56 protein-coding genes (2 of these 56 running past the window's edge) are annotated in these 56,093 nt (G+C 58.4%); 36 read left to right on the top strand and 20 right to left on the bottom strand.

Translation table 11 applies throughout. The features are described from left to right. Positions 1-709, bottom strand: the 5' portion of a protein-coding gene (locus ACQG11_RS04100; RefSeq protein ID WP_022649197.1) for a M20 aminoacylase family protein. Its footprint begins 461 nt before the window's first position; only the first 709 of its 1,170 coding nucleotides appear in the window; it begins with the start codon at positions 707-709; its stop codon lies beyond the left edge, outside the window. 171 nt (positions 710-880) lie between these two features. On the opposite strand from ACQG11_RS04100, the gene ACQG11_RS04095 reads away from it, so the two are divergent. Next, on the top strand, positions 881-3,235 hold the full coding sequence (locus ACQG11_RS04095) for a helix-turn-helix domain-containing protein (RefSeq protein WP_426728197.1): 2,355 nt from the start codon (positions 881-883) through the stop codon (positions 3,233-3,235). Here the strand turns inward: ACQG11_RS04095 and queD are convergent. Next, positions 3,220-3,585 (bottom strand): 6-carboxytetrahydropterin synthase QueD, encoded by a 366-nt coding sequence (queD, locus tag ACQG11_RS04090; RefSeq protein WP_006811776.1) that lies wholly within the window; start codon positions 3,583-3,585, stop codon positions 3,220-3,222. The genes ACQG11_RS04095 and queD overlap by 16 nt on opposite strands. Positions 3,586-3,888: 303 nt before the next feature. Here queD and cysJ point away from each other — a divergent pair, with 303 nt between their 5' ends. The 3 genes from cysJ (at position 3,889) to cysH (ending at position 8,240) form a co-directional block, all read left to right on the top strand. After that, on the top strand, positions 3,889-5,694 hold the full coding sequence (cysJ, locus tag ACQG11_RS04085; RefSeq protein WP_426728196.1) for an NADPH-dependent assimilatory sulfite reductase flavoprotein subunit: 1,806 nt from the start codon (positions 3,889-3,891) through the stop codon (positions 5,692-5,694). Then, positions 5,694-7,406, top strand: coding sequence for an assimilatory sulfite reductase (NADPH) hemoprotein subunit (gene cysI, locus ACQG11_RS04080; RefSeq protein ID WP_023306833.1), 1,713 nt, complete (start codon positions 5,694-5,696; stop codon positions 7,404-7,406). Before cysJ ends, cysI begins: the two co-directional genes overlap by 1 nt. A 99-nt stretch (positions 7,407-7,505) precedes the next feature. Beyond that, on the top strand, positions 7,506-8,240 hold the full coding sequence (gene cysH, locus ACQG11_RS04075) for a phosphoadenosine phosphosulfate reductase (RefSeq protein ID WP_023298485.1): 735 nt from the start codon (positions 7,506-7,508) through the stop codon (positions 8,238-8,240). Positions 8,241-8,333: 93 nt separating this feature from the next. Here cysH and ACQG11_RS04070 read toward each other — a convergent pair whose 3' ends face one another. Continuing rightward, positions 8,334-9,377, bottom strand: coding sequence for an aminopeptidase (locus ACQG11_RS04070; RefSeq protein WP_023298484.1), 1,044 nt, complete (start codon positions 9,375-9,377; stop codon positions 8,334-8,336). Positions 9,378-9,614: 237 nt separating this feature from the next. Here ACQG11_RS04070 and cysG point away from each other — a divergent pair, with 237 nt between their 5' ends. From cysG to ACQG11_RS04015, 11 genes are all read left to right on the top strand, one after another. After that, positions 9,615-10,973 (top strand): siroheme synthase CysG, encoded by a 1,359-nt coding sequence (cysG, locus tag ACQG11_RS04065; protein ID WP_023306832.1) that lies wholly within the window; start codon positions 9,615-9,617, stop codon positions 10,971-10,973. Positions 10,974-10,982: 9 nt separating this feature from the next. Beyond that, positions 10,983-11,891, top strand: a complete 909-nt coding sequence (gene cysD, locus ACQG11_RS04060) for a sulfate adenylyltransferase subunit CysD (protein WP_006811770.1) — start codon at positions 10,983-10,985, stop codon at positions 11,889-11,891. Positions 11,892-11,900: 9 nt separating this feature from the next. Continuing rightward, on the top strand, positions 11,901-13,325 hold the full coding sequence (gene cysN, locus ACQG11_RS04055; protein ID WP_063148654.1) for a sulfate adenylyltransferase subunit CysN: 1,425 nt from the start codon (positions 11,901-11,903) through the stop codon (positions 13,323-13,325). After that, entirely contained in the window at positions 13,325-13,930 is a 606-nt protein-coding gene (gene cysC, locus ACQG11_RS04050; protein WP_022649188.1) for an adenylyl-sulfate kinase, read from the top strand. The genes cysN and cysC overlap by 1 nt, the downstream gene beginning before the upstream one ends. Positions 13,931-13,988: 58 nt before the next feature. Beyond that, complete coding sequence (locus tag ACQG11_RS04045; RefSeq protein WP_006811767.1) at positions 13,989-14,315, top strand: DUF3561 family protein; 327 nt, start codon at positions 13,989-13,991, stop codon at positions 14,313-14,315. Positions 14,316-14,394: 79 nt separating this feature from the next. Further along, the gene (ftsB, locus tag ACQG11_RS04040; RefSeq protein ID WP_003862095.1) at positions 14,395-14,706 is read left to right on the top strand and encodes a cell division protein FtsB; all 312 of its coding nucleotides are present in this window, start codon (positions 14,395-14,397) and stop codon (positions 14,704-14,706) included. A gap of 19 nt (positions 14,707-14,725) precedes the next feature. Beyond that, entirely contained in the window at positions 14,726-15,436 is a 711-nt protein-coding gene (gene ispD, locus ACQG11_RS04035; protein ID WP_000741569.1) for a 2-C-methyl-D-erythritol 4-phosphate cytidylyltransferase, read from the top strand. Continuing rightward, entirely contained in the window at positions 15,436-15,915 is a 480-nt protein-coding gene (gene ispF / locus ACQG11_RS04030; protein WP_003862097.1) for a 2-C-methyl-D-erythritol 2,4-cyclodiphosphate synthase, read from the top strand. Before ispD ends, ispF begins: the two co-directional genes overlap by 1 nt. Then, positions 15,912-16,961, top strand: a complete 1,050-nt coding sequence (truD, locus tag ACQG11_RS04025) for a tRNA pseudouridine(13) synthase TruD (RefSeq protein WP_063152087.1) — start codon at positions 15,912-15,914, stop codon at positions 16,959-16,961. The genes ispF and truD overlap by 4 nt, the downstream gene beginning before the upstream one ends. Continuing rightward, a complete protein-coding gene (surE, locus tag ACQG11_RS04020; protein ID WP_023298480.1) occupies positions 16,942-17,703 on the top strand; it encodes a 5'/3'-nucleotidase SurE in 762 nt (253 codons plus the stop codon). Before truD ends, surE begins: the two co-directional genes overlap by 20 nt. Next, entirely contained in the window at positions 17,697-18,323 is a 627-nt protein-coding gene (locus ACQG11_RS04015; protein WP_022649184.1) for a protein-L-isoaspartate(D-aspartate) O-methyltransferase, read from the top strand. Before surE ends, ACQG11_RS04015 begins: the two co-directional genes overlap by 7 nt. Positions 18,324-18,417: 94 nt before the next feature. On the opposite strand, the gene ACQG11_RS04010 is transcribed toward ACQG11_RS04015, so the two are convergent. After that, a complete protein-coding gene (locus ACQG11_RS04010; RefSeq protein WP_306173474.1) occupies positions 18,418-18,549 on the bottom strand; it encodes a peptidase in 132 nt (43 codons plus the stop codon). Here ACQG11_RS04010 and nlpD point away from each other — a divergent pair. Together nlpD and rpoS are read left to right on the top strand one after the other, a co-directional pair. Next, on the top strand, positions 18,491-19,564 hold the full coding sequence (gene nlpD, locus ACQG11_RS04005; RefSeq protein WP_426728880.1) for a murein hydrolase activator NlpD: 1,074 nt from the start codon (positions 18,491-18,493) through the stop codon (positions 19,562-19,564). The two genes, ACQG11_RS04010 and nlpD, sit on opposite strands and share 59 nt — an antisense overlap. A 60-nt stretch (positions 19,565-19,624) precedes the next feature. Continuing rightward, a complete protein-coding gene (rpoS, locus tag ACQG11_RS04000; RefSeq protein ID WP_022649182.1) occupies positions 19,625-20,617 on the top strand; it encodes an RNA polymerase sigma factor RpoS in 993 nt (330 codons plus the stop codon). A 50-nt stretch (positions 20,618-20,667) separates the two neighbouring features. Here rpoS and ACQG11_RS03995 read toward each other — a convergent pair whose 3' ends face one another. Both ACQG11_RS03995 and ACQG11_RS03990 read right to left on the bottom strand, forming a co-directional pair. Continuing rightward, on the bottom strand, positions 20,668-21,045 hold the full coding sequence (locus ACQG11_RS03995) for a DUF4440 domain-containing protein (RefSeq protein ID WP_058646250.1): 378 nt from the start codon (positions 21,043-21,045) through the stop codon (positions 20,668-20,670). Continuing rightward, positions 21,042-22,244, bottom strand: a complete 1,203-nt coding sequence (locus tag ACQG11_RS03990; RefSeq protein WP_426728195.1) for an MFS transporter — start codon at positions 22,242-22,244, stop codon at positions 21,042-21,044. The genes ACQG11_RS03995 and ACQG11_RS03990 overlap by 4 nt, the downstream gene beginning before the upstream one ends. 109 nt (positions 22,245-22,353) lie before the next feature. On the opposite strand from ACQG11_RS03990, the gene ACQG11_RS03985 reads away from it, so the two are divergent. Then, positions 22,354-23,241, top strand: a complete 888-nt coding sequence (locus ACQG11_RS03985; RefSeq protein ID WP_063147453.1) for a LysR family transcriptional regulator — start codon at positions 22,354-22,356, stop codon at positions 23,239-23,241. On the opposite strand, the gene ACQG11_RS03980 is transcribed toward ACQG11_RS03985, so the two are convergent. Then, positions 23,238-23,645: a MarR family winged helix-turn-helix transcriptional regulator gene (locus ACQG11_RS03980; protein ID WP_022651767.1), complete on the bottom strand. Its 408-nt coding sequence runs from the start codon at positions 23,643-23,645 to the stop codon at positions 23,238-23,240. The genes ACQG11_RS03985 and ACQG11_RS03980 overlap by 4 nt on opposite strands. A gap of 172 nt (positions 23,646-23,817) precedes the next feature. On the opposite strand from ACQG11_RS03980, the gene ACQG11_RS03975 reads away from it, so the two are divergent. Genes ACQG11_RS03975 through ACQG11_RS03965 form a run of 3 tightly spaced genes read left to right on the top strand, consistent with a single transcriptional unit; the run spans position 23,818 to position 26,069 of the window. Further along, complete coding sequence (locus ACQG11_RS03975) at positions 23,818-24,420, top strand: non-oxidative hydroxyarylic acid decarboxylases subunit B (RefSeq protein ID WP_003862111.1); 603 nt, start codon at positions 23,818-23,820, stop codon at positions 24,418-24,420. Next, entirely contained in the window at positions 24,410-25,834 is a 1,425-nt protein-coding gene (locus tag ACQG11_RS03970) for a non-oxidative hydroxyarylic acid decarboxylases subunit C (protein ID WP_032676483.1), read from the top strand. Before ACQG11_RS03975 ends, ACQG11_RS03970 begins: the two co-directional genes overlap by 11 nt. Positions 25,835-25,847: 13 nt before the next feature. Then, a complete protein-coding gene (locus ACQG11_RS03965; protein WP_003862116.1) occupies positions 25,848-26,069 on the top strand; it encodes a non-oxidative hydroxyarylic acid decarboxylases subunit D in 222 nt (73 codons plus the stop codon). Between the two features lie 141 nt (positions 26,070-26,210). Here the strand turns inward: ACQG11_RS03965 and mutS are convergent, their stop codons facing one another. Both mutS and ACQG11_RS03955 read right to left on the bottom strand, forming a co-directional pair. Continuing rightward, positions 26,211-28,772, bottom strand: coding sequence for a DNA mismatch repair protein MutS (mutS, locus tag ACQG11_RS03960; protein WP_022649176.1), 2,562 nt, complete (start codon positions 28,770-28,772; stop codon positions 26,211-26,213). Positions 28,773-28,885: 113 nt separating this feature from the next. Beyond that, positions 28,886-29,116 (bottom strand): SymE family type I addiction module toxin, encoded by a 231-nt coding sequence (locus ACQG11_RS03955; protein WP_022649175.1) that lies wholly within the window; start codon positions 29,114-29,116, stop codon positions 28,886-28,888. Between the two features lie 165 nt (positions 29,117-29,281). On the opposite strand from ACQG11_RS03955, the gene ACQG11_RS03950 reads away from it, so the two are divergent. Beyond that, positions 29,282-29,626 (top strand): nitrous oxide-stimulated promoter family protein, encoded by a 345-nt coding sequence (locus tag ACQG11_RS03950; RefSeq protein WP_022649174.1) that lies wholly within the window; start codon positions 29,282-29,284, stop codon positions 29,624-29,626. Between the two features lie 140 nt (positions 29,627-29,766). Here ACQG11_RS03950 and flhA read toward each other — a convergent pair whose 3' ends face one another. The 6 genes from flhA to hypA form a co-directional block, all read right to left on the bottom strand. Continuing rightward, positions 29,767-31,839 carry a formate hydrogenlyase transcriptional activator FlhA gene (flhA, locus tag ACQG11_RS03945; protein ID WP_023330179.1) on the bottom strand — a complete coding sequence of 691 codons (2,073 nt, stop codon included), beginning with the start codon at positions 31,837-31,839 and terminating at the stop codon, positions 29,767-29,769. 63 nt (positions 31,840-31,902) lie between these two features. Further along, on the bottom strand, positions 31,903-32,913 hold the full coding sequence (hypE, locus tag ACQG11_RS03940; RefSeq protein WP_063853177.1) for a hydrogenase expression/formation protein HypE: 1,011 nt from the start codon (positions 32,911-32,913) through the stop codon (positions 31,903-31,905). Beyond that, positions 32,910-34,031 (bottom strand): hydrogenase formation protein HypD, encoded by a 1,122-nt coding sequence (hypD, locus tag ACQG11_RS03935; protein ID WP_047050127.1) that lies wholly within the window; start codon positions 34,029-34,031, stop codon positions 32,910-32,912. The genes hypE and hypD overlap by 4 nt, the downstream gene beginning before the upstream one ends. A gap of 3 nt (positions 34,032-34,034) precedes the next feature. After that, entirely contained in the window at positions 34,035-34,307 is a 273-nt protein-coding gene (locus tag ACQG11_RS03930; protein WP_003862132.1) for a HypC/HybG/HupF family hydrogenase formation chaperone, read from the bottom strand. Further along, positions 34,298-35,161 (bottom strand): hydrogenase nickel incorporation protein HypB, encoded by an 864-nt coding sequence (gene hypB, locus ACQG11_RS03925; RefSeq protein ID WP_426728194.1) that lies wholly within the window; start codon positions 35,159-35,161, stop codon positions 34,298-34,300. The genes ACQG11_RS03930 and hypB overlap by 10 nt, the downstream gene beginning before the upstream one ends. Before the next feature lie 3 nt (positions 35,162-35,164). Beyond that, on the bottom strand, positions 35,165-35,515 hold the full coding sequence (gene hypA / locus ACQG11_RS03920) for a hydrogenase maturation nickel metallochaperone HypA (RefSeq protein ID WP_022649168.1): 351 nt from the start codon (positions 35,513-35,515) through the stop codon (positions 35,165-35,167). 210 nt (positions 35,516-35,725) lie between these two features. On the opposite strand from hypA, the gene hycA reads away from it, so the two are divergent. From hycA to hycI, 9 genes are all read left to right on the top strand, one after another. Further along, positions 35,726-36,190 (top strand): formate hydrogenlyase regulator HycA, encoded by a 465-nt coding sequence (gene hycA, locus ACQG11_RS03915; RefSeq protein WP_022651744.1) that lies wholly within the window; start codon positions 35,726-35,728, stop codon positions 36,188-36,190. Between the two features lie 73 nt (positions 36,191-36,263). Continuing rightward, the gene (locus ACQG11_RS03910) at positions 36,264-36,872 is read left to right on the top strand and encodes a 4Fe-4S dicluster domain-containing protein (protein WP_022649166.1); all 609 of its coding nucleotides are present in this window, start codon (positions 36,264-36,266) and stop codon (positions 36,870-36,872) included. Then, positions 36,869-38,683: a formate hydrogenlyase subunit 3 gene (hycC, locus tag ACQG11_RS03905; protein ID WP_426728193.1), complete on the top strand. Its 1,815-nt coding sequence runs from the start codon at positions 36,869-36,871 to the stop codon at positions 38,681-38,683. Before ACQG11_RS03910 ends, hycC begins: the two co-directional genes overlap by 4 nt. 1 nt (position 38,684) lies before the next feature. After that, positions 38,685-39,608, top strand: a complete 924-nt coding sequence (locus ACQG11_RS03900) for a respiratory chain complex I subunit 1 family protein (protein WP_022649164.1) — start codon at positions 38,685-38,687, stop codon at positions 39,606-39,608. Positions 39,609-39,623: 15 nt separating this feature from the next. Next, positions 39,624-41,333 (top strand): formate hydrogenlyase subunit HycE, encoded by a 1,710-nt coding sequence (gene hycE / locus ACQG11_RS03895; RefSeq protein ID WP_023298468.1) that lies wholly within the window; start codon positions 39,624-39,626, stop codon positions 41,331-41,333. 9 nt (positions 41,334-41,342) lie between these two features. Beyond that, on the top strand, positions 41,343-41,885 hold the full coding sequence (locus tag ACQG11_RS03890) for a formate hydrogenlyase complex iron-sulfur subunit (protein ID WP_022649162.1): 543 nt from the start codon (positions 41,343-41,345) through the stop codon (positions 41,883-41,885). Next, complete coding sequence (locus ACQG11_RS03885; RefSeq protein ID WP_022649161.1) at positions 41,885-42,652, top strand: NADH-quinone oxidoreductase subunit B family protein; 768 nt, start codon at positions 41,885-41,887, stop codon at positions 42,650-42,652. Before ACQG11_RS03890 ends, ACQG11_RS03885 begins: the two co-directional genes overlap by 1 nt. Continuing rightward, positions 42,649-43,059: a formate hydrogenlyase maturation HycH family protein gene (locus ACQG11_RS03880; RefSeq protein ID WP_058676739.1), complete on the top strand. Its 411-nt coding sequence runs from the start codon at positions 42,649-42,651 to the stop codon at positions 43,057-43,059. Before ACQG11_RS03885 ends, ACQG11_RS03880 begins: the two co-directional genes overlap by 4 nt. Then, positions 43,052-43,537, top strand: coding sequence for a hydrogenase maturation peptidase HycI (hycI, locus tag ACQG11_RS03875; RefSeq protein WP_022649159.1), 486 nt, complete (start codon positions 43,052-43,054; stop codon positions 43,535-43,537). Before ACQG11_RS03880 ends, hycI begins: the two co-directional genes overlap by 8 nt. A gap of 59 nt (positions 43,538-43,596) precedes the next feature. Here the strand turns inward: hycI and ACQG11_RS03870 are convergent, their stop codons facing one another. Both ACQG11_RS03870 and ascF read right to left on the bottom strand, forming a co-directional pair. Beyond that, positions 43,597-45,021, bottom strand: a complete 1,425-nt coding sequence (locus tag ACQG11_RS03870; RefSeq protein WP_426728192.1) for a 6-phospho-beta-glucosidase — start codon at positions 45,019-45,021, stop codon at positions 43,597-43,599. A gap of 18 nt (positions 45,022-45,039) precedes the next feature. Then, positions 45,040-46,491 (bottom strand): PTS cellobiose/arbutin/salicin transporter subunit IIBC, encoded by a 1,452-nt coding sequence (ascF, locus tag ACQG11_RS03865; RefSeq protein ID WP_022649157.1) that lies wholly within the window; start codon positions 46,489-46,491, stop codon positions 45,040-45,042. 214 nt (positions 46,492-46,705) lie between these two features. On the opposite strand from ascF, the gene ACQG11_RS03860 reads away from it, so the two are divergent. The 4 genes from ACQG11_RS03860 (at position 46,706) to ACQG11_RS03845 (ending at position 51,645) form a co-directional block, all read left to right on the top strand. Beyond that, positions 46,706-47,719 carry a LacI family DNA-binding transcriptional regulator gene (locus ACQG11_RS03860; RefSeq protein WP_063147460.1) on the top strand — a complete coding sequence of 338 codons (1,014 nt, stop codon included), beginning with the start codon at positions 46,706-46,708 and terminating at the stop codon, positions 47,717-47,719. Between the two features lie 133 nt (positions 47,720-47,852). After that, positions 47,853-48,398 carry an electron transport protein HydN gene (hydN, locus tag ACQG11_RS03855; protein ID WP_017382793.1) on the top strand — a complete coding sequence of 182 codons (546 nt, stop codon included), beginning with the start codon at positions 47,853-47,855 and terminating at the stop codon, positions 48,396-48,398. A gap of 6 nt (positions 48,399-48,404) precedes the next feature. Beyond that, positions 48,405-50,621 carry a carbamoyltransferase HypF gene (hypF, locus tag ACQG11_RS03850; protein ID WP_069596898.1) on the top strand — a complete coding sequence of 739 codons (2,217 nt, stop codon included), beginning with the start codon at positions 48,405-48,407 and terminating at the stop codon, positions 50,619-50,621. 1 nt (position 50,622) lies between these two features. Then, positions 50,623-51,645 (top strand): HoxN/HupN/NixA family nickel/cobalt transporter, encoded by a 1,023-nt coding sequence (locus ACQG11_RS03845; RefSeq protein WP_426728191.1) that lies wholly within the window; start codon positions 50,623-50,625, stop codon positions 51,643-51,645. Positions 51,646-51,757: 112 nt separating this feature from the next. Here ACQG11_RS03845 and norW read toward each other — a convergent pair whose 3' ends face one another. Then, complete coding sequence (gene norW, locus ACQG11_RS03840; RefSeq protein WP_415344006.1) at positions 51,758-52,891, bottom strand: NADH:flavorubredoxin reductase NorW; 1,134 nt, start codon at positions 52,889-52,891, stop codon at positions 51,758-51,760. Continuing rightward, positions 52,888-54,336, bottom strand: a complete 1,449-nt coding sequence (gene norV, locus ACQG11_RS03835; RefSeq protein ID WP_022649152.1) for an anaerobic nitric oxide reductase flavorubredoxin — start codon at positions 54,334-54,336, stop codon at positions 52,888-52,890. The genes norW and norV overlap by 4 nt, the downstream gene beginning before the upstream one ends. Positions 54,337-54,523: 187 nt before the next feature. On the opposite strand from norV, the gene norR reads away from it, so the two are divergent. Beyond that, a complete protein-coding gene (gene norR / locus ACQG11_RS03830) occupies positions 54,524-56,038 on the top strand; it encodes a nitric oxide reductase transcriptional regulator NorR (protein ID WP_023306813.1) in 1,515 nt (504 codons plus the stop codon). On the opposite strand, the gene gutQ is transcribed toward norR, so the two are convergent. Then, positions 56,035-56,093, bottom strand: the 3' portion of a protein-coding gene (gene gutQ / locus ACQG11_RS03825; RefSeq protein WP_023298458.1) for an arabinose-5-phosphate isomerase GutQ. It continues 907 nt past the right edge of the window; 59 of the gene's 966 nt are visible here — the last part of the coding sequence; its start codon lies off the right edge, out of view; the stop codon is at positions 56,035-56,037. The two genes, norR and gutQ, sit on opposite strands and share 4 nt — an antisense overlap.

Genomic DNA, 56,093 nt, shown 5'->3' with positions numbered 1-56,093 from the left:
CGGTAACGACGGCAGGCTGAAAAGGGGTGATATTGCGCGAAACAATGGACTGCAAAGCGATAGTGATATGACAGGCAACGAGGGTGGCATCTACGGTATGTTCTGGCACCGCACCGTGACCCCCCACGCCGTTAACCTCAATATGAAGGGTGTCCGAAGAGGCCATCATGGCGCCATCGCGCAGACCAATTTTTCCGACGGGCTGTGACGGCATATTGTGCAGACCAAAAATGTGGTCGCAGGGGAACAGGTCAAACAAACCGTCCTCTACCATAACGCGTCCGCCATACAGAAGTTCTTCCGCAGGCTGAAAAATAAGGTGCAGCGTGCCGTTAAAATTGCGGGTGCGTGCCAGGTACTCCGCTGCATACAGGAGCGTTGTGGTGTGGCCGTCATGACCGCAGCCGTGGAATTTACCCTCAACGGTACTGCTCCAGGCCTTGCCGCTGTTTTCCTGCATAGGCAGCGCATCCATGTCGGCGCGCAGACCCAGGCGTTTAGGCCCGTTACCCACCTTCAGCGTGCCGACCACACCGGTTTTCGCCAGGCCGCGATGAACCTCATATCCCCATTCCTCAAGCAACGCCGCAACGCGATCGCTCGTATTGTGCTCCTCAAAACCAATTTCAGGATGCTGATGAAAATAGCGACGTAATTCAGTGAACTGGGCTTCTTTGCCGCGCAGAGCTTCGATAATTGGATGTGTCATTTTTGTTATCCTTTTTATGCCAAACGGTGATAATTTCGAGTCTATGACGATCGCACTGCCAGAAAATGCATTTTTTTGTTGTAAAGCGACGGTTTTGTTTTGATTGTTTTTCATACAATTCCGTTATGACAAAAAAGAGCCGGTCATTATTTGTCTTTGATGAGGGGTAAGATGAATCAGCGGGGAGATGAATTTTGGGTGGAGATCCAGGACATTCGCCACTGCGTGGAGGATGAAGGCGATACGCTAACGTTGCTCTGGGTGCTGGAAGGGCGGGCTGAGCTGAATACCGATGTGGGACGTGACATCCTGGAGGCCAATACCCTTGCCATCATCAACCATCATCGGCGCTGGCAGTTCACGAGCGAAACGGCAAATATCACCCTGCGCGTGTCCCTTTCCGGGCGCTGGGTGGTCCAGCTCTGCAATGATTTTTTTGTCCATGATTACGCTATACCGGCAGAAGCCGGAGGCGTCTGGCCCCAATGCGATGCGCTTCGCGATCTGCTGCGCCAGCTTCTTGTGGTCACCCTCATCAACGACCCACACCGCTACCGGCTGGAGGCGTACCGCTGGCTGAGCGAGATATTGCTGTTGCTGACCAGCCGCTTTCAGCAGCCCGCCCGGTTTTTGTCCCGTGAACTTTCCCCAGCGCACAGCAAACGCATTGCCCGGGTGATAGAGCGGATCAATGCCAGTTATTCTCGCCGTATTACGCTTGCGGAAATCGCCGCGAGTGAATATGTCTCTGAAGCCTGGCTCTCTCGTCTCTTTAGAAAGGAAGTGGGGATCAGTTTCATGCAGTACATCACTACCCTGCGGTTGGAAAAGGCGGCTGACGCGCTCCGTCTGACGAACCGACCGCTGCATCAGATTGCGCTTGAGCAGGGTTTCGCCAGCACGCGTATGATGACCGATCGGTTTCGGCGTGTTCACAATATGTCCCCGGGTGAGTTTCGTAAGTCCCGACGCCAGCACCCGGAGGCCACACGTGTTCGTACGGACAGGTGTGAGCAGCGCTATCCGGTGGCCATGGATAAGCTGTTTAGCCTGCTCAATGAACCGGTGGCGCGCGGCTGGGGAGCCTCCCCGCTTATCGATCGACCGCAGCAGGAGCAGACACTGGATCTTGAGCAGCTTAATCCTCTCTCCACCTCGCTGCGTCGCATGCGGGTGGTCATTACCCTGCGTGAGCTCGACGATTTACTGCGTGAGGACGTTCGTCAGAATCTTGAAGCGATAAATGAGGCCATTCCCATAGAGGGGGTTGATATCGCCGAACCTTTTCTCAGCAGCCGTCTGTTTGCCACCGGGTGGGATGACCCCCAGATGGCGGGCTACGCCTGCTGGTACAATCTGCATCAGCTCTTCACCTGGCTGGCAAAAAAGCAATGGACGGTGCTGCTGCACACCGGCGTAACGACCCGTCGCGATCTACTTGCCCGTTTTTTACAACGGTCGGTCAATCATTTTTCGCCCGAGATCACCGCGGGCTGGCACTTTGTCATGCACTGGTCAACACAGGCGAGTGAGGAGACCCGGGAGCAGGTCTGGCTGGCGCAACAAAACGTCATACGCAACTATCTGCCACAGGCAAAGTTTGGTTTATGGCATCGATTTTCACCCGACAGCGCGGGCGTGAGCGACAATACCCTGTTCAGCTCAGCCATCCTGATGCAGGCCGATTTTCTTGCCTGTTCAGCCGATGCCAATGAACTTCTCGATCCTGCCCAGCGGGAGCCAGCCCAACTCTCTTCTACAGAAAATTATCCGGTACAGAAGATCCGCCAGATTATCGCCGCCCTTCGTCTGCGCAAATGTTCGCTTCCCGTCTGGCTTCTCTCCTGGAATACCCTCACCGGGAACACGCGGGCGACAAACGGCTGGTTTTTTCGTGGGGCGCTGCTGATGCAGAGCCTGCTCGGGCTATCGGAACAGGTCTGGCTAGGGGGATTCTGGCTCAATTCGGGCCTTCAGGGTGAAGCTCGTGCGAACAATACCATCGATACGTCAAGCCTTGCGCTACAGTACAACCATGGTCTCCCACGGCCGGTTTATTGGGTACTCTGGCTCTGGCAACGCCTGCGGGGCGAGGTGCTGGTAAACGACGGGCGTGTTCTGCTCACGCGCCATCACAATGGTTACCAGTTGCTGCTGCGTAATGTGGTGGTTTTTAATCCGCTCCTTTCCAGTGAAGAAGCATTCATCCAGCGTTTTCGCCAGCAGTATCATTTACATCTGAAGGGCATGCGCGGTATTTGGCGAATTAAACGCCATCTTTTCGATCAGCATAACGGCGCGCTCTATCCGTTGCTTGAAGGGGTAGGCAGCGAAAGCGGCCCTGACGAAGAGATGTGGCGCTGGATAGCGCACAAAGCGCGTCCAACGCTTTCCCTATACGATGAACGCATTGATGACGGCTGGCAACTGACAGAATCACTGGAGAGTAATGCGCTGGTGCTCTATGAGTTTACGCCGCTCGTGCCTCTTGAGGCCGAAACGGAGGAGATTCACTCCCCGCGGTAGACGCAGCCTGCCGTGCAGGTCTCTTTGATCATGACCGCGCTCAGCAGCGGCACAAGCGGTTTCATCTGATCCCAAATCCATTTCGCCAGCACTTCGCTGGTCGGGTTTTCAAGGCCCGGAATATCATTCAGATAGTAGTGATCGAGACGATCGTAGGTCGGCTTAAACGCGGCCTTCAGTTCGGCAAAGTCCATGATCCAGCCCGTATGGGGATCGACTTCACCGGTGATTTCAAGACGCACCATAAACGAGTGTCCATGCAGGCGGCCACATTTGTGCCCGGCAGGAACGTGTGGAAGGTGGTGTGCGGCTTCGAAGGTGAAATCTTTAAACAGTGTGGTGGACATCATAGCTCTCAGGAATGCGGAAAAAACCGCCGCATAGTACCGGAAAGCACAATTTTTATCATTAACTAAAACGGCTCTGAACGGTCACCGCCTCGTATTCATAGTGTTTATCGATTTTTGTTGTTTTATTTCATATGGTTATTTAATCGCTTTTATCGTTAAGAACGATAACTAAAACAGGTTAGTCCATTTGGTTATTAATTATTTCCATCCCTTCTTTAATTGTTATTATCCCCGCCGTTAACCTTATCTTCAGTTTGGATTTATTCGCTTAAAGTCCGCTTTGCTACTGGAACATAACGACGCATGACAACACAGGCCCCACCTTCAAATTTGCTTCCCCTTAACCCGGAGCAACTGGCGCGCCTCCAGGCCGCGACTTCCGATTTTTCACCCACCCAGCTTGCCTGGGTCTCCGGCTATTTCTGGGGAATGCTGAACCAGCAGCCGGGTGCTGTGGCAGGCGTCCCGCCAACGGCCGTTGAAATTCCTGCCATCACGCTTATCTCCGCTTCGCAAACGGGTAATGCCCGTCGTGTGGCCGAAGCGCTGCGTGATGACCTGCTCGCCGCGAAGCTGAACGTTAACCTGGTCAACGCCGGGGATTATAAATTCAAACAGATCGCGTCAGAAAAACTGCTGGTGGTGGTGGCGTCAACGCAGGGGGAAGGTGAGCCTGCTGAAGAAGCCGTCGCGCTGCATAAGTTCCTGTTCTCGAAAAAAGCACCAAAGCTCGAGGGCTCCGCCTTTGCCGTCTTCGGCCTCGGTGATACGTCCTATGAATTTTTCTGCCAGTCCGGTAAAGATTTCGACAGCAAGCTGGCGGAGCTGGGCGCAGAGCGCCTGCTGGATCGCGTAGACGCTGACGTGGAATACCAGGCTGCCGCCGCCGAATGGCGGGCGCGCATCGTTGAGGTGCTGAAGGCCCGCGTCCCGAAAGAGACGCCAGCGCAGGCCGCCGTTACCGTAGCCGGCACCGTTAACGAAATCCACACCAGCCCTTACACGAAAGAGGCGCCGCTGACGGCGAGCCTGTCGGTAAACCAGAAAATCACGGGCCGTGATTCAGAAAAAGACGTGCGCCATATCGAAATCGATCTCGGTGACTCTGGCCTGCGTTACCAGCCTGGCGATGCGCTGGGCGTCTGGTATCAGAACGATCCGGCGCTGGTGAAAGAGCTGGTCGAGCTGCTGTGGTTGAAAGGCGATGAACTGGTTACCGTGGACGGCAAAACGCTCTCGATCTCCGAGGCGCTCCAGTGGCATTTCGAACTGACGGTGAACACCGCCAACATCGTTGAAAACTACGCCACCTTAACCCGCAGCGAATCGCTCCTTCCGCTGGTCGGGGATAAGGCGAAGTTACAGCAATACGCGGCGACAACGCCGATTGTCGATATGGTGCGTTTCTCTCCGGCACAGCTGGATGCTGACGCGCTGGTCGGCCTGCTGCGTCCGCTGACCCCGCGCCTGTACTCCATCGCCTCCTCGCAGGCGGAAGTGGAAAACGAAGTCCACATCACCGTTGGCGTGGTGCGTTACGACATCGAAGGCCGCGCGCGCGCGGGTGGGGCGTCAGGCTTCCTGGCAGACCGCGTGGAAGAAGAGGGTGAAGTTCGCGTCTTTATCGAGCACAACGACAACTTCCGCCTGCCGGCGAACCCCGAAACGCCGGTGATTATGATTGGCCCGGGCACCGGTATTGCGCCATTCCGCGCCTTTATGCAGCAGCGTGCAGCAGACGACGCGGCGGGTAAAAACTGGCTGTTCTTCGGCAACCCGCACTTTACTGAAGATTTCCTCTACCAGGTTGAGTGGCAGCGCTACGTCAAAGAGGGCGTGCTGACCCGCATCGATCTGGCCTGGTCCCGCGATCAGAAAGAAAAAGTATACGTACAAGACAAACTGCGCGAACAGGGCGCAGAGCTGTGGCGCTGGATCAATGACGGCGCCCACATTTATGTCTGCGGCGACGCCAATCGCATGGCGAAAGACGTTGAGCAGGCACTGCTGGAAGTGATTGCCGAATTCGGCGGTATGGATGCCGAAACGGCGGATGAATTTTTAAGTGAGCTGCGCGTAGAGCGCCGTTATCAGCGAGATGTCTACTAATGAGCGAAAAACATCCTGGCCCACTGGTGGTCGAAGGCAAACTGACTGATGCCGAGCGCATGAAGGTAGAGAGCAACTACCTGCGCGGTACCATTGCCGAAGATTTAAATGACGGCCTGACCGGCGGTTTCAAAGGCGACAACTTCCTGCTGATCCGTTTCCACGGTATGTACCAACAGGACGACCGCGATATCCGCGCCGAGCGTGCCGAACAGAAGCTGGAGCCGCGTCACGCGATGCTGCTGCGCTGTCGTCTGCCGGGCGGGGTAATCACCACGAAACAGTGGCAGGCGATCGACAAGTTTGCCGGTGAAAACACAATCTACGGCAGCATTCGTCTGACCAACCGTCAGACCTTCCAGTTCCACGGCATTCTGAAGAAGAACGTCAAGCCGGTGCACCAGATGCTGCACTCCGTGGGTCTGGACGCGCTGGCGACCGCCAACGACATGAACCGTAACGTGCTCTGCACCTCGAACCCGTACGAATCTGAGCTGCACGCCGAAGCGTACGAGTGGGCGAAAAAAATCTCTGAACATCTGCTGCCACGTACCCGCGCCTATGCGGAGATCTGGCTCGATCAGGAGAAAGTCGCCACCACCGATGAAGAGCCGATCCTCGGTCAGACCTACCTGCCGCGTAAGTTTAAAACCACGGTGGTGATCCCGCCGCAGAACGATATCGACCTGCACGCCAACGACATGAACTTCGTGGCGATTGCCGAAAACGGCAAGCTGGTCGGCTTTAACCTGCTGGTGGGCGGCGGTTTGTCCATTGAGCACGGTAACAAGAAAACTTACGCCCGCACCGCGAGCGAGTTCGGCTTCCTGCCGCTGGAGCACACGCTGGCCGTGGCAGAGGCGGTGGTTACGACCCAGCGCGACTGGGGTAACCGTACCGATCGTAAAAACGCGAAAACCAAATATACCCTTGAGCGCGTAGGCGTCGAGACGTTCAAAGAAGAAGTGGAGCGTCGCGCGGGCATCAAGTTTGAGCCGATCCGCCCTTACGAATTCACCGGTCGCGGCGATCGCATCGGCTGGGTGAAAGGCATCGACAATAACTGGCACCTGACGCTGTTTATCGAAAACGGCCGTATTCTTGATTATCCGGGCCGTCCGCTGAAAACCGGCCTGCTGGAAATCGCAAAGATCCACAAAGGCGAGTTCCGTATTACCGCCAACCAGAACCTGATCGTCGCCAGCGTGCCGGAAAGCGATAAGGCGAGAATTGAAGAGCTGGCCCGCGAGCACGGGTTGATGAATGCGGTGAGCGCGCAGCGTGAAAACTCAATGGCCTGCGTGTCGTTCCCGACCTGTCCGCTGGCAATGGCCGAAGCCGAGCGATTCCTGCCGTCCTTCACTGATAAAGTGGAGGCGATTCTGGAAAAACACGGTATTCCGGACGAGCATATTGTTATGCGCGTGACGGGCTGTCCGAACGGCTGCGGCCGCGCGATGCTGGCCGAACTCGGTCTGGTAGGGAAAGCGCCGGGTCGCTATAACCTGCACCTGGGCGGTAACCGTATCGGGACACGTATTCCGCGTATGTTCCGCGAGAACATCACCGAGCCGGAAATTCTCGATTCCCTCGACGTGCTTATCGGACGCTGGGCGAAAGAGCGCGAAGCGGGTGAAGGCTTCGGCGACTTTACGGTACGTGCGGGCATCATTCGCCCGGTGCTCGATCCCGCAAGGGATTTCTGGGAGTAATCCATCCTTTGCCCGGTGGCGCTTCGCTTACCGGGCCTACGGGTTTTGTAGGCCGGGCAAACGCAGTGCCGCCCGGCGAAACAGGCAAACGAGGTTCTTATGTCCGTACTCGATCTAAACGCCCTTAATGACCTGCCAAAAGTTGAACGCATTCTGGCTCTGGCAGAAACTAACGCCCAACTGGAAAAGCTCGACGCCGAAGGGCGCGTGGCGTGGGCGCTGGAAAACCTGCCGGGAGACTATGTGCTTTCGTCGAGCTTTGGCATTCAGGCGGCGGTCAGTCTGCATCTGGTGAATCAGATCCGTCCGGACATTCCGGTGATCCTCACCGATACCGGCTATCTGTTCCCGGAGACCTATCAGTTTATCGACGAGCTGACGGACAAGCTCAAGCTGAACCTGAAGGTTTATCGCGCAACCGAAAGCGCGGCCTGGCAGGAGGCGCGTTACGGCAAGCTGTGGGAGCAGGGCGTTGAGGGCATCGAGAAATACAATGAGATCAACAAGGTCGAGCCGATGAACCGCGCGCTGAAAGATCTTCATGCGCAGACGTGGTTTGCTGGGCTCCGCCGCGAGCAGTCCGGGAGCCGGGCAACGCTGCCGGTGCTGGCGGTGCAGCGTGGCGTGTTCAAAGTGCTGCCGATCATCGACTGGGATAACCGCACGGTGTACCAGTATCTGCAAAAGCACGGGCTGAAGTACCATCCGCTGTGGGATCAGGGCTACCTGTCGGTAGGCGACACCCATACCACGCGTAAATGGGAACCGGGAATGGCGGAAGAAGAGACGCGATTCTTTGGGCTGAAGCGCGAGTGCGGGCTGCACGAAGGGTAATGTTTTTTCGCCCGGTGGCGGCTACGCCTTACCGGGCCTACGTTTCGTGCCGTTGTAGGCCCGGTAAGCGCAGCGCAACCGGGCTTAATTGCATCAGGCTTTCCCCGCTTTCGCCAGCTCCTTCACCAGCGGCAGCATCACTTTCACGACATCCCGGCTGCGGTGCTCAATCCGCTGCGGCAGCGTTTTATCAATGTGCTGCTGGTTATCCAGCCGCACGTCATGCCAGCTGGTCCCGTTTGGGAACGCCTTCGATTTAGCGCGCTGCTGATAGCCATCTTTTTTGCCCAGCGCCCAGTTAGTTGCCTCGACGTACAGCACCGGAATGCCCGCCTTATCAAACACTTCACCGTCATTACAGCAGCCCGTGCCTTTGGGATAATCGGGGTTACCGCCCGGATTTGTCGCGGCATAGACGCCATGCGTGCGGGCAAGCGCCAGCGCGCGGTCGCGGGTGAGTTTACGTACGCTGCTCGGCGTGCTCTGTCCGCTATTAAAATAGAGCTTATCTCCCACGATCAGATTATCGAGGTTAATCACCAGCAACGTATTTTTCTTCTCCTCAGCGGTCATGCGCTTAAGGAGATTCTCAGCGCCGAGTTTTCCTTCTTCTTCACCGCTGGTCGCAACAAAGCGAATGCTGTATTTCGTCGGAATATTCTTCAGGCGTTCGGCCAGCTCAAGCATGACGCCCAGCCCCGCCGCATTGTCATCCAGTCCCTGAAGCGTCAGGCCGCCGAGGTTATTATCGACATCGGCGTCGCTCATCGGCGTGTAGGTATCAAGGTGCGCCATAATAATAATCTGCTCAGCCGCCTTTCCTTCGTGCGCCGCAATGACCGTGCTGCCGGTTACGTTATGCCAGTTCTGCGTTTTATTGCGTGAGGTATAGATGTAGCGGCTGTGGAAAGCGCGAATGTCACTCTCATAGCCCATATCCGCAAACTGCTGACGAATATAGTCTGCCGAGAGCATTTCGGCTGGGGTTCCGGTCATGCGGCCCGGAAAGACCGTCGCAATATGCCGCGCCTGCATACTGGCTATTTCACCGTAAGATTGATTTTTTGCCTGAGCCGGAAGGATAAAGCAAACGCCGAGCGCCAGGGCAACGAATCGGTGGCGCATTGCGGAAAACATAGTGAGTCCTTAAAAACAGAGCAAAATTTTAACCCGCATAGTATGAAACTGTGATCGGGTAGACACAATTTGAATTGCGCTTAAATGCCCGAAATTTCGCGTGTTAAGCACTTTTTGATATTTGCTTTTCCATGGCGTTATTCCATTGAGTAACTACTCATTCCAATTCGTAATTTCATTCGGTCTAAGCCGCCCCCTATAGTCCCTTTATTCCTGGTTGTTAGTGAGTTGTTGCCTGTGGACTATCTCCCCCTTTTTGCCGCCTTGAAAGACCGACCGGTACTGGTTGTCGGGACGGGTGAAATTGCCGATCGCAAAATCGCGTTCCTGCAACGCGCCGGGGCGCAGGTGCAGGTCGTTGCAGAGGCGGATTTTGAAGAGTCTCAGATCGACAGCGTGGTGCTGGTGATTGCGGCAACCGAAGATCGGGCGCTCAACCGCCGAATCTCCGACGCAGCTCAGGACCGTCACCGTCTGGTGAACGTGGTAGACGACCAGCCGCTGTGCTCGTTTATCTTCCCGTCGATTGTTGACCGCTCGCCGCTGCTGGTGGCGATCTCCTCCGGCGGCACCGCGCCGGTGCTGGCGCGCGTGCTGCGGGAAAAAATCGAAGCGCTGCTGCCGACCAGCCTCGGGCGCATGGCGGAGAAGGCCAGCTACTGGCGCAACCACCTTAAAACGCGTCTGACCAGCGTGACGGAACGCCGTCGCTTCTGGGAGCGTGTGTTTCGCGGCCGCTTTGCCAGCCTGATGCATGCCGGTAACGAGACGGCGGCGCAACAAATACTCGAAGACGAACTGGATAACCCCGGCAGTACGGGCGGGGAGATCATTCTGGTGGGCGCCGGGCCGGGCGATGCCGGGCTGCTCACGCTGCGTGGCCTCCAGGTTCTTCAGGATGCGGATGTCGTGTTCTACGACCATCTGGTCACCGACGGTATTCGCGAACTGATCCGCCGTGACGCGGAGCAAATCTGCGTTGGTAAACGTGCCGGCGAGCACTCCGTGCCGCAGCACGACACCAATCAAATGCTGATTGCCGCCGCGAAAGCGGGCAAGACCGTGGTGCGCCTGAAAGGGGGCGACCCGTTTATCTTCGGCCGTGGTGGCGAGGAGTTGCAGGCGGCAGCCGAAGCGGGCGTCCCGTTCCAGGTGGTCCCCGGTATTACGGCGGCGTCTGCCGTCACGGCCTACGCCGGTATTCCGCTGACCCATCGCGATTACGCCCAGAGCGTGACCTTTGTGACCGGGCATTATAAAGCCGACAGCACGCCGTTTGACTGGTCGCATCTCGCCCAGAGCCGACAAACGCTGGCGATTTATATGGGCACGATGAAAGCGGCAGACATCAGCGAACAGCTTATTCAGCACGGTCGCGATGCGACGACGCCGGTAGCAGTTATCTCCCGCGGGACACGCGTCGATCAGCATGTCGCCATCGGCACTTTACAAGACCTTGCAACCCTGGCGAAAGACGCCCCGATGCCCGCCCTGATCGTGGTGGGAGAAGTGGTGCAGTTGCACAGCTCGCTCGCCTGGTTCCAACACACAACCGACACAGAAGGCTTCGGCGCTTCTGTTGTAAATTTGGCTTAAGGAACGGTTATGGACCAAAAACGACTTACTCACCTGCGGCAGCTCGAAGCGGAAAGTATCCACATTATCCGCGAAGTGGCCGCCGAGTTCTCTAACCCGGTGATGATGTACTCCATCGGTAAAGATTCCAGCGTCATGCTGCACCTGGCGCGTAAAGCGTTTTATCCGGGAACGCTGCCGTTCCCGCTGCTGCATGTGGATACCGGCTGGAAATTCCGCGAGATGTACGAGTTTCGTGACCGTACCGCCAAAGCCTACGGCTGCGAGCTGCTGGTGCACAAAAACCCGGAAGGGGTGGCGATGGGCATCAACCCGTTCGTGCACGGCAGCGCCAAGCATACCGATATCATGAAAACCGAAGGGCTGAAGCAGGCGCTGAATAAATACGGTTTTGATGCGGCCTTCGGCGGCGCGCGCCGTGACGAAGAGAAATCCCGCGCCAAAGAGCGTATCTACTCTTTCCGCGACCGCTTCCACCGCTGGGACCCGAAAAACCAGCGTCCGGAGCTGTGGCACAACTACAACGGCCAGATCAACAAGGGCGAAAGCATTCGCGTCTTCCCGCTCTCCAACTGGACCGAGCTGGATATCTGGCAGTACATCTATCTGGAAAATATTGAGATCGTTCCGCTGTATTTGGCAGCAGAGCGCCCGGTCCTGGAGCGCGACGGCATGCTGATGATGATCGACGACGATCGCATTGATTTACAGCCGGGTGAAGTGATCAAAAAACAGATGGTCCGTTTCCGTACTCTCGGCTGCTGGCCGTTGACCGGCGCGGTGGAATCCAGTGCGCAGACGCTGCCGGAGATCATCGAGGAGATGCTGGTGTCGACCACCAGTGAGCGACAGGGCCGCGTGATTGACCGCGACCAGGCAGGCTCCATGGAGCTGAAGAAACGTCAGGGTTATTTCTAAGGAGCCGCCATGAATACGACTATTGCCCAACAAATTGCCGATGAAGGCGGCGTAGAAGCTTATCTGCACGCCCAACAGTACAAAAGTCTGCTGCGATTCCTGACCTGCGGCAGCGTTGATGACGGGAAAAGTACCCTGATTGGTCGTCTGCTGCACGACACGCGACAAATTTACGAAGATCAGCTCTCTTCCCTGCACAATGACAGTAAACGCCACGGCACCCAGGGCGAAAAACTCGACCTGGCGCTGCTGGTGGACGGCTTGCAGGCGGAGCGCGAGCAGGGCATTACCATTGATGTCGCCTATCGCTACTTCTCTACCGAAAAGCGCAAATTTATTATCGCCGACACCCCGGGGCATGAGCAGTACACCCGTAACATGGCGACCGGCGCGTCCACCTGTGACCTGGCGATCCTGCTGATGGACGCCCGTAAAGGCGTGCTGGATCAGACGCGTCGTCACAGCTTTATCTCTACGCTGCTGGGGATCAAACACCTGGTGGTGGCGGTGAACAAAATGGATCTGGTGGACTACGGCGAAGCGCGATTCGACGAGATCCGCCAGAGCTACCTGACCTTTGCTGAACAGCTGCCGGGCAACCTCGATATTCGCTTTGTGCCGCTGTCGGCGCTGGAAGGGGATAACGTCGCCTCTCAGAGCGCGAACATGCCGTGGTACAGCGGCCCGACGTTGCTGGAGGTGCTGGAAACCGTTGAAATTCAGCGCGTGGTGGAGACCCAGCCGATGCGCTTCCCGGTGCAGTACGTAAACCGTCCGAACCTCGATTTCCGCGGCTTCTCCGGCACCCTTGCATCCGGCTCGGTCAACGTGGGCCAGCGCGTGAAGGTGCTGCCGTCCGGCGTGGAATCGACCATTGCCCGTATCGTCACCTTTGATGGCGATCTGGACGAAGCAGGGGCAGGTGAAGCGGTAACCCTGGTGCTAAAAGACGAGATTGACATCAGCCGCGGCGATCTGCTGGTCGACGCGCAGGAAACGCTGGCGGCGGTGCAGGGCGCATCCGTGGACGTGGTGTGGATGGCGGAACAGCCCCTGACCGCAGGCCAGAGCTATGACATTAAAATTGCCGGCAAGAAAACCCGCGCCCGCGTGGACGGCATTCAGTTCCAGGTGGACATCAACAACCTGACCCACCGTGACGTGAGCGAGCTGCCGCTGAATGGCATCGGTCTGGTGGATCTGACCTTCGACGAGCCGCTGGTGCTGGATCCGTATCAGCAGAATCCGGTGACGGGCGGGCTGATCTTTATCGACCGCCTGACCAACGTCACCGTCGGCGCCGGGATGGTCCGTGAACCAAACACGCAGGCTACCGTGGCCTCTGAGTTCAGCGCGTTTGAACTTGAGCTGAATGCGCTGGTGCGTAAACACTTCCCGCACTGGGGCGCACGCGATTTGCTGGGAGGCAAGTAATGGCTGCCCATGATGAGAACGTCGTCTGGCATCCTCATCCGGTCACCGTCGCCCAGCGCGAACAGCTCCACGGTCACCGTGGGGTTGTGCTGTGGTTTACCGGGCTGTCTGGCTCCGGTAAATCCACGGTGGCAGGCGCGCTGGAAGAAGCGCTGCATCAGCAGGGAGTGAGCACCTACCTGCTGGACGGCGACAACGTGCGTCACGGACTGTGCAGCGATTTAGGGTTCAGCGATGAAGACCGTAAAGAGAACATTCGCCGGGTGGGAGAAGTCGCCAGCCTGATGGCGGATGCCGGGCTGGTGGTGCTGACGGCGTTTATCTCACCGCACCGCGCCGAACGTCAGATGGTGCGTGAGCGCGTGGGCCGGAATCGCTTCATTGAAGTGTTTGTGGATACGCCGCTGGCAATCTGCGAAGCGCGCGATCCGAAAGGGCTGTATAAAAAAGCCCGCGCGGGAGAGCTGCGAAACTTCACCGGTATTGACTCGGTTTACGAAGCGCCTGAATCCCCTGAGATTCATCTGGAAGGTCAACAATTGGTAACAAATTTAGTAAGCCAATTATTAGACCTGCTCAGACGGGACGATATTATCAGATCCTGAGACGGTATCGTTCGGGAGCTGTCTTCCCGAGCGATGAGTCACGGTCACAGGATTAGCTATGCGCAACAGTGAAAACTACATGATTACCACCGGGTCGGAACCGTTAACGACCGACGACGAGACGACCTGGTCCTTCCCTGGGGCGATTGTCGGCTTTGTGTCGTGGCTACTGGCGCTGGGTATCCCGTTCTTGATCTACGGTGGAAACACCCTCTTTTTCTTCCTCTATACCTGGCCTTTCTTCCTGGCGCTGATGCCCGTTGCGGTTGTGGTGGGCGTGGCGCTGCACTCCCTTTTCAACGGCAAGCTCCTGTATAGTACGCTCATCACTATCGCCACCGTTGTGGTCATCTTTGGCCTGCTGTTTTTATGGCTGATGGGCTAACTTACGGCATAATTAAAACCCCGCAGTAGAGTCCAGCGGAAAGTTATGGGATGATGATGCCGTTTTTTCAGGGGGCAGGATGGGTAAACTAACGCTGCTGTTGCTGGCTTTGCTGGTCTGGCTGCAATATTCGCTGTGGTTCGGCAAAAACGGACTGCACGACTACAGCCGGGTGAGCGATGACGTCGCGGCACAGCAGGCGACAAACGCCAAACTTAAAGCGCGTAACGATCAACTTTTTGCTGAAATTGATGACCTCAATGGCGGCCAGGAGGCGATTGAGGAGCGCGCACGCAATGAACTTAGTATGACTAAGCCGGGCGAAACGTTTTATCGCCTGGTTCCGGATGCGTCTAAACGCAATCAGGGCTCCGCACAAAACAATCGATAATCAGGCCCAGGATTACGACATGGCAGCAACTTTTTCGGACGTCTGTGCCGTGGTGCCGGCCGCAGGTTTTGGCCGGCGTATGCAGACAGAATGTCCTAAGCAGTATCTCTCAATTGGCGATAAAACGATCCTCGAGCACGCCGTGGCGGCGCTGCTGGCGCATGCCCGGGTGAAACGCGTTGTTATTGCCATCAGCCCCGGCGATGCACGTTTTGCGCAGCTCCCGCTGGCGAATCATCCTCAGATTACCGTCGTTGACGGCGGCGCAGAGCGGGCTGACTCCGTTCTGGCGGGCATTCAGGCTGCCGGGAACGCGCAGTGGGTGCTGGTGCACGATGCCGCGCGTCCCTGTCTGCATCACGACGATCTGTCGCGTCTGCTGGCCCTGAGTGAAACCAGTAAAGTGGGCGGCATTCTGGCCGCCCCGGTGCGTGACACCATGAAGCGTGCCGAACCGGGTAAACCAGCGATTGCCCACACCGTCGAGCGCGTCGATCTATGGCACGCGCTGACGCCACAATTTTTTCCCCGCGAATTACTCCACGACTGCTTAACGCGAGCGCTTAAAGAAGGTGCGACCATTACGGACGAAGCCTCGGCGCTGGAGTATTGCGGTTTCCACCCCACGCTTGTTGAAGGACGCGCTGATAATATAAAAGTGACGCGCCCGGAAGACTTACAGCTCGCGGAATTTTATCTTACCCGTACGACCCCTCAGGAGAAGGCATAATGCGTATTGGACACGGTTTTGATGTACACGCCTTTGGCGGCGTTGGCCCAATTATCATTGGCGGCGTGCGCATTCCTTACGAAAAAGGTCTGCTGGCGCATTCTGATGGCGACGTGGCGCTGCATGCGCTGACCGACGCGCTGCTGGGTGCCGCCGCGCTGGGCGACATTGGCAAACTGTTCCCGGACACCGATCCTGCTTTCAAAGGCGCAGACAGCCGCGAACTGCTGCGCGAAGCCTGGCGTCGTATTCAGGCCAAAGGCTACACTCTCGGCAACGTTGATGTGACGATCATTGCCCAGGCACCGAAGATGCTGCCGCACATCCCACAGATGCGTGTGTTTATCGCTGAAGATCTGGGCTGCCATATGGACGACGTCAACGTCAAAGCGACCACCACGGAGAAGCTGGGCTTTACCGGTCGTGGCGAAGGCATTGCCTGTGAGGCCGTGGCGCTGCTGGTGAAGGCGGCCAAATGACCGATTTCGATAATCTGACGTATCTGCACGGTAAACCGCAGGGCAATGGGCTGCTGAAGGCCAACCCTGAAGATTTCGTGGTGGTGGAAGATCTCGGCTTTGAGCCGGACGGCGAAGGCGAGCACATTCTGGTGCGCATCCTGAAAAACGGCTGCAACACCCGCTTCGTGGCGGACGCGCTGGCAAAATTCCTCAACATTCACGCCCGCGAGGTGAGCTTCGCCGGGCAGAAAGACAAGCACGCCGTGACCGAGCAGTGGCTTTGCGCCCGCGTGCCCGGCAATGCGATGCCTGATTTAAGCAAATTTGAGCTTGAAGGCTGTAAGGTGCTGGAGTACGCCCGCCACAAGCGCAAGCTGCGTCTGGGCGCACTGAAAGGCAATGCCTTTACCCTGGTACTGCGCGAAGTGACCGACCGCGAAGACGTTGAAAAACGCCTGAAGGCCATTAACGAACGCGGCGTACCAAACTATTTCGGTGCTCAGCGCTTTGGTATCGGTGGTAGCAACCTGCTGGGCGCGCTGCGCTGGGCGCAAAGCGGTGCACCGGTGCGCGATCGTAATAAACGCAGTTTTTGGTTGTCGGCGGCCCGCAGTGCGTTGTTTAATCAGATTGTGAGCGAACGGCTGAAAAAACCGGACGCGAATCAAGTTGTTGTCGGCGATGCGCTACAATTAGCGGGACGCGGAAGCTGGTTTGTGGCAACGGCCGAAGAGATGGCCGATGTCCAGTCGCGCGTGGACGCTAAAACGCTGATGATTACCGCCACCTTGCCGGGTTCAGGCGACTGGGGAACCCAGGGCGAGGCGCTGGCCGCTGAGCAGTCAGCGGTGGCGGATGCGCCAGAATTACAATCGTTGCTGGTGCGGGAAAAGGTCGAGGCGGCACGCCGTGCGATGCTCCTCTACCCGCAACAGCTGAGCTGGAACTGGTGGGATGACGTAACCGTCGAGTTACGCTTCTGGCTGCCGGCAGGTAGCTTTGCCACCAGTGTTGTCAGGGAACTTATCAACACGTCGGGTGATTATGCGAATATTGCTGAGTAACGATGACGGGATCCATGCGCCAGGTATTCAGACGCTGGCGAAACACCTCCGCGAATTTGCGGATGTGCAGGTCGTGGCTCCCGATCGTAACCGCAGTGGCGCGTCTAACTCATTGACGCTGGAGTCTTCACTTCGCACTTTTACCTTTGAGAATGGCGATATTGCCGTCCAGATGGGGACGCCGACCGACTGCGTGTTTCTGGGCGTGAACGCGCTGATGCGCCCGCGGCCGGATGTTGTGGTCTCCGGCATCAATGCCGGGCCAAATCTTGGCGATGATGTGATTTACTCCGGCACCGTGGCCGCGGCGATGGAAGGGCGTCACCTGGGGTTTCCGGCGCTGGCGGTCTCGTTAAACGGTCACACCCACTATGACACAGCCGCCGCGGTGACCTGCTCCATTCTCCGTGCGCTTGGCCGCGAGCCGCTGCGTACCGGACGTATCCTCAATATTAACGTGCCGGACCTCCCGCTGGACGAGATCAAAGGGATCCGCGTGACGCGCTGTGGCAGTCGCCATCCTGCCGATCAGGTTATTCCCCAGCAGGATCCGCGCGGCAATACCCTGTACTGGATCGGCCCGCCGGGAGCTAAATGCGATGCCGGACCAGACACCGACTTCGCTGCGGTGGATGAAGGGTACGTTTCCGTTACGCCGTTGCACGTAGATTTAACCGCTTATAGCGCGCATGATGTGGTGTCGGACTGGTTAGATCGGGTCGGAGTGAACGCGCAATGGTAAGTAAACGTGTACAAACTCTTCTGGAACAATTACGCGCACAGGGGATCGCCAACGAGCAGGTGCTGAACGCGCTTGCCCAGGTTCCCCGTGAGAAGTTTGTAGATGAGGCGTTTGAACACAAAGCGTGGGAAAACGTGGCGCTGCCCATTGGGCAAGGCCAGACGATTTCGCAGCCCTACATGGTGGCGCGTATGACGGAGCTTTTGGAGTTAACGCCAGAGTCCCGGGTGCTGGAAATTGGCACCGGTTCAGGGTATCAGACCGCGATCCTGGCTCACCTTGTGCACCATGTCTGTTCGGTGGAACGGATTAAAGGGTTGCAGTGGCAGGCGCGCCGTCGCCTGAAACAGCTTGATTTACATAATGTATCGACACGCCACGGCGATGGATGGCAGGGTTGGCAGGCTCGCGCCCCGTTTGACGCCATCATTGTCACGGCAGCGCCACCTGAAATCCCCACTGCGCTTCTTTCGCAGCTGGACGAGGGTGGCATTCTTGTATTGCCCGTCGGCGATGAGCAGCAGCTTTTGAAGCGCGTTCGTCGACGCGGCGGCGAGTTTATTATCGATACCGTGGAAGCCGTGCGCTTTGTGCCCCTGGTTAAGGGCGAACTGGCCTGAGACTCGGATTTTTCCAGGGTTATTAAGGCAAATTCAGCGTATGGTGTGGCGCGATAGATTCGTGCCATCACGGTTATTTTTAAGTCACTGGTAGTTAACACATTCCTGGGGGATAAATGAGCGCGGGAAGCCCAAAATTCACCATCAGCCGTGTTGCGGCATTATCACTGGTTTCGCTCTGGCTGGCAGGCTGTACAAGTTCAAATAACGCGCCTGCGCCCGTCAGTTCCGTTAATGGAACCAGCGGCTCGGGTAACACGTCCAGCGGAATGTTGATCACCCCTCCGCCTAAAATGGGCACCTCAACGGCGCAGCAAACTCCGCAGATCCAGCCAGTTCAGCGTCCAGTTACGCAGCCTACGCAGATTCAGGCAGTGGAACAGCCTGTTCAGACTGAAAATGGCCGTATAGTGTATAACCGTAAGTATGGGAACATTCCGAAAGGTAGCTATACCGGCGGCAGCACCTATACCGTGAAGCGCGGCGATACGCTGTTCTATATTGCCTGGATCACCGGGAACGATTTCCGCGATCTGGCACAGCGAAACAACGTCCAGGCCCCGTATGCTCTGGAAGTCGGGCAAACGCTTCAGGTTGGCAACGCGACGGGGTCACCGCTTACGCCAGGCAACACCGTTTCAGCAGCCGACGTAACTGCGCAAAATAACAGCGTTACTCCTGCACAAAAAACCACCACGGTGGTTGCTTCACAACCTGTAATTACGTATTCTGAGGATTCAGGTGATCAGAGTGCTAACAAAATGTTGCCGAATAATAAAGGTACTGCGACTGTTGTCACAGCACCGACTACGGCACCTGTGGTTAGCTCTACTGTACCGACTGCAAGCAGTCAGAATGCCAGCTCGTCAATCACCACCTGGCGCTGGCCAACTGACGGCAAGATTATCGAGAACTTCGCTACCTCTGAGGGGGGCAACAAAGGGATCGATATCGCAGGCAGTAAAGGACAGGCAATCATCGCGACCGCAGACGGACGCGTTGTCTATGCCGGTAACGCACTGCGCGGTTACGGTAATCTTATTATCATCAAACATAACGATGATTACCTGAGTGCCTACGCCCATAACGACACTATGCTGGTCCGGGAACAACAAGAAGTTAAGGCGGGGCAAAAAATCGCTACCATGGGTAGCACCGGAACCAGTTCTACACGCTTGCATTTTGAAATTCGTTACAAGGGGAAATCCGTAAACCCGCTGCAATATTTACCGCAGCGATAAATTGACGGGGCATGCCAGCCAGGGTGTCTCGTCCAGGGATCACGGGTAGGAGCCACCTTTATGAGTCAGAATACGCTGAAAGTTCATGATTTAAATGAAGACGCGGAATTTGATGAGAACGGATCAGAGGCTTTTGACGAAAAAGCCTTAGTAGAAGAGGAACCCAGTGATAACGATTTGGCTGAAGAAGAGCTGTTATCGCAGGGTGCCACACAGCGTGTGCTGGACGCGACTCAGCTTTACCTTGGGGAGATTGGTTACTCCCCACTGCTAACGGCCGAAGAAGAAGTCTATTTCGCACGTCGTGCTTTGCGTGGTGATGTTGCCTCGCGTCGTCGCATGATCGAAAGTAACCTGCGACTGGTCGTGAAAATTGCCCGCCGTTACGGCAATCGTGGTCTGGCTCTGCTGGATCTGATTGAAGAGGGCAACTTAGGTCTCATCCGCGCAGTTGAGAAGTTTGACCCGGAACGCGGGTTCCGTTTCTCAACCTACGCGACCTGGTGGATTCGTCAGACCATCGAACGGGCTATTATGAACCAGACCCGTACGATTCGACTGCCGATCCACATCGTCAAAGAGTTGAATGTTTATCTGCGTACCGCGCGCGAGTTGTCCCATAAACTGGACCACGAGCCAAGTGCGGAAGAGATTGCAGAGCAACTCGACAAACCGGTTGATGACGTAAGCCGTATGCTGCGTCTCAACGAGCGCATTACCTCGGTTGACACCCCGCTGGGTGGTGACTCTGAAAAAGCGCTGCTGGACATCCTGGCCGATGAAAAAGACAACGGCCCGGAAGACACCACGCAGGACGATGACATGAAACAGAGCATCGTCAAATGGCTGTTCGAACTGAACGCCAAACAGCGTGAAGTGCTGGCACGTCGTTTCGGTTTACTGGGGTATGAAGCTGCGACACTGGAAGATGTCGGCCGTGAGATTGGCCTGACCCGTGAACGTGTTCGTCAGATTCAGGTTGAAGGGCTACGCCGCCTGCGTGAAATCCTGCAAGGGCAAGGTCTGAATATCGAAGCGCTGTTCCGCGAGTAAGCAACCATTCGTCAGAAAAGGCCCGTCGTGAGACGGGCCTTTTTTATGCCTTACGATTGCGCCGTTTCGTGCAGCAAACGCCAGGTGATGTTATCCCCTTCCTGATTAAGCACCGCGGTTGACCAGCGCACGTTGACGGGCTGGCCTGGCCGGTTTTGCGTCTCCCGGTAATGGAGCACCGCGCCGTTGTCCCATGTCTGAAGCGTTGTTAACGCATCAATACCGATCCTGAGCCCGGGTCGGGTTCCCCGCTGCGCATATAAAAATTGGGCCAGAGCGTGATGATCTAAATGGGTGCCACTCGGTGGAACCATCAGAAAATCCGGACGGAAACGGGCGAGCAGGGCGTCCTGTTCGCCTTCGCCTGCACCTAACCAGTTTTCAAGGGCGACGTGGATGTCGAGGATCTCTTGTTCGAAATGAGTCATGGGTGCTCCTGTTGCAGTTGCGCAAGTAACTGCGTGTTATTAAGACGGTAGACGTACAGTACGGGCAGCAGAGTGATAACTGCGGCAAAAATAAACATCCCGTGCCAGGCGGCCAGCGGCGTAAAATAAGCTTGCATGAAGCTCAGCGCCTGCGCCAGCAGCAGGGCACCCGCAAAAAAGCTCAACTGACGATTCAGATTCCATAGCGCACTGGCATCAGGCATATCTTCCCGCCGCGTTGTCAAAAACGCGCTGCTCTGAGCCGTACTGCTGCAAAGGCTTCCCCCCGCACCCATTAACGCAAACGCAACGGCAGGTAACAGCATAGCCGGGCCGACGTTAATTAAAAGCAGAATGCCCGTTGCCTGCAAAAGGCAACCGATGACCACCAGCGGCCGCGGGCCGATACGGTTGAAATAGCGTCCTGTCGCGGTGATAGCCAAAAACGATGCCACAGACCACGGCAGCATAAGCATGCCCGTTGCGGTGGGCGTCATATTGGCCTCGCTCTGAAGGTAATACATGCCCGTTACGTTCACGCCAATAAAGATGCCGGGTACGCATACATAGATAAGCATGGATAAGCGCAACAGCGGATCCGTCAGCAAAGACAGGTTTACTATTCTGGTGGTGTTTATCGGTGACGGTTCTGTTTTAAGCCACGCGCAGGCCAAAACAAAGGTGACAATGGCGACGGGCAGGGTGGCAAAAAATATCCAGCGCCAGCTGAATGTCTGAACCAGCATGCCGCCCACAGCCGGTGAGCAGGCGGGGGCAAGCAGCGCGACCAGCATCACCGCCGAGGTGAGTCTGGCCCGCTCATGAGGCTTAAACTGTTGCCAGGTCAGCGCCTGACCAACCGGGATCAGTAAACCCCCTCCGGCGCCCTGCACGACGCGCCAGGCAATCAAACTTTCCAGCGAAGATGAGAGACCCGCCGCAACGGAGGCCGCGCTAAAGAGAAGCAGTGAGAGCAGAATAACGCGCTTCGGCCCGACGCGGCGCGTCAGAATACTGCTGAATGGGATGACTAACGTCAGCCCGGCAATGTATCCGTTACTTACCCAGGCAAGCGCGGAAGGTGTGGTATTGAATGCGTGAGCCATCGCCGGAAAGGCGACGCTGGCAATAAACATGTTTATCAAATCAAGGAAAAAGCCGAGCAGAAAGACGACGGCGATTTTGCTGCGATACGTCATGGAAGTTCCTCCGGTGAGGTGGCGTATCGTATCGGCCCACGCGTTAAGGATAAACGCGACAAAGGACGATATACTGTCAACATTATTTTGACAGTTAACCAGGCAAGCGATGCTTAATTTACAGCGTACGGCGATGTTTATCGCCGTAGCGGACACCGGCAGTTTCACCGCCGCGGCGGAGGCGATGGGGCTGACAAAAGCGGTGGTCAGCTTTCATATTCGTCAGCTTGAAGAGGAGCTGGGCGTCACCCTGTTGCTGCGAACCACCCGACGCCTGACGCTGACCGAGGCGGGGAAGCTCTTTCATCAACGAAGCGTGATGCTGTTACGGGATGCAGAGCGATTGCAGGATGATGTTCGCGCCAACCACGCCGGGCTGACGGGAGAACTGCGGATCACCACCACGCCCGAGTATGGCTCGCAGGTGGTGGTGCCTTTGCTGGCTGAGTTTAGCCAGCTGCACCCTGATCTCCGCGTGCGGCATGTCTCGTCCTCTTTGCATGCCGATCTTATCGCCGAGCGCTTCGATGTCGCTATCCGGCTCGGCACGCTTGCAGATTCGCGCTACCACGCCGCGTTGATGACCTCCTTCACCATCCTGCCCGTGGCGACGCCATGCTGGCTGGCAAACCATCCGGTTGACTCGCTGGAGCAGCTGGCGGAAGCGGACTGGATCATTCACGAGCGTTTAACGTCGCCGCTGCGCTGGCAGGTGAGAGGCGTTGATCGGCATCCGGTTTCCTTTGAGATCAGAAAAGCGCCGCGCCTGTATGCAGACAGTGCCCAGGCATTGATGGCTTTTGCCCTCGCGGGATGTGGCGTGGCGCTGTTGCCGGAGTGGCTGGTGCGTAACGCACTGGATACAGGGAAGCTGGTCTCGCTGTTACCGGAGTACACGTTTGCTCAGCAGGGCATCTATGCTGTTTATCCCGATGCCCGGCATGTGCCCGCGAAAGTGCGAACATTTATTGATTTTATGCGCGTCAGGGTTACTTAACCCTGCATCATCTTTTTAATGAGCGCTGAAAATTGCTCTCGTTCCGCGCCGTTAAGGCGCCCTAAAAACGCCTCATCCACCTCATTTCCAATCGGTTTACTGCTCTCAAGCAGGGCCTCACCTTCGGCCGTCAGAAAGACAAACCGACGGCGTTTGTCCGCCGGATCGTGCTCGCGCCTGACCAGGCCGCGTGCTTCCATGCGGCTCAGCATTTCTGCCAGCGTCGCTTTGGTGCTCACCGCGACTTCAGTCAGGGCAACCTGCTCAATGCCAGGATTTTCAGCAATTGACCGCATCACCGCATATTGTGGTTTGGTCAGTTCGGGCAATGCGTGTTGCCACTGGGCGGTATGCTGTTGAAAAAGCTGACGTAGCAGGTGAAACGCTTCTTGTCTTAACTCCATGGACACTCCGACGGAAAAATACTCCCTCTATGATAGCCGCTCTCGGGCTGAATTTTAACGCGAGAGTTTTTAGCGAATAGTGTGATCGTATGCGAACGATCTTGTCAGCAGCAGGATCGAGGCGTAGTTTAGTTAATATGTTCGTATACGAACAAACTAATTGAGGTGCTGAATGAGATTGATTGTGGGAATGACGGGCGCGACGGGTGCGCCATTAGGCGTGGCGTTGTTGCAGGCGCTGCGGGAAATGCCCGAGGTGGAAACGCATCTGGTGATGTCGAAGTGGGCAAAAACCACGATTGAGCTGGAAACGCCCTTCACTGCGCATGACGTTGCTGCACTGGCGGATGTCGTCCATAGCCCGGCCGATCAGGCTGCCACCATCTCCTCCGGCTCGTTTCGCACCGACGGCATGATCGTCATTCCGTGCAGCATGAAAACGCTGGCGGGTATCCGCGCGGGCTACGCCGAAGGGCTGGTAGGGCGTGCGGCAGACGTGGTGCTGAAAGAGGGACGCAAGCTGGTGCTGGTTCCGCGTGAGACGCCGCTCAGCACCATCCATCTTGAGAACATGCTTGCCCTTTCCCGCATGGGCGTGGCGATGGTGCCGCCTATGCCTGCGTACTACAACCACCCACAAACCGCCGATGACATAACCCAGCATATCGTGACCCGCGTTCTCGACCAGTTTGGTCTGGAGCATAAGAAAGCCCGACGCTGGGAAGGTTTGCAGGCAGCGAAACATTTTTCACAGGAGAATAAAGATGGCATTTGATGATTTGAGAAGCTTCTTGCAGGCGCTCGATGAGCAAGGGCAGCTGCTGAAAATTGAGGAAGAGGTAAACGCTGAGCCGGATTTAGCGGCCGCCGCCAACGCTACCGGACGCATTGGCGATGGTGCGCCTGCGCTGTGGTTCGATAATATTCGCGGCTTCACCGATGCCCGTGTGGTGATGAACACTATCGGCTCGTGGCAAAACCACGCTATTTCGATGGGGCTGCCAGCAAATACCCCGGTGAAAAAACAGATCGACGAGTTTATTCGTCGCTGGGACAAATTCCCCGTCTCGCCAGAGCGTCGTGCAAATCCGGCCTGGGCGCAGAACACGGTGGATGGGGAAGACATCAACCTGTTCGACATTCTGCCGCTGTTCCGCCTGAACGACGGTGACGGGGGCTTTTATCTCGATAAAGCGTGCGTTGTCTCCCGCGATCCGCTCGACCCCGATCACTTCGGCAAGCAGAACGTCGGGATTTACCGTATGGAAGTGAAGGGCAAGCGTAAGCTCGGCCTGCAACCGGTGCCGATGCATGATATCGCGCTGCATCTGCATAAGGCAGAAGAGCGCGGCGAAGACCTGCCTATTGCCATTACGCTGGGTAACGATCCGATCATCACCCTGATGGGCGCCACGCCGCTGAAATACGATCAATCCGAGTATGAGATGGCCGGTGCGCTACGCGAAAGCCCGTATCCGATTGCGACGGCTCCGCTGACCGGTTTTGATGTGCCGTGGGGGTCGGAAGTGATCCTGGAAGGGGTGATTGAAGGCCGAAAACGTGAGATTGAAGGGCCATTCGGTGAGTTTACCGGACACTACTCCGGCGGGCGCAACATGACGGTCGTGCGCATTGATAAAGTCTCTTACCGCACAAAACCCATTTTCGAATCTCTCTACCTGGGGATGCCGTGGACCGAGATTGATTATCTGATGGGGCCCGCTACCTGCGTGCCGCTCTATCAGCAGCTGAAGGCGGAATTCCCGGAAGTGCAGGCGGTAAACGCCATGTACACCCACGGCCTGCTGGCGATTATCTCCACCAAAAAACGATACGGCGGTTTTGCCCGTGCGGTCGGGCTCCGCGCCATGACCACGCCACACGGTCTGGGTTACGTGAAAATGGTGATTATGGTGGATGAGGACGTCGATCCGTTTAACCTGCCGCAGGTGATGTGGGCGCTGTCATCGAAGGTCAATCCGGCTGGCGATCTGGTGCAGCTACCGAATATGTCTGTGCTGGAGCTTGACCCCGGCTCCAGCCCGGCGGGGATCACTGACAAGCTGATCATTGATGCCACCACCCCGGTCGCTCCGGACAACCGTGGTCACTACAGCCAGCCGGTACAGGATCTCCCTGAAACCAAAGCCTGGGCCGAAAAACTGACCGCGATGCTGGCGGCACGTTAATAAGGAGGAAAAAATGATTTGTCCACGTTGTGCCGATGAACATATTGAAGTGATGGCAACATCACCGGTGAAAGGTGTCTGGACGGTATACCAGTGTCAGCACTGTCTGTATACCTGGCGCGATACCGAACCGCTGCGCCGTACCAGCCGTGAGCATTACCCGGAAGCGTTCCGCATGACGCAGAAGGATATTGATGAGGCACCGCAGGTGCCGACGATCCCGCCGCTGCTGTAATAAAAAGCCCGGAGGCGGCTGTGCTTACCGGGCGTTAATATTGTGCGGTCTTTTGCCCGATGGCGCTACGCTTACCGGACCTACGGGTTTTGTAGGCCGGGTAAGGCGAAGCCGCCACCCGGCAAAAAAGACCGCAGAAAACTAAACCAGACTCTTCAACCGATAAATCCACTCCAGCGCCTGACGCGGCGTCAGCGAGTCCGGATCGAGATTTTCCAGCGCTTCTACAGCCGGAGATGTCTCTTCCGGCACCGCCAGCAGTGACATCTGCGTACCATCTATCTGCGTAGCTGCCGCATTCGGTGACAAACTTTCCAGCTCACGCAATTTCTGACGCGCGCGCTTAATCACCTCTTTCGGCACACCCGCCAGCGCGGCGACGGCCAGGCCATAGCTCTTGCTTGCCGCGCCGTCCTGCACCGTGTGCATAAAGGCGATGGTGTCGCCGTGCTCAAGCGCATCAAGGTGGACGTTAGCCACGCCTTCCATTTTCTCTGGCAGCTGTGTCAGTTCGAAATAGTGCGTCGCGAACAGCGTCAGCGCCTTGATTTTATTCGCCAGACTTTCCGCGCACGCCCAGGCCAGGGACAGGCCGTCATAGGTGGAGGTACCGCGTCCTACTTCGTCCATCAACACCAGACTGTTCTCTGTCGCGTTATGCAGAATGTTGGCGGTTTCGGTCATCTCGACCATAAAGGTAGAGCGACCGCTCGCCAGATCGTCCGCCGCACCCACACGGGTGAAGATACGGTCGACAGGGCCAATCTCAACCTTCTGCGCCGGAACGTAGCTGCCGATGTAGGCGAGCAGCGCGATAAGGGCTGTCTGGCGCATATAGGTACTTTTACCGCCCATATTGGGGCCGGTAATGATCAGCATTCTTCGCTGCGGTGACAGGTTCAACGGGTTGGCAATAAACGGCTCGTTCAGCACCTGCTCAACCACCGGATGGCGACCTTCGGTAATGCGAATACCGGGTTTGTCAGTAAAGGTTGGACAGGTGTAGTTCAGCGTTTCGGCGCGCTCGGCCAGGTTTACCAGGACATCCAGCTCGGCCAGCGCAGCGGCGCTCATTTGAAGGTCAGCCAGATGCGGCATCAGGATGTCGAACAGCTCGTCATACAGCTGTTTCTCCAGCGCCAGCGCTTTACCTTTCGACGTGAGCACTTTGTCTTCGTACTCTTTCAGCTCGGGAATAATGTAGCGCTCGGCATTTTTCAGCGTCTGGCGGCGAACGTAGTGAATCGGTGCCAGGTGGCTCTGCCCACGACTGATCTGGATATAGTAACCGTGTACGGCGTTGTAGCCGACTTTCAGGGTGTCGAGCCCCAGACGTTCACGCTCGCGGATTTCCAGCTTATCCAGATAATCCGTCGCGCCATCGGCCAGCGCACGCCATTCGTCCAGCTCTTCGTTATAACCCGGAGCAATAACCCCGCCATCCCGCACCAGAACAGGCGGCGCATCAATGATGGCGCGTTCCAGCAGTTCGCGAAGCTCGGTAAATTCGCCCATGGTTTCGCGCAGCTTTTGCACTGGCGCGCTGTCGATCTCTCCCAGCTGAGCGCGCAGTTCCGGCAACTGCTGGAAAGCGTGACGCATACGGGCGAGATCGCGTGGACGCGCGGTACGCAATGCCAGGCGCGCCAGGATACGCTCAAGGTCACCCACCTGACGCAGCACCGGCTGCAATTCGGTGTAACGATCCTGCAATGCGGCAATGGTTTGCTGACGGCCAATCAGCGTTTCGGTGTTGCGGATCGGCATATGCAGCCAGCGTTTGAGCATACGGCTGCCCATGGGGGTAACCGTGCTGTCAAGAACCGACGCCAGCGTATTTTCCATGCCGCCAGCGAGGTTCTGCGTGATCTCCAGGTTGCGGCGCGTGGCGGCATCCATGATGATGCTGTCCTGCTGACGCTCCATGGTAATTGAACGGATATGGGGCAGGGCGGTACGCTGCGTATCCTTCACGTACTGCAACAGGCAGCCTGCAGCACATAGCCCGCGCGGGGCATTTTCCACACCAAAGCCAATCAAATCGCGCGTGCCAAATTGCAGGTTCAGCTGCTGGCGCGCGGTATCAATTTCGAACTCCCACAGTGGACGACGACGCAGGCCGCGGCGACCTTCAATCAGCGCCATCTCGGCGAAATCCTCTGCATAAAGCAGTTCTGCCGGATTGGTGCGCTGTAGTTCAGCCGCCATGGTTTCACGGTCAGCCGGTTCACTCAGGCGAAAACGACCGGAGCTGATATCCAGCGTGGCGTAGCCAAACCCTTTACCGTCCTGCCAGATCGCCGCCAGCAGGTTATCCTGGCGCTCCTGAAGCAGGGCTTCATCGCTGATGGTTCCCGGCGTCACGATGCGTACGACCTTGCGCTCAACGGGGCCTTTCGACGTGGCCGGGTCGCCAATTTGTTCGCAGATAGCGACAGATTCGCCCTGGTTCACCAGCTTCGCCAGATAGTTTTCAACCGCGTGATGCGGGATACCCGCCATCGGGATGGGCTCGCCTGCCGACGCGCCACGTTTCGTCAGAGAAATGTCGAGCAGCTGAGACGCACGTTTCGCATCGTCATAAAAAAGCTCGTAAAAATCGCCCATACGGTAAAACAGCAGAATTTCCGGATGCTGTGCCTTCAGCTTCAGGTACTGCTGCATCATCGGCGTATGCGCGTCGAAATTGTCGATTGTGCTCATGGAGTTATGATATCCATTTCTTTGAAAATATTACGCTTTGAGCGGCTCAATGGCCGATTGTTCCTTCTATTGTCGCATGAAAAAAAGGTGCGGCGCAGAAAAAAGTCACGACTTTACGAGGCATCTTCCGCTATTAATTCAATGATGATTTTTCCGTGCTCGACGCCCACCCGAACCTGCGAGTTGGTGGTAAATCCCGCTTGTTCAAGCCAGTCGCCTTTCAGGCTCAGCGCTGCGTGTACGCTGTAGCGTTTTGGAATTTTCGTTTTACGGTCTTCATGACGTTTTCTGAAGTAACCCACTTTTAAGTGCCGATAGGGTTTGGCGATCGCGATCTGTTGCATAAGCTCTCCGGTGAATACGGTTATTTACACCTGTATAAAATACCAGTAAAACGCAGCGAGGGGAGGGGTAATTCTGGAAGGACGCTTCAGAAAACGGAATGCAATAACTGAAAATGTGCGGATAAAAAGGTATTATAAATGCACTTTATTGTTGAGGACGACGTTATGTCCGGTAAACGTATTTCACGAGAAAAAAAGACGATCGCCAGAATGATCGCCCTGTACGAAAACAGGTGTCCGCACGCCATAAAAGAAGAGGGGCACTATTCGGCGCTTAAGGCTTATGCCGATAAGCGGCTGGATAAATGCGTGTTTGGTGAGGAAAAACCTGCCTGCAAACAGTGCCCGGTGCACTGTTATCAGCCCGCCCGACGGGAAGAGATGAAGCAGGTAATGCGCTGGGCAGGGCCACGTATGTTATGGCGTCATCCGATTCTGACCATCCGACATCTGATCGACGATCGTCGTCCGGTTCCGGAATTACCGGAAAAGTATCGGCCCAAAAAATAACCGGCTCAGCGCCGCAGTGGACGACAAATCACGCTCAGGGCGACGGTGCGGCGCAGGCAGACAGAAAAAGAGCACCAAATATCCCAGCGCCAGCGCGGGAGCGATATGTACCCGCTGACGCTCGCCGCCGGAATGACGGGTTATTTCAGGCTCTCTTTATCGATTCCCAGACGCTTCATACGCGAGAGCAGGGTGGTACGCTTCAGCCCCAGCCGTTGCGCCGCACCTTTCGGTCCGGCTACCACGCCGTTGGTCTCCTTCAGCACTCGCATAATGAGCTGATATTCATCTTCTCCCTCTTTCGCAAGCTCGCTTGCGGCCACGGTCGTTTCAGAGAGAGTAACCTCTGGCAGGGAGAGCTGGAGCACGTTCCCGCGCGTCAGCAGGACCGCGCGCTCAATGACGTTTTCCAGCTCGCGCACGTTCCCCGGCCACTCCATCGCCGAAAGGGTGCGTAGCGTTTCGGCAGGAATACTGTCGATATTTCGCCCCATCCGGCGGGCAATCTTCGCGGTAAAGGCTTTCACCAGCAGCGGGATATCTTCCGGGCGTTCGCGCAGCGGCGGCAGGCAGATCGGGAAGACGTTCAGACGATAGTAAAGATCGCTGCGAAACTCGCGGTCGGCGACCATTTTTTTCAGATCGCGGTTGGTGGCGGCAATCAGACGCACGTCGGTCTGGATCAGCTTGTTGCTGCCGAGACGCTCGAACTCCTGCTCCTGCAAAACGCGCAGCAGCTTAGGCTGAAGCTCCAGCGGCATATCGCCCACTTCGTCGAGGAACAATGAGCTTTTATCCGCCAGTTCAAAACGGCCCAGCCGCTGGCTGCTGGCGCCGGTAAACGCGCCGCGCTCGTGGCCGAACAGGTCGCTTTCCAGTAAGCCCGCAGGCATCGCCGCGCAGTTCATCTTCACCATCCGGCGGCTGTTGCGGTTGCTCAGGTTGTGGATCGCCCGGGCAATCAGCTCTTTCCCTGTGCCGGTTTCACCGAGGATCAGCACCGTGCTGTCGCTCTGCGCCACCATCTCCACCTGCTTGAGGATGTTGTACATGGCATCGCTGCGTCCAATGATTTCGCCAAACTCGCTGTCCACATTGTTGAGCTGCTCGGTCAGCGCCAGGTTTTCGTCCACCAGCCGTTCTTTCAGACGGTGGATCTCCTGATAGGCGAGGGCGTTATCCAGCGCAATGGAGATACGTTCGGCGATCTGGCGCAGCAGCTTCAGGTTGGCGGTGGTAAATACGGCTTCATCGCACTGCGCCAGTTTAAGCACGCCGAGCATGGTGTTGCCGGACATCAGCGGCAGCAGGCACAGGGTCTGGATCTTGTTGCCCCAGGTGTTAAACAGCATCCGCTCGTAGGGCGCTACCGGATCCTGCTCGCTGAGGTTTAACAGCAGGATCTCTTTGCTTTTAAATACCCGTTCAGACAGGGTTCCCGCTTCGTCCACTTCGCTTTGCTCGTGCGCCGGGTTAGCTTCGTCGAGGTAGTGGGTGGAGTAGATGTTCAGCTTGCCCTTACGGTTGCCGCGCAGCGCAATGCTGATGGCATCGATCCTGAAATAGTGATGGATCTCTTTGGCGACTTCGCTCACCAGTTCGTCCATATCGAGACGCGACAGCACGGCATTGGTGATGGCGACCAGTATGCGGAAATTATCGCGCTCGCGGCTCAACAGGTCGTAATCCACGTTATTGGTGACGCGGCTTTGGATCTGCTCTGCCACGACGGCCACAATCTGCGTGAAGGTATGCAACCGCTCGTACTCAGCCTCGGTCCAGGGCTGGTCGTTATTACGGATAAACTCGCAGCCGCCAAAAATTTGCCCTTCCACCGCCAGCGGCAGCATGCTGTAGTGGCCGAACGGGTGGTAAAGGTTGCTCTCTGCCAGCTTCGGCCAGGCCTGGCGAAACTGGTCAAAATTGCAGTGCAGCGCTTCCGGGCGGGAGAGAATACGTCGCACCGGACCGTGGGCCAGAAACGTTTCATCTTCATATTCGAAGATTTTGCCGTTATCACGCGTTGAGAAATAGCTCGCGCGGTGGGTTGCGCTATGCCAGAGCACAATGGCGGCGCTGTCCGCCAGCGCTGATTGCCTGACCAGCCGCGTCAGGGCATCGCTCAGCGCGCCGAGGTCGGGCTGTTGTAAAAGTGTGCGCGTGATGTCAAACAGGCCCTGCTGTCCAAGATCGCTCATCGGTGTATACGGCATTGTTGCTTTCCAATAGAAACTGGCAAAAAAGAGACATTCAGCGCTGACCGCTTTTGGCGCGGTCTAGCAAATTCGGGGTAACGGTTCAGCGTGCGGCAGATCCAGCGTGCGCTTCACGCCGTAAAGCCCGGTCAGGCGCACCCCTTTGCGCTCAACCACGTCGCCGATGATGGCCGCGTCTTTCCCTAAGGGATGTGCGCGCAGTTGTTCAAGTACGGCTTCCGCCGCCGTGCGTTCCACGCCGATCACCAGCTTGCCTTCGTTGGCAAAGTTAAGCGGGTCTAGCCCTAATAGCTCGCACAGCCCGCGTACAGCAGGCTTAACGGGCAGGCCGCGCTCGGTCAGTTCAATTCCGCAGCCGCTGCTTGCGGCAAATTCGTGTACGACGGCATTCACGCCGCCTCGCGTGGCGTCGCGCAGGGCTTTTACACCCGGCATGTCGCGCAGCGTCTGGATCAGCGGCGTGAGTACCGCGCAGTCACTGTGCAGCTCGCCATCCAGCCCTAAGCCTTCGCGCAGGTTCAGGATGGTTGCCCCGTGGCAGCCCAGCGTGCCGCTGACAATCAGCACGTCGCCTGCACAAAGCTGCTGCGCGCCCCAGTGAATGTTGGCGGGGATCGCCCCCATTCCGGCGGTGTTAATGAAGAGCTTATCCGCCGCGCCGCGCTGCACCACCTTGGTATCCCCGGTCACGATGGCGATCCCCGCCTCGCGGGCGGTGTGCGCCATGCTGTTGACCACCGCCGTGAGCGTTTCCATCGGTAACCCTTCTTCGAGGATAAACCCGCAGGAGAGGTAGCGGGGGATCGCGCCGCTGACGGCCACGTCGTTTGCCGTGCCGCAGACGGCGAGCTTGCCGATATCGCCGCCCGGGAAGAACAGCGGGTCAATCACGTAGCTGTCGGTAGAGAACGCCAGCCTGTCGCCGTGGGCAGTCAGGGCCGCGAGGTCAATACGCGCCTGATCTTCCTGCTCGGCGAGCCAGGGGTTGTTAAAGGCTTCCATGAACAGCCTGTTAATCAACTGCTGCATCGCCTGTCCACCGCTTCCGTGCGCCATTTCCACCGTGTTCATGCTTCACACTCCTGGTTGCGATAGTGATACCACGCGGCGCATGCCCCTTCGGAAGAGACCATCAGCGCGCCAAACGCGGTTTGCGGGTTACAGGCGTTGCCAAATAACGGGCAGTGATGAGGTTTGCATTTGCCGGTGAGTACGTCGCCACAGCGGGCGCGGGGATCGTCGCACACCTGCTGCGGTTGCGGGCGGAAATGCGCTTCGGCGTCGAAGGCGCGATACGCGGGCGTCAGGTGCACGCCGGATTCGGCAATCAGCCCCAGTCCGCGCCACTCGCTGTCGCCTTCGACGCTAAACACGTCGGCTATGGCCTGCTGTGCCCGTCTGTTACCTGCATCGGGCACCACGCGGCGATACTGATTTTCCACCGCACTCAGGGCCGCTATTTTCTGCTCAACCAGCATGGTCACGCCTTGCAGTAGATCAAGTGGCTCGAAACCAGCCACCACTAACGGACGATTGTACTGTTCAGCGATAAAACCGTAGGCTTCTGTGCCGATCACCATGCTGACGTGGCCTGGCGCCAGAAACGCGTCGATACCGTTATCCGGCGCTTCAAGCAGGCTGCGCAGCGTGGGAATAAGCGTGATGTGCTGGCAGAAAAAGTAAAAGTTAGTGACGTTGCGGGCTTTCGCCTGCTGGAGGGTAATGGCGGTGGCGGGCATGGTGGTTTCAAAACCCAGCCCGAAAAAGACGACCTTACGCTCAGGATTAGCCATCGCCAGCGTCAGGGCATCCATCGGTGAGTAGACGATCCGCACGTCCGCGCCGCGCGCCTTCGCCTGGAGCAGCGAGCCATTTTTTCCCGGTACGCGCATGGCGTCGCCAAAGGTGCAAAAAATCACACCGGGACGGCTGGCGATGTCGAGACAGCTGTCGATGCGCCCCATCGGCAGCACGCACACCGGGCAGCCGGGGCCGTGGATAAATTCGATGTTCTCCGGCAGCAGCTGGTCGAGGCCAAATTTGAAGATGGCGTGGGTGTGTCCGCCGCACACCTCCATGATCCGCAGCGGTTTTTCTTTCGTGTAGTCCAGCAGGGACGCGCGGGTTTTCAGGCGATCGATAAGCTGCAACACCTGCTCAGGCGCGCGATATTCATCAACGTAACGCATGTGTTATCGTTCCTCACCATACAGCAGGGCACCCACGTCCGGCTCAACGTCGAACATATTCTGTAGCGCGTCCAGCGTGTCGCGTGCTTCTTCCTCATTAATCACGCTCATGGCAAACCCCACGTGGACCAGCACCCACTGGCCGAGACGCGATGCGCCGGTCTCATCGTGGCTGCCCACCAGCGTCAGATCGACATCGCGCAGGATGCCGCAGACCTCCACTTTGGCCTGATTGCCGTCGATCGAATGAATTTGTCCGGGGACGCCTATGCACATCGTTCGCTCTCCAGCCAGTTCAGCCAGGCATCCATCCCGTCGCCGCGCGTGGCGGAAACCAGCAGGATCTCAATGTCCGGGTTCACTTCCCGGGCGTAAGCCAGGCACTTATCCACGTCGAAATTCAGGTACGGCAGCAGGTCGACTTTGTTCAGCAGCATGAGGGAGGCGGCGGCAAACATATGTGGATACTTCAGCGGCTTGTCTTCCCCTTCGGTCACGGAGAGCACCGCCACTTTATGCCGCTCGCCGAGGTCGAAGCTTGCCGGGCAGACCAGGTTGCCGACGTTTTCAATAAACAGGATGCCGTTATCCGCCAGCGGCAGGCGCGGGGCGGCGTCGGCAATCATCTGCGCATCCAGGTGGCAGCCCTTGCCGGTGTTGACCTGAATCGCGGGCGTACCGGTTTCGCGGATGCGCGCCGCGTCGTTTACCGTTTGCTGATCGCCTTCGATAACGGCGCAGGAGACACGTTTATTCAGTCGTTTGAGGGTTTTGGTCAGCAGGGTGGTTTTACCGGAGCCGGGGCTGGAGACCAGGTTCAGTACCAGCTGTTGACGGGCGGCAAAGCGGGCGCGATTGCGGGCGGCGAGCTGGTTATTTTTGTCCAGCACATTGATCTCCACCTCCAGCATCTCGCGCTGGCTGATGCCCGGCGCGTGGGTGCCTGCTTCGCCGTGGCCGTAATGCAGGTCGCCCGCGTCTGAACGCTGCGGCGCAAAGGTGATGCCGGTCAGTGCCGCCGCGGGACGCGGTGCAGGAGAAAAGGGTGCGGAGCGAAACGCGGAGTGGGGACGGTGTTCATCCCCTTCTATATACAGGTTGCCTTCAGCGCAACCGCAGGTACTACACATACATTACTCCTTCTCGATTTCGAGGCGTTGGATCTGCATACCGTCATCCGCCACGATGCGCAGCCCGCTGCTCTGGCACTGCGGACAGCGCTGTACCTTCGATGACAGCAGCGTGACGTACTGCTGACACTGCTCGCACCAGCACTCCGCCTGCTGCTCCTCGATATGCAGTGCGCAACCCTCCGCCAGCGTGCCGCGGCACACCAGCTCAAAACAGAAGGTGAGGGCGCTGGTCTCGACGCAGGAAAACGCCCCGACCTTCAGCCAGACGCCGGTCACGCGCTTCGCATGGTTCTGCACAGCCTGCTGTTCGATAAGTTCCAGTGCCCGCTGGCAGAGGGTGATTTCGTGCATGACGCCTCCTTAATGAATTGCCCCTTTAATGCAATAACAGTGCCAGCTTGATTTGCGTTACGGCGTGACGATGTCAACGCTGTCGAAATGACACGTCGACACCGCAGCGGTGACAGTGCGCATCTCTTTAAAATCCATATAAATCAATAAATTAAAAACTGGCACGAAATCTGCTTAACAGCCGCTAACTCCATTAACCGGATACCTTTTATGACTATTTGGGAAATTAGCGAAAAAGCGGATTACATCGCGCAACGTCATCAGCAGCTTCAGGATCAGTGGCACCTCTACTGCAACTCTCTGATTCAGGGGATCACCCTCTCAAAAGCCCGTCTGCACCATGCCATGAGCTGCGCGGCGCAGGGGGATATGCGCTTTGTGTTGTTTGGACACTTCACGATTTTTGTCACCCTGGCGGAGAGCTTCAACAGCCACACCATTGAGTATTACGTTGAGACAAAAGAGGGTGAAAAACAGTGTATTGCGAAAGCCCAACTGATGGCCGACGGCATGGTGGACGGTCACGTCAGCAACCGCGATCGCCAGCAGGTGCTGGAGCACTATCTGGAGAAAATCGCGCCGGTTTATAACGGCCTCTACGCTGCCGTTGAGCACGATCAGCCGATCAACCTGAAACAGCTGATCGACGGAAAATCCTCCGCGAACGTGGCCTGAAAAGCGAGTGTCGAGAAGTGTCGATAAGACAGTTTTTTTTCGTCAAAAATGACCATCACCAGAGGATGACCCGGTGAACCGTTTTGTAATTGCTGACTCGACGGTCTGTATTGGCTGTCGAACCTGTGAGGCGGCGTGCTCGGAAACACACCGCCTGCACGGGCTACAGTCCATGCCGCGCCTGCGCGTCATGCGTAATGAGAAAGAGTCTGCCCCGCAGCTCTGTCACCACTGTGAAGACGCGCCATGCGCGGGCGTCTGTCCCGTCAATGCCATCACCCGCGTTGACGGCGCGGTACAGCTGAACGAAAGCCTGTGCGTGAGCTGCAAGCTGTGCGGCATCGCCTGTCCGTTCGGCGCCATTGAGTTTTCCGGCAGCCGTCCGCTGCATATTCCGGCGAATGCCAACACCCCGAAAGCGCCGCCTGCGCCGCCGGCACCGGCACGCGTGAGCACGCTGCTGGACTGGGTGCCGGGCATTCGCGCCGTTGCGGTGAAGTGCGACCTGTGCAGCTTCGATGAACAGGGTCCGGCCTGCGTGCGCACCTGTCCGACCAAAGCGTTAATTCTGGTTAATATTCGCGACATCGCCCGCACCAGCAAACGCAAGCGCGAGCTGACCATCAATACTGACGTCGGCGATCTTTCGCTGCTGCGGGCGCTTAACGAGGGGGCGAAATGAACGCGATAGTTATGATGACCAGCGGCGTGGCCTGGTTTGCCGCCGCCGCTGTCCTGGCGCTGCTCCTCTCCTTCCATAAAACGCTGAGCGGCTGGATCGCCGGTATCGGCGGGGCGGTCGGCAGCCTGATGACGCTGGCGGCGGGCGGCGTTGTCCTGATCGACGGCCAATCCGTCGACACCCTCATCCCGCTGATTCACCACGCCGTTGAGCTTACGCCGCTAAATGCCATCTGGCTGGTCACCTTTGGTCTGTGTGGGCTGTTTATCAGCCTGTTTAATATCGACTGGCACCGCCATCAGCACACCAACGCCAACGGCCTGCTGGTCAACCTGTTGATGGCCGCCGCGGTCTGCACTGTTGTCGCCAGCAACCTCGGCGCGCTGGTGGTGATGGCTGAAATCATGGCCCTGTGCGGCGTGTTCCTGACCGGATGCAGCGCCTCCGGCAAGCTGTGGTTTGCGCTCGGACGACTCGGCACGCTGCTGCTGGCGCTGGCCTGCTGGCTGGTGTGGCAGCGTTTCGGCACGCTGGACTTTGCCGTGCTTAACGGCCAGCCGCTGGGGAATGACGTCTGGCTGTTGGGCGTAGTCGGTTTTGGCCTGCTGGCCGGGATTATCCCGCTGCACGGCTGGGTGCCGCAGGCGCATGCCAATGCCTCGGCCCCGGCTGCCGCGCTGTTCTCCACCGTGGTGATGAAGGTCGGTCTGTTCGGCATCCTGACGATAACCCTGACGGGCGGCCAGCCGCCGCTGTGGTGGGGCGTGGCGCTGCTGATTGCGGGGATGATCACCGCATTTGTCGGCGGGCTGTACGCCCTGATGGAGCATAACATCCAGCGTCTGCTGGCGTACCACACCCTGGAGAATATCGGCATCATCCTGCTCGGCATGGGCGCGGGTGTCAGCGGGCTGGCGCTCAACCAGCCGGCGCTGATTGCCGCCGGGTTTATTGGCGGTCTGTATCACCTTATCAACCACAGCCTGTTTAAAAGCACCCTGTTCCTCGGCGCGGGCAGCGTCTGGTTTCGCACCGGGCACCGCGATATTGAAAAGCTCGGCGGGATTGGCAAAAAAATGCCCGTCATTTCGCTGGCGATGCTGGTCGGGCTGATGGCGATGGCCGCGCTTCCGCCGCTGAACGGCTTTGCCGGGGAGTGGGTGATCTATCAATCCTTCTTCGCGCTCGGCCAGAGCGACGCGTTTATCGCGCGGCTGCTCGGCCCGCTGCTGGCGGTTGGGCTGGCGATTACCGGGGCGCTGGCGGTGATGTGTATGGCGAAGGTTTACGGCGTCACCTTCCTGGGCGCGCCGCGCACCCGCGAAGCGGAAAACGCCTGTTGCGCCCCGGTACTGATGGCCACCAGCGTGGTCGCGCTGGCGCTGTGCTGTATCGCAGGTGGGGTTGCCGCGCCGTGGCTGCTGCCGCTTCTGGGCCACGCCATTCCGCTGCCGCTGGCTACGGCGCATACCGTCGTGTCCCAGCCGATGATGGCGCTGCTGCTGATTGCCGCGCCGCTCCTGCCGTTCGTGCTGATGCTGTTCTTCAGACGCGACCGTCTCGCCTCCCGCTCGCGCGGCGCGGCGTGGGCCTGCGGCTACGAACACGAGCAGTCGATGGTCATCACCGCCCACGGTTTCGCCATGCCGGTGAAGGAGAACTTCGCCGCCGTGCTGAAGCTGCGCCACTGGCTGAACCCGGTGGGCTGGGTGCCGGGCTGGCAGAGTGCCGCCGTGCTCGTGCTGTTCCGCCGCCTGGCGCTGATCGAGCTGGCGGTGCTGGTGGTGATTGTCATTTCACGAGGAGCCTGACATGAGTTTGTTACTGGCAATTCTTCAGGCGCTGGTGCTGTTTGCCGCCGCGCCGCTGCTGTCGGGCATCACGCGCGTGGCGCGCGCCCGGCTACACAACCGTCGCGGGCCTGGCGTGCTCCAGGAATACCGCGATCTCTTCAAGCTGCTCTCCCGTCAGAGCGTCGCGCCGGATGCCTCAGGTTGGGTGTTCCGCCTGACGCCGTTCGTGATGGTCGGCGTGATGCTGACCATCGCCACCGCGCTGCCGGTAGTGACGGTGGGCTCGCCGCTGCCCGTGCTTGGCGATCTGATTACGCTGATCTACCTCTTCGCCATCGCGCGTTTCTTCTTTGCGATTGCGGGCCTGGACACCGGCAGCCCGTTTACGGGTATCGGTGCCAGTCGTGAGGCGATGCTCGGCGTGCTGGTTGAGCCAATTCTGCTGCTGGGGCTGTGGGTCGCCGCGCAGGTTGCTGGCTCGACCCACATCAGTTTCATCACCGACACCGTTTACCACTGGCCGGTTTCACGTTCGCTCCCGCTGGTGCTGGCGCTCTGCGCCTGCGCGTTCGCCACCTTTATCGAGATGGGCAAGCTGCCGTTCGATCTCGCGGAAGCGGAGCAGGAATTGCAGGAGGGGCCACTCACCGAGTACAGCGGCTACGGCTTTGCGGTGCTGAAGTGGGGCATCAGCCTCAAGCAGCTGGTGGTGTTGCAGATGTTCGTCGGCGTTTTCTTCCCGTGGGGGCAGATGACGCACTTCTCTGCGGGCGGCCTGCTGCTGGCCGTTGTGGTGGCTGCGCTCAAGCTGCTTATCGGCGTGCTGGTGATTGCCCTGTTTGAAAACAGCATGGCGCGCCTGCGTTTTGTCGAAACGTCACGCATTACCTGGGCTGGTTTTGGTTTTGCATTTTTAGCGTTCGTCTCCTTGCTGGTGGCGTGATTAAAGAGAGTGTTTATGTCTGAAGAAAAGAAAGGTCAGCAGTATCTCGCCGCGTTGCATCAGGCTTTCCCGGGCGTGGTGCTGGAGGAGTCATGGCAAACCAAAGACCAGGTAACCGTCACCATTAAGGTGAACTACCTGCCGGAAGTGGTGGAGTTTCTCTACTACCAGCAGGGCGGCTGGCTGTCGGTGCTGTTCGGCAACGACGAGCGTCAGCTGTGCGGCAACTATGCGGTGTACTACGTGATGTCGATGGAGCAGGGCGAGAAGTGCTGGCTCACCGTGCGCGTCGAAGTTGACCCGGACAAGCCGGAGTACCCGTCCGTCACGCCGCGCGTACCCGCCGCCGTCTGGGGCGAGCGCGAAGTGCGCGATATGTACGGCCTGGTGCCGGTTGGTCTGCCTGACGAGCGTCGTCTGGTGCTGCCGGACGACTGGCCGGATGAACTCTATCCACTGCGCAAGGACAGCATGGACTACCGCCAGCGTCCGGCCCCGACAACCGACAGCGAAACCTACGAGTTCATCAACGAGCTGGGCAGCAAGAAGAATAATGTGGTGCCGATCGGCCCGCTGCACGTCACCTCTGACGAACCGGGTCACTTCCGCCTGTTCGTCGACGGCGAAAACATTATCGACGCCGACTACCGCCTGTTCTACGTCCACCGCGGCATGGAGAAGCTGGCGGAGACCCGCATGGGCTACAACGAAGTCACGTTTCTTTCTGACCGCGTGTGCGGCATCTGCGGCTTTGCCCACAGCACCGCCTACACCACCTCGGTGGAGAACGGCATGGGGATCGTGGTGCCGGAACGCGCGCAGATGATCCGCGCCATTCTGCTGGAGGTGGAACGCCTGCACTCACACCTGCTGAACCTCGGCCTGGCCTGCCACTTCGTCGGCTTTGACTCCGGGTTTATGCAGTTCTTCCGCGTGCGTGAGGCATCAATGAAGATGGCGGAGATCCTCACCGGGGCGCGTAAAACCTACGGCCTGAACCTGATCGGCGGGATCCGCCGCGACCTGCTGAAAGACGACATGATCCAGACCCGCCAGCTGGCGCAGCAGATGCGCCGCGACGTGCAGGAGCTGGTGGACATGCTGCTCAGCACGCCCAACATCGAGCAGCGCACCGTCGGGATTGGTCGTCTTGACCCGGAAATCGCCCGCGACTTCAGCAACGTCGGTCCAATGGTGCGCGCCAGCGGCCACGCCCGCGACACCCGCGCCGATCACCCGTTCGTCGGCTACGGCCTGCTGCCGATGACCGTGCACAGCGAGCAGGGCTGCGACGTCATCTCCCGCCTGAAGGTGCGCATCAACGAGGTGTTTACTGCGCTGAACATGATCGACTACGGCCTCGATAACCTGCCGGGCGGCCCGCTGATGGTGGAAGGCTTCACCTACATTCCAAACCGCTTTGCCCTCGGATTCGCCGAAGCGCCGCGCGGGGATGACATTCACTGGAGCATGACCGGCGACAACCAGAAGCTCTACCGCTGGCGCTGCCGTGCGGCGACCTACGCCAACTGGCCAACCCTGCGCTACATGCTGCGCGGTAACACCGTCTCTGACGCGCCGCTGATTATCGGCAGCCTCGATCCGTGCTACTCCTGCACCGACCGCATGACCGTCGTGGACGTGCGCAAGAAGAAAAGCCAGGTGGTGCCCTACAAAGAGCTTGAGCGCTACAGCATCGAGCGTAAGAACTCGCCGCTGAAATAAGGACTCGTCATGTTTACCTTTATCAAAAAAGTGATCAAAACCGGCGCGCAGACCAGCAGTTATCCGCTGGAGCCGATGCCGGTGGATAAAAACTTTCGCGGCAAGCCGGAGCACAACCCGCAGCAGTGCATCGGCTGCGCGGCCTGCGTCAACGCCTGCCCGTCGAATGCCTTAACGGTGGAAACGGACCTGAAAACTGGCGAGCTGGCCTGGCAGTTTAACCTCGGGCGCTGCATCTTCTGCGGCCGCTGCGAGGAGGTCTGCCCGACGGTAGCCATTCGCCTGTCTCAGGAGTACGAGCTGGCGGTGTGGAAAAAAGAGGATTTCCTCCAGCAGTCGCGCTTTGCGCTGTGCAACTGCCGCGTCTGCAAGCGTCCGTTCGCCGTGCAAAAAGAGATCGACTACGCCATCGCGCTGCTGAAGCACAACGGCGACGTGCGTGCGGAGCATCACCGTGAAAGCTTCGAAACCTGCCCGGAGTGCAAACGTCAGAAATGCCTGCTGCCGTCTGACCGCATCGATTTAACCCGTCATATGAGAGAGGCCAGCTGATGGAAAACTTACTCGGCCCGCGCGACGCTAACGGCATTCCGGTACCGCTGACGGTGGAGGAGTCCATCGCCAGCATGAAAGCGTCGCTGCTGAAAAAAATCAAACGCTCGGCCTACGTCTATCGCGTGGACTGCGGCGGCTGCAACGGCTGTGAGATCGAAATCTTCGCCACCCTGTCGCCGCTGTTTGACGCCGAACGCTTCGGCATCAAAGTGGTGCCGTCCCCGCGCCACGCGGATATTCTGCTGTTCACCGGCGCGGTCACCCGCGCGATGCGCTCGCCTGCGCTGCGCGCCTGGCAGTCTGCGCCGGATCCGAAAATCTGCATCTCCTACGGCGCCTGCGGCAACAGCGGCGGCATCTTCCACGATCTTTACTGCGTCTGGGGCGGCACCGACAAAATCGTGCCGGTGGACGTTTACATTCCGGGCTGCCCGCCGACGCCCGCCGCCACGCTGTACGGTTTTGCCATGGCGCTCGGCCTGCTGGAGCAGAAGATCCACGCCCGCGAGCCGGGCGAGCTGGACAACCAGCCAGCCACTCTCCTGCACCCGGATATGGTGCAGCCGCTGCGTGTGAAGATCGACCGCACGGCGCGCAGGCTGGCGGGTTACCGCTATGGCCGTCAGATTGCCGACGATTATCTGCGCCTGCTGAGCCAGGGCGACCATCAGGTGGCGCGCTGGCTGGAGGCCGAGAACGATCCGCGTCTCAATGAGATCGTGGCAAACCTGAACAGTATTGTGGATGAGGCGCGTATCCGATGAGTGAAACGGTGGTGTTCAGCCAGCTGAGCCGTAAGTTTATTGATGAGAACGATGCCACGCCGGATGCGGCGCAGCAGGTGGTCTATTACAGCCTGGCGATTGGGCACCACCTCGGGGTGATCGACTGCCTTGAAACGGCGTTAAGCTGCCCGTGGCCCGAGTACCTGGCGTGGATCGCCACGCTGGAGGAGGGCAGCACGGCGCGGCGCAAAATGGAGGGCGTGCCGAAGTACGGTGAGATCGTTATCGACGCCAACCACATTGCGATGCTCGCCAACGCCTTTGACGCGGCGCTGAGCAGGCAAAACCCGGCGCAGCAGGCGTGGAGCAAAACGCTGCTCGGCATGCTGCACGATATTCATCAGGAGAGCGCCATCTACCTGATGGTGAGGAGATTACGTGACTGACGTTTTACTGTGTGTCGGCAACAGCATGATGGGCGACGACGGCGCGGGCCCGCTGCTGGCGGAGATGTGCGCCGCGAACCCGCCGGGCAACTGGGTGGTGATTGACGGCGGCAGCGCGCCGGAAAACGACGTGGTGGCCATTCGCGAGCTGCGCCCGGACAGGTTGTTAATCGTCGATGCCACCGATATGGGGCTCAACCCCGGCGAGATCCGCCTGATTGACCCGGACGACATCGCCGAGATGTTTATGATGACCACCCACAACATGCCGCTGAACTACCTGGTGGATCAGATTAAAGACGACGTGGGTGAGGTGCTGTTTCTGGGCATTCAGCCGGACATCGTCGGGTTTTATTATCCGATGACGCCGCCGGTGAAAGAGGCGGTGGACGTGGTGTATTCACGGCTTGCCGGGTGGGTTGGGGACGGGGGTTTTCAGCCCCTCACCCCGGCCCTCTCCCCAGAGGGAAGAGGGTGAAAACCGCATCGAGCAGTTTGTAGGCCGGGTAAGGCAACGCCGCCACCCGGCAAAACAGGCTACGCCAGATCCGCCCCGTTACTCGCAATCACCTTCTTATACCACCAGAACGATTTCTTGCGCTTGCGGTCCAGCGTGCCGTTCCCGGCGTCGTCGCGGTCGACGTAGACAAACCCGTAGCGCTTACTCATCTCCCCGGTTGAGGCCGAGACCAGGTCAATGCAGCCCCAGGTGGTGTAGCCCATCAGCGGGACGCCGTCCTCAATCGCGTCACCCATCGCACGGATATGCTCGCGCAGGTAGCTGATGCGGTAGTCGTCGTTGATCTCGCCGTTTTCATCAATGACGTCCTTCGCCCCGAGGCCGTTTTCCACCAGGAACAGCGGCTTCTGGTAGCGGTCATACATCATGTTCATGGTGATGCGCAGCCCGAGCGGGTCGATGCCCCAGCCCCACTCGCTCACCTGAATATGCGGGTTGCGCAGGGACTTCACGATGTTCGCCGCGCTGGTGTTGCCCGCGTTCATATCCGCCGACGCGCAGCGCGAGGCGTAATAACTGAACGAGACAAAGTCGACGGTGTTTTTCAGCAGGTCGTCGTCGCCGGGGTCTTTCACAATCACCACCCCTTTCTCGCGGAACACGCGGGCGGAGTAGGCCGGATAGCTGCCGCGCGCCTGCACGTCGATAAAGAACAGGTTCTCGCGGTCTTTCTCCAGTGCCATCCACACGTCTTCCGGCTTGCAGGAGTAGGGGTAGAAGTTACCGCCCGCCAGCATGCAGCCGACCTGGTTTTCCGGGTTCACCTCGTGGGCGATTTTGGTCGCCAGCGCGCTCGCCACCAGCTCGTGGTGCGCGGCCTGGTATTTCACCTGGTCTTCGTTTTCCCCTTCCTCAAACACCAGCCCCGCGCCGGAGAACGGGCTGTGCAGCATAATGTTGATTTCGTTGAAGGTCAGCCAGTATTTCACCAGCCCGTTAAACGCCTCGAAGCAGGTGCGGGCGTAGCGGGTGAAGAAATCCACCATCTTACGGTTGCGCCAGGAGCCGTACTCCGTCACCAGGTGCATCGGCACGTCGAAATGGCAGAGCGTCACCAGCGGCTCGATGTTGTACTTTTTGCACTCCTCGAACACCGCGCGGTAGAAGGCAATGCCCTCCTGATTTGGCAACGGTTCGTCGCCGTTCGGGTAGAGGCGGCTCCAGGCAATCGAGGTGCGGAACACCGTAAAGCCCATCTCCGCCATCAGGGCAATGTCTTCTTTGTAACGATGGTAAAAATCAATCGCCTGGTGGCTCGGGTAAAATTCGTCGTCACGCAACGAAAACCGTTTTTCCTTGCCGACTTTTACCGCCAGACGGTTTGCGCCGTGGGGGATCATATCGACCGTCGTCAGTCCTTTGCCGCCTTCACGGTAAGCACCTTCACTCTGGTTGGCGGCAAGCGCGCCGCCCCATAAAAATCCTTGTGGAAAAACAGACATTCTTACCTCGCTTTCAGTTTATGCTTCTGCTGCTTTGTTCTGTACCGGTGCGGTTTGCAGGGCGCGTGCTTTTTCGGCTTCGTCTTCTACCGGGATATCTTCAAACCCTAACAGCAGGGTCAGCACGAACGACAGCACCACCGCCAGACCCATCACACCAAACACCCAGACGATGGTCATCGGGTTGGCCGGGTCGAAGAACTGCACGCTGGTGAACAGCCCCGGCGCCGCCATGGAGTGGCTGGCAAGACCGGCCATGCCGGCCACCGCGCCGCAGATAAAGCCGCTGATCAGGCTCGCAATCAGCGGACGCTTCAGGCGTACCGCCACGCCGTACAGCGCCGGTTCAGAGATCCCCGCCATGATGGCGGAGGCCGCAGCCGCCAGCGCCGTCTGGCGCAGCTCCGGGTTTTTGGTTTTCCACGCCACCGCCAGCGATGAACCGCCGAGCGACAGGTTAGCGCCGATTTCCGACGGCATCACCATCCCTTCTTTGCCCGTTTCGGCAATGGTCTGGATGATGGTCGGCGTAAACACGCGGTGCATCCCGGTCATTACCAGCAGCGGCCACAGCGCGCCCATAATGGCAACGGAGAGCCAGCCCAGATAGCCGTGAATGGTGTAGACCAGCGCGGAGATGGCGCTACCGATCCAGATCCCAAGCGGGCCAATCAGCACGATGGCGAGCGGGGCGGCAATCAGCACGATCAGCATCGGCTTGAGGAAGTTTTTGGTCACCGCCGGGGTGATGCGATCCACCCAGCGTTCGATATACGACAGGCACCAGGTCATCACCAGGGCCGGGATAACGGTATAGGTGTATTTCACCGCCGTCACCGGAATTAAGGCAAATTCTACATGCTCGCCCTGCGCCGCTTTCGCCATCAGCTCGATAAAGCTCGGGTGAACCAGTACGCCCGCAATGGCTATCGCCAGGGACATGTTGGTTTTGAACTTCACCGCTGCGGAAGCCGCCACCATCAGCGGCAGGAAGAAGAACGCGCCGTCGCCGATAACGGTCAGGATCGTCAGCGTCGGGTCACCTTTGCCCAGCACGCCGGTCATCTCAAGGATCATCGCCAGCAGCTTGACCATCGACCCGCCGATGATCGCCGGGATCAGCGGAGACATGGTGCCGATCAGCGCGTCGAGGATCCCGGCGCCAATCCGGCGCAGCGTAAGCTTCTGTGGACCTTCCGCTACGGCAGGTTGCAGGTTGGCGGGCAGCAGGCTCACCACTTCACGGTATGCCTGGGACACGGTGTTGCCGATGATCACCTGGCACTGATTGTCGTTGCGCACCACGCCGAGCACGCCGCTGATGCTTTTCAGACGCGCGGCGTCGGTAAGGCTTTCGTCTTTCAGAACGAAGCGCAGGCGCGTCATGCAGTGGGTGACGGCGACGATGTTCTCTTTACCGCCCAGCGCGCTAACCACGTCATTTGCCAGCGCAGCGTAATTTTTTGCCATCGGATGTGATCCTGTTATCGTTGTGAGAAGTGTAGGAAACCGGTTTCACATAATCATCATGAGTTTCTTTTAATGAAACAAGACCACTTTTTATGCATTTTTTCGTTTCGTGATGACGATCACTCGTGGCCGTAAAAAGCGTGATAACGCCGCTGCGACAATTTTTCTGCGGTGAAGTACACTGCGGCTCATCAGATTTGAATGGAATAACACTATGACCACGATGCTGGAAGTGGCGAAGCGGGCAGGCGTGTCGAAAGCGACGGTCTCCCGGGTGCTGTCGGGGAACGGTTACGTCAGCCAGGAGACGAAAGACCGCGTGTTTCAGGCCATCGAAGAGAGCGGGTATCGCCCCAATCTGCTGGCGCGAAACCTGGCGACCAAACGCACCCAGACCCTGGGGCTGGTGGTGACAAACACCCTGTACCATGGGGTCTACTTTAGCGAGCTGCTGTTTAACGCCGCGCGGATGACGGAAGAGAAGGGGCGTCAGCTGATCCTGGCGGACGGCAAGCACAGCGCCGAAGAGGAGCGCGAGGCGATCCAGTACCTGCTCGACATGCGCTGCGACGCGGTGATCATCTACCCGCGTTTTCTGAGCGTGGAAGCGCTGGACGAGATTATTGAGAAATGCGAGCAGCCGATTATGGTGCTCAACCGCCGTTTGCGGAAAAACAGCAGCCACAGCGTCTGGTCCGATCATAAAGCGTCGTGTCAGGACGCAGTATCGCAGCTGATTGAGAAAGGCCACCGGGAGATTGCGTTTATCACCGGTTCGCTGGATTCCCCCACCGGCGTGGAGCGTCTTTCCGGATACAAGGACGCGCTGGCGCAGCACGGCATTGCCCTGCGTGACGCGCTGATCGCCGAAGGGAAGTGGAGCCCGGCCAGCGGCGCGGCGGCGGTCTCTCAGCTGCTCACCCGCGGCGAAACGTTTACCGCCCTGGTGGCGAGTAACGACGATATGGCGATTGGCGCCATCAGGCAGTTGCACGAGAGCGGCGTCGCCACGCCGGGCGCGGTGTCCGTCATCGGCTTTGACGACGTGGCAATCGCGCCCTATATCGTGCCGTCCCTCTCCAGCGTGCGTATTCCGGTAACGGAGATGATCCAGGAGACCATCAGCCGCCTGATCTTCATGCTCGACGGCGGTGAGTTTAAGCCTCAGCAAACTTTTTCCGGCGAGCTTATCCTGCGCGGCTCCGTCATTGACGGCCCGCATCGCTGACGTCGACATCTGTCATCGTCACAAATGACGATGACAGATCCTCTTCTTTTTTATTTCTCTTTAAAATCAATGTATTAAATATTGGCACGGTTTATGAATAGCTTCGCGCATAACAGTTATGCCGGAGAAGCAGATGAACCGTTTTATTATGGCCGATGCCAGCAAATGCATTGGTTGCCGTACCTGTGAAGTGGCGTGCGTGGTGTCCCATCAGGCGGAGCAGGATTGCGCCTCCCTGACCCCCGACACCTTCCTGCCGCGCATCCACGTCATTAAAGGCGTGAACATTTCCACCGCCGCTATCTGTCGCCAGTGCGAAGACGCGCCGTGCGCCAACGTCTGTCCGAACGGGGCGATTAAGCGCGAGAAAGGCTTCGTGCATGTGATGCAGGAGCGCTGCATCGGGTGCAAAACCTGTGTGGTGGCGTGTCCGTATGGCGCGATGGAGGTGGTCGTTCGCCCGGTGGTGCGCAACAGTGGTATCGGGCTGAGCGTGCGCGCGGAGAAAGCCGAAGCCAATAAATGTGACCTCTGCTACCACCGCGACGCCGGTCCGGCGTGTATGGAAGCCTGTCCGACGCATGCGCTGGTCTGCGTCGATCGCGACAAGCTCGAACAGATGAGTGCCGAAAAACGCCGCCGTGCGGCGTTCGACACCTCGTCATCGCTGCTGTTTTAAGCTGCAATGCGCGTTAACGGCGTACAGCTTCGGGTGCGCGGCAAGGTGCAGGGGGTAGGATTTCGTCCCTTCGTCTGGCAGCTTGCACACCAGCTGGGGCTGGCGGGCGACGTGTGCAACGACGGAGAGGGTGTCCTGGTGCGTCTCGCGGGTAGTGGGGGTGACTTTACCGCGAGACTGCGCCAGGACTGCCCACCGCTGGCGCGCATCGATCGCGTTGAAACGCAGCCGTACAGCTGGAATACGCTGCCGGACGAGTTTGTCATCCGCCACAGCGAGAGCGGGGCGATGGACACGCAAATCGTCCCGGATGCCGCCACCTGTCCCGCGTGCCTGGCGGAGATGCGCGATCCGCGCGAGCGCCGTTATCGCTACCCGTTTATCAACTGCACCCACTGCGGGCCGCGGTTTACCATTATCCGCGCCATGCCCTATGACCGCCCGGCCACGTCAATGGCGCCATTCCCGCTCTGTGTGCCCTGTGAAACGGAGTACCGCAACCCGGCTGACCGGCGTTTTCACGCCCAGCCGGTGGCCTGCCCGGACTGCGGGCCGCAGCTGGAGTGGCAAGCCGGGGATGCTGCCACCACCCGCGAATCGGCGTTAAGCGCGGCGGTGGAGAGATTGAAAAACGGCGGGATTGTGGCGGTCAAAGGGCTGGGCGGATTTCACCTGGTCTGCGACGCGCTTAACCCACAGGCGATTCGGAAATTGCGGGCACGCAAGCAGCGCCCGACCAAGCCGCTGGCAGTGATGATCCCGCATGCGAACGATCTGCCGGAGGCCATCCAGACGCTGTTACGTTCACCCGCTGCGCCGATTGTGCTGACGCCAAAAGCCTGCCTTCCTGCATTTCCTGAGGAGATTGCGCCGGGGCTGACTACGGTCGGCGTAATGCTACCTGCGAACCCGCTCCAGCATTTGCTGATGTTGGACTGCCATCGCCCGCTGGTGATGACCTCCGGCAACCTCAGCGGCCATCCACCCGCCATAAGCAACCAGCAGGCGCTGGAAGAACTCAGTGACATCGCTGACGGCTTCCTGCTGCACAACCGCGATATTCTTCAACGGATGGATGATTCAGTAATGGATCGGGACGGTGCGATGCTGCGTCGCGCACGCGGTTTTGTGCCGGATGCCATCACATTGCCCGCCGGATTCCGCGATATCTCGCCCATGTTATGCACCGGCGCGGAGATGAAAAATACCTTCTGCCTGGTGCGTGGCAACCAGGCGGTGCTGAGCCAGCATTTTGGCGATCTGAGCGACGAGGGCATAGAGGCGCAGTGGCGCAGTGCGCTCTCGACGATGCAGGACATCTACGCCTTCCAGCCAGAGCGCGTGGTGTGCGATGCCCATCCGGGATATCACGCCCGACAGTGGGCCCGGGCGCAGGCGCTGCCCGTTGAGACCGTGCTGCATCATCATGCGCATGCAGCAGCGTGTCTGGCGGAGAATGGCTGGCCGCTCGACGGCGGGGATGTTATTGCCCTGACGCTGGATGGGATCGGTATGGGTGAGAACGGCGCGATGTGGGGCGGCGAGTGCCTGCGGGTGAACTATCGCGACTGCGAACGGCTGGGCGGTCTGCCAGCCGTTGCGCTGCCGGGGGGCGATCTGGCGGCAAAACAGCCGTGGCGCAATTTGCTCGCCCACTGTCTGGCGTTCGTACCTGACTGGCAGCAGTACCCGGAAACAGAGGCGGTACAGCGTCAAAACTGGCCGCTGCTGGCAACGGCAGTGTCGCGCGGTATCAATGCGCCGCGGGCCTCCTCCTGTGGTCGTCTGTTCGACGCCGTGGCCTGTGCGCTGGGCATTGAAACGCAACGCTATGAGGGCGAAGCCGCGTGCCGGGTGGAGGCGCTGGCCGAACGCTGTCCAGGGGTTGATCATCCGGTGACGCTCAAGACGGATAACCTTGCGCTGTTCTGGCAGCAGTGGCTGGCCTGGCGGGCGGAGCCCGGCGAGCGCGCCTGGGCCTTTCATGATGCGCTGGCAAAAGGGCTGAGCGAACTGGCGGCAACGCATGCCCGCCGACGGTCGCTCTCTACGGTGTGCTTCAGCGGAGGTGTCCTTCACAACCGCCTGCTACGCGCGCGCCTTCGTCATTACCTTTCTGATTTCACGCTTCTTTTTCCTTCGCGCCTGCCCGCAGGCGACGGAGCGATCTCCTTCGGGCAGGCGGTGGTTGCTGCCGCCCGATCATGTTCACAAAGGATTTAAAATGTTACGACTTTTACGCAATGAACCTCGTGCAGCGTGCCTGCTGCTGGCTCTCGGGATGGCTAACCTGCTGGCCTGGGGGGTGGCGTGGCACACCTTTAGCGGCAGTACGGCGCTGATGGCGGCCAGCCTGCTGGCCTGGTGTTACGGACTGCGTCATGCGGTGGATGCCGACCATATCGCCGCGATTGATACCGTGACGCGTAAGATGATGCAGCAGGGCAAGCGCCCGTCCGGCGTGGGCGCATGGTTTTCCCTCGGACACTCCACCATCGTGGTGCTGGCCTCCATTGCCATCGCCGCCACCGCCACGGCGTTTCAGAAAAATATGGAATGGTTCCACGAAACCGGCAGCCTGATTGGCACCGCCGTCTCCGCCACCTTCCTGCTGGCGATGGCGCTGGTGAATATGGTGATCCTGCGCGGCGTCTGGCGCAGTTTTCAGGCACTGAAACACGGCAGGCCCGTGCAGGGCGACATCACGCTGCCTGCCCAGGGTGGCGTCATGAACTGGCTGTTCGGCAAAACCTTCCGCCTCGTCAATAAAAGCTGGCAGATGTATCTGGTGGGCTTCCTGTTTGGCCTCGGCTTTGACACGGCCACCGAAATTGGCGTACTGGGGATCTCCGCCGCCAGCGCCTCCAGCGGGATGTCGGTGTGGTCGATCATGATCTTCCCGGCGCTCTTCGCCAGCGGCATGGCGCTGGTGGATACGCTCGATAACCTGCTGATGGTGGGTGCCTACGGCTGGGCATTCAACAAGCCGCAGCGCAAGCTGTACTACAACATGACCATCACCGGCACTTCGGTGGTGGTGGCGCTGTTTATCGGCGGGCTGGAAGCGCTGGGTCTGCTGATGGACAAGTTCTCCCTCAGCGGCGGCGTGTGGGATCTGATTGGCGCGGTGAACGATAACCTGGGCGACGCCGGGTTTGTGGTGGTCGGGCTGTTTGTCGCCTGCTGGCTGATCTCGATGGCGAACTACCGCTGGCGCGGTTATGACGCGCTGGTGGTGCGGTCCTGAACCACGCAGCCCTGTTTTGCCCGGCGGCGCTACGCTTGCGCGGGCCTACAAGGTTTACCGTTATGGTGTTAAGTAGGCCGGGTAAGCGGAGCGCCACCCGGCATGACGAGGGTTAAGCAGGTAACGATTTCAGCAGTGCAAAGGCCTCCTTCATTTTGTCTTCGCTGACCACAAAGGCGCGCATCTGACCGACAGTATCGGTGCCGCGCGCCACCATGCCCTGAGGCGAAAGGACAATCTCCCAGTTCAGATCCTGACGCTGCGTTTCACCTGCGAGATGCAGCGGTAGTTCCGGCGTTTTTACCTTCACCAGCATGGCGGGTAATTTCACCGGGGCGTTGCCGCCGAGCAGGTTTTTCGCCAGGAACATGGCGCTTAACTGAATCGGTTGCAGGAACGGCAGCACCTGGCCGTTAATTTCCGCGCAGTCGCCCAGGGCATAAATGTCCGGCTGGGTGGTTTGCAGGTAGCTGTCTACCTTCACGCCGCGATTGATCTCTGCGCCTGCGCGGTGCGCCAGCGCGGTTTCCGGGCGCAGCCCCGTCGCCGCAATAACCACATCCACTTCCACCCTGCGGGTGCGGTCGAGCGTCGCACAAATGCCGGTTTCGGTTTTACTCAGGCTCTGCAACTGCGATTTCAGCAGCAGATGCACGCCCATGTCGGTCAGACGATGCTGTAAGCGACTGCTTACTTCTGCTGGCATCAGCGCTGACAGAATGCTGGCCGCGTGGTCAACCAGGGTGACGGATTTTCCCGCCCGGCAGAAGTCCATCGCCAGCTCGGTGCCAATCAGCCCGCCGCCGACAATCATCACCCGTGTGGCGTCGCGTAACAGGGTCTCGCTGGCCTGATACTCCTGCTGACTGTTGAGCGTGACCATCAACTCGCGGCCCTCAACCGGCGGCACAAACGCAGATGCCCCCGTCGCCAGCACCAGCTTGTCGTACTGCCAGGTTTTATCTTTCGCTTTCACCATGTGGGCGTCGGCGTCGATATCGGTGACCCAGGTGTACGGAAACAGACGCAGATTAAATTGTTCTGCAAACTCCCCCGCCGTCTGGCGGGTGAGATCGTCGGCGCGCTGATTTTGGCTAATGACGTGGCTTAAATCAGGCTTGTTGTACTCATCCATGCTGTCGGCGGCGATCACCGTCAACGGCACGTTAGCATCCTGTTTGCGGATATTTTTCACCAGCTGGCGGGCGGCAAAGCCCGAGCCGATAATGACGATGCCGTGGCTCATTTTGCCTCCGTTGCCAGTTCATCAAAGACGTCTTTTCCGAGGGAACATTCCGGGCAGAGGAAGTTGTCCGGCACCTCGCTCCACGGTGTACCCGGCGCGACATCCTGCAACGGCTCGCCCAGCTCGGGATCGTAAATCCACTGGCAGACGCTGCACTGCATGCAGGGGCCGAGGTCGGCAGCGGCAGGAGCGGCTTCTGCTACGGCTTCCGGCGCAGCAGCCGCGGCGGGTGCGGTTTCCGGCAGCGGCGCAAGCGCCCACTGGCGGGCAATGTCGCGACCGTGCTGGCGACAGATTTCCAGCGCGTCGAGATCCGGACGCCATTTCGCCTTCAGGCTCAGGGACATCTCAAAACCGGCATCCTGTAAACGGGTGGAGAGACGGTCTACCGCGCCGCCGCTCCAGCCGTGTGAACCAAAGGCGCTGGCGCGTTTGTTACGGAAGCGCAGGCCGGTCATCTCTTCCACCAGTCCGGCAATTTTCGGCATCATCACGTTATTCATGGTGGAGGTACCCACCAGCACGCCTTTGGAGCGGAAGACGTTGGTCAATACCTCATTCTTATCGCTGCGCGCCACGTTGAAGATTTTCACTGCCACGTTCGGGTCCACTTCGTTGATGCCCTGGGCAATGGCGTCCGCCATCATGCGGGTGTTGTTGGACATGGTGTCGTAGAAGATGGTGATGCGGTCTTCCTGATAGTCCGCCGCCCACTTCAGGTACAGCTCGACGATCTGGGTTGGATTTTCACGCCATACCACGCCGTGGGAGGTGGCAATCATATCCACCGGCAGGTTGAAGCCGAGGATCTCGGTGATTTTTGGCGTGACCAGACGGCTGAACGGCGTCAGGATGTTGGCGTAGTAGCGCTGGCACTGTTCGAACAGCTCGGTCTGATCCACTTCGTCGTTGAACAGACGTTCGTCGCAGTAGTGCTGGCCGAAGGCGTCGTTGCTGAACAGCACCGCGTCACCGGTCATGTAGGTCATCATGCTGTCCGGCCAGTGCAGCATTGGGGTTTCCACGAAGATCAGCTGTTTGCCGTTGCCGATATCCAGCGTGTCGCCGGTTTTTACGGTGTGGAAGTTCCACTCCGGGTGGTGGTGGTGGCCGTTGATGGAGTCAATGGCGTTGGTGGTGCAGTAGATCGGGGTATCCGGGATGTGGGACATCAGCTCGGTCAGCGCCCCGGCGTGATCCTCTTCCGCGTGGTTGATGATGATGTAGTCGATGTCATTCAAATCGATTTCGCTGCGCAGGTTCTGCACGAACTCGCGGCTGAATTTGTGATCGACGGTATCGATCAGGACGTTTTTACCTTCACGAATGAGATAGCTGTTGTAGCTGCTGCCGCGCAGCGTTTTGTATTCCGTCCCGTGAAAATCACGTACTTCCCAGTCACGTTGACCCACCCAATGAATGTTATTTTTAACCAGAATAGACATAGCAACCTCAACTTAATACGGCGTTTTCAAATAAGATGACTGTCATATATCAAGTTGCGTGCCAGTTTTTTAACTTATTGAAAATAATGTATTTGTGTTTTGATTCTCCCTAATGGGTAGTCATTTTGACTATCTTAAAAATTGTCAATATGACACTATGTGTTGTCAAAATGACAGTGAGGCAGAGATGAGCTTTTCCGTAGATGTGCTGGCGAAGATCGCCATAGAACTGCAAACCGGTATTGGTCATCAGGACCGCTTTCAGCGGCTGATCTCCACGTTGCGCCACGTGCTGGATTGCGATGCCTCGGCGCTGCTGCGTTACGAAGGGCGGCAGTTTATTCCGCTGGCTATCGACGGTCTGGCGAAGGACGTACTCGGGCGGCGCTTTACCCTGGAGGGTCACCCGCGTCTGGAAACCATCGCCCGCGCGGGTGACGTGGTGCGTTTCCCGGCAGACAGCGATCTGCCCGATCCGTACGACGGCCTGATCCCCGGCCAGGAGAGCCTGAAGGTTCACGCCTGTATCGGCCTGCCGCTGTTTGCCGGGCAGAACCTGATTGGCGCGTTAACCCTCGATGGCATGTCGCCGGATCAGTTCGATACCTTCAGCGACGAAGAGCTACGGCTGATTGCCGCGCTGGCGGCCGGGGCGCTGAACAACGCCCTGCTGATAGAACAGCTGGAGAGCCAGAATATTCTTCCGGGTAGCCCGACGGCGTTTGAGCAGGTGGCGCACACCGAAATGATTGGCCTTTCGCCGGGCATGGCGCAGCTTAAAAAAGAGATTGAGATTGTCGCCGCGTCTGATTTGAACGTGCTGATCTTCGGGGAGACCGGCACCGGTAAAGAGCTGGTGGCGAAAGCGATCCACGAAGCCTCGCCCCGTGCGGTGAACCCGCTGGTCTATCTCAACTGCGCGGCGCTGCCGGAAAGCGTGGCGGAAAGCGAGCTGTTCGGACACGTCAAAGGGGCCTTTACCGGGGCGATCAGCAACCGCAGCGGCAAGTTCGAAATGGCTGATAACGGCACGCTGTTCCTCGATGAAATTGGCGAACTCTCCCTTTCGCTCCAGGCCAAACTGCTGCGGGTGTTGCAGTATGGCGATATTCAACGCGTAGGTGACGATCGCAGCTTACGTGTGGATGTGCGCGTGCTGGCGGCGACGAACCGCGATCTGCGCGAAGAGGTGCTGGCGGGGAATTTCCGCGCCGATCTGTTCCACCGTCTGAGCGTGTTCCCGCTCACGGTGCCGCCGCTGCGCGAGCGGGGCGATGATGTGGTGCTGCTGGCGGGCTTTTTCTGCGAACAGTGTCGGCTCAAAATGGGGCTTTCCCGCGTGGTGCTGAGCCCCGGCGCGAGGACGCACCTGCTGTGCTACGGCTGGCCGGGTAACGTGCGTGAACTGGAACATGCGATTCACCGCGCGGTGGTGCTGGCGCGGGCTACGCGTTCGGGGGATGAAGTGGTGATTCATGCGCGCCATTTCGCGCTGCATGAGGAAACGACGCCGTCCGTGAAGCCGGTGATACCTGAGAGCGTGAACGAAAACCTGCGCGAGGCGACGGATGCGTTCCAGCGTCAGATGATCACCCGCGCCCTGGAGCAGAATAACCGCAGCTGGGCGGCATGCGCGCGGGCGCTGGAGATGGACGTCGCCAACCTTCACAGGCTGGCGAAACGTCTGGGGCTTAAGGGTTAAATAATCCCCGCCTGGTAGAAGTCTTGCAGGTTGATCGCGCCGCACAGCCTGCCGT

It is taken from the genome of Enterobacter cloacae complex sp. 372C4, from assembly GCF_050030615.1.
GTDB classification, from domain to species: domain Bacteria; phylum Pseudomonadota; class Gammaproteobacteria; order Enterobacterales; family Enterobacteriaceae; genus Enterobacter; species Enterobacter intestinihominis.
Note: the sequence above shows the minus strand (reverse complement) of the source record. Positions and strands in the feature narration are given on the sequence as shown.

Bases quoted from the DNA above. Each gene is read 5' to 3' on its own strand.
- ACQG11_RS04095 (WP_426728197.1), top strand. From the start codon at position 881: ATGAATCAGCGGGGAGATGAATTTTGGGTGGAGATCCAGGACATTCGC.
- queD (WP_006811776.1), bottom strand. From the start codon at position 3,585: ATGATGTCCACCACACTGTTTAAAGATTTCACCTTCGAAGCCGCACAC.
- cysJ (WP_426728196.1), top strand. From the start codon at position 3,889: ATGACAACACAGGCCCCACCTTCAAATTTGCTTCCCCTTAACCCGGAG.
- cysI (WP_023306833.1), top strand. From the start codon at position 5,694: ATGAGCGAAAAACATCCTGGCCCACTGGTGGTCGAAGGCAAACTGACT.
- cysH (WP_023298485.1), top strand. From the start codon at position 7,506: ATGTCCGTACTCGATCTAAACGCCCTTAATGACCTGCCAAAAGTTGAA.
- ACQG11_RS04070 (WP_023298484.1), bottom strand. From the start codon at position 9,377: ATGTTTTCCGCAATGCGCCACCGATTCGTTGCCCTGGCGCTCGGCGTT.
- cysD (WP_006811770.1), top strand. From the start codon at position 10,983: ATGGACCAAAAACGACTTACTCACCTGCGGCAGCTCGAAGCGGAAAGT.
- cysN (WP_063148654.1), top strand. From the start codon at position 11,901: ATGAATACGACTATTGCCCAACAAATTGCCGATGAAGGCGGCGTAGAA.
- cysC (WP_022649188.1), top strand. From the start codon at position 13,325: ATGGCTGCCCATGATGAGAACGTCGTCTGGCATCCTCATCCGGTCACC.
- ACQG11_RS04045 (WP_006811767.1), top strand. From the start codon at position 13,989: ATGCGCAACAGTGAAAACTACATGATTACCACCGGGTCGGAACCGTTA.
- ftsB (WP_003862095.1), top strand. From the start codon at position 14,395: ATGGGTAAACTAACGCTGCTGTTGCTGGCTTTGCTGGTCTGGCTGCAA.
- ispD (WP_000741569.1), top strand. From the start codon at position 14,726: ATGGCAGCAACTTTTTCGGACGTCTGTGCCGTGGTGCCGGCCGCAGGT.
- ispF (WP_003862097.1), top strand. From the start codon at position 15,436: ATGCGTATTGGACACGGTTTTGATGTACACGCCTTTGGCGGCGTTGGC.
- truD (WP_063152087.1), top strand. From the start codon at position 15,912: ATGACCGATTTCGATAATCTGACGTATCTGCACGGTAAACCGCAGGGC.
- surE (WP_023298480.1), top strand. From the start codon at position 16,942: ATGCGAATATTGCTGAGTAACGATGACGGGATCCATGCGCCAGGTATT.
- ACQG11_RS04015 (WP_022649184.1), top strand. From the start codon at position 17,697: ATGGTAAGTAAACGTGTACAAACTCTTCTGGAACAATTACGCGCACAG.
- rpoS (WP_022649182.1), top strand. From the start codon at position 19,625: ATGAGTCAGAATACGCTGAAAGTTCATGATTTAAATGAAGACGCGGAA.
- ACQG11_RS03995 (WP_058646250.1), bottom strand. From the start codon at position 21,045: ATGACTCATTTCGAACAAGAGATCCTCGACATCCACGTCGCCCTTGAA.
- ACQG11_RS03990 (WP_426728195.1), bottom strand. From the start codon at position 22,244: ATGACGTATCGCAGCAAAATCGCCGTCGTCTTTCTGCTCGGCTTTTTC.
- ACQG11_RS03985 (WP_063147453.1), top strand. From the start codon at position 22,354: ATGCTTAATTTACAGCGTACGGCGATGTTTATCGCCGTAGCGGACACC.
- ACQG11_RS03980 (WP_022651767.1), bottom strand. From the start codon at position 23,645: ATGGAGTTAAGACAAGAAGCGTTTCACCTGCTACGTCAGCTTTTTCAA.
- ACQG11_RS03975 (WP_003862111.1), top strand. From the start codon at position 23,818: ATGAGATTGATTGTGGGAATGACGGGCGCGACGGGTGCGCCATTAGGC.
- ACQG11_RS03970 (WP_032676483.1), top strand. From the start codon at position 24,410: ATGGCATTTGATGATTTGAGAAGCTTCTTGCAGGCGCTCGATGAGCAA.
- ACQG11_RS03965 (WP_003862116.1), top strand. From the start codon at position 25,848: ATGATTTGTCCACGTTGTGCCGATGAACATATTGAAGTGATGGCAACA.
- mutS (WP_022649176.1), bottom strand. From the start codon at position 28,772: ATGAGCACAATCGACAATTTCGACGCGCATACGCCGATGATGCAGCAG.
- ACQG11_RS03955 (WP_022649175.1), bottom strand. From the start codon at position 29,116: ATGCAACAGATCGCGATCGCCAAACCCTATCGGCACTTAAAAGTGGGT.
- ACQG11_RS03950 (WP_022649174.1), top strand. From the start codon at position 29,282: ATGTCCGGTAAACGTATTTCACGAGAAAAAAAGACGATCGCCAGAATG.
- flhA (WP_023330179.1), bottom strand. From the start codon at position 31,839: ATGCCGTATACACCGATGAGCGATCTTGGACAGCAGGGCCTGTTTGAC.
- hypE (WP_063853177.1), bottom strand. From the start codon at position 32,913: ATGAACACGGTGGAAATGGCGCACGGAAGCGGTGGACAGGCGATGCAG.
- hypD (WP_047050127.1), bottom strand. From the start codon at position 34,031: ATGCGTTACGTTGATGAATATCGCGCGCCTGAGCAGGTGTTGCAGCTT.
- ACQG11_RS03930 (WP_003862132.1), bottom strand. From the start codon at position 34,307: ATGTGCATAGGCGTCCCCGGACAAATTCATTCGATCGACGGCAATCAG.
- hypB (WP_426728194.1), bottom strand. From the start codon at position 35,161: ATGTGTAGTACCTGCGGTTGCGCTGAAGGCAACCTGTATATAGAAGGG.
- hypA (WP_022649168.1), bottom strand. From the start codon at position 35,515: ATGCACGAAATCACCCTCTGCCAGCGGGCACTGGAACTTATCGAACAG.
- hycA (WP_022651744.1), top strand. From the start codon at position 35,726: ATGACTATTTGGGAAATTAGCGAAAAAGCGGATTACATCGCGCAACGT.
- hycC (WP_426728193.1), top strand. From the start codon at position 36,869: ATGAACGCGATAGTTATGATGACCAGCGGCGTGGCCTGGTTTGCCGCC.
- ACQG11_RS03900 (WP_022649164.1), top strand. From the start codon at position 38,685: ATGAGTTTGTTACTGGCAATTCTTCAGGCGCTGGTGCTGTTTGCCGCC.
- hycE (WP_023298468.1), top strand. From the start codon at position 39,624: ATGTCTGAAGAAAAGAAAGGTCAGCAGTATCTCGCCGCGTTGCATCAG.
- ACQG11_RS03890 (WP_022649162.1), top strand. From the start codon at position 41,343: ATGTTTACCTTTATCAAAAAAGTGATCAAAACCGGCGCGCAGACCAGC.
- ACQG11_RS03885 (WP_022649161.1), top strand. From the start codon at position 41,885: ATGGAAAACTTACTCGGCCCGCGCGACGCTAACGGCATTCCGGTACCG.
- ACQG11_RS03880 (WP_058676739.1), top strand. From the start codon at position 42,649: ATGAGTGAAACGGTGGTGTTCAGCCAGCTGAGCCGTAAGTTTATTGAT.
- ACQG11_RS03870 (WP_426728192.1), bottom strand. From the start codon at position 45,021: ATGTCTGTTTTTCCACAAGGATTTTTATGGGGCGGCGCGCTTGCCGCC.
- ascF (WP_022649157.1), bottom strand. From the start codon at position 46,491: ATGGCAAAAAATTACGCTGCGCTGGCAAATGACGTGGTTAGCGCGCTG.
- ACQG11_RS03860 (WP_063147460.1), top strand. From the start codon at position 46,706: ATGACCACGATGCTGGAAGTGGCGAAGCGGGCAGGCGTGTCGAAAGCG.
- hydN (WP_017382793.1), top strand. From the start codon at position 47,853: ATGAACCGTTTTATTATGGCCGATGCCAGCAAATGCATTGGTTGCCGT.
- hypF (WP_069596898.1), top strand. From the start codon at position 48,405: ATGCGCGTTAACGGCGTACAGCTTCGGGTGCGCGGCAAGGTGCAGGGG.
- ACQG11_RS03845 (WP_426728191.1), top strand. From the start codon at position 50,623: ATGTTACGACTTTTACGCAATGAACCTCGTGCAGCGTGCCTGCTGCTG.
- norW (WP_415344006.1), bottom strand. From the start codon at position 52,891: ATGAGCCACGGCATCGTCATTATCGGCTCGGGCTTTGCCGCCCGCCAG.
- norV (WP_022649152.1), bottom strand. From the start codon at position 54,336: ATGTCTATTCTGGTTAAAAATAACATTCATTGGGTGGGTCAACGTGAC.
- norR (WP_023306813.1), top strand. From the start codon at position 54,524: ATGAGCTTTTCCGTAGATGTGCTGGCGAAGATCGCCATAGAACTGCAA.